Annotated in this window: 49 protein-coding genes, 1 other RNA gene and 1 pseudogene (1 of these 51 cut by a window edge); 17 read left to right on the top strand and 34 right to left on the bottom strand. The window is 67.9% G+C overall.

Annotation, left to right across the window (positions count from 1 at the left end):
* Positions 1-1,420, bottom strand: partial view of an AsmA family protein gene (locus Q331_RS0103555; RefSeq protein WP_281173884.1) — the beginning only. It extends 2,435 nt beyond the left edge of the window; the window shows 1,420 of its 3,855 coding nt (coding positions 1-1,420); the start codon lies at positions 1,418-1,420; its stop codon lies beyond the left edge, outside the window.
* A 56-nt stretch (positions 1,421-1,476) separates the two neighbouring features.
* Entirely contained in the window at positions 1,477-2,880 is a 1,404-nt protein-coding gene (locus tag Q331_RS0103550) for an FAD-binding oxidoreductase (protein ID WP_026379538.1), read from the bottom strand.
* A gap of 450 nt (positions 2,881-3,330) precedes the next feature.
* Here Q331_RS0103550 and Q331_RS0103545 point away from each other — a divergent pair, with 450 nt between their 5' ends.
* Together Q331_RS0103545 and Q331_RS0103540 are read left to right on the top strand one after the other, a co-directional pair.
* Positions 3,331-3,780, top strand: a complete 450-nt coding sequence (locus Q331_RS0103545; protein WP_210164899.1) for a thioesterase family protein — start codon at positions 3,331-3,333, stop codon at positions 3,778-3,780.
* 113 nt (positions 3,781-3,893) lie between these two features.
* Positions 3,894-5,534, top strand: a complete 1,641-nt coding sequence (locus tag Q331_RS0103540) for a chloride channel protein (protein ID WP_026379536.1) — start codon at positions 3,894-3,896, stop codon at positions 5,532-5,534.
* On the opposite strand, the gene Q331_RS19830 is transcribed toward Q331_RS0103540, so the two are convergent.
* Entirely contained in the window at positions 5,503-6,078 is a 576-nt protein-coding gene (locus Q331_RS19830) for a cupin domain-containing protein (protein ID WP_051630503.1), read from the bottom strand. The genes Q331_RS0103540 and Q331_RS19830 overlap by 32 nt on opposite strands.
* Before the next feature lie 189 nt (positions 6,079-6,267).
* Here Q331_RS19830 and Q331_RS0103530 point away from each other — a divergent pair, with 189 nt between their 5' ends.
* The 5 genes and pseudogenes from Q331_RS0103530 (at position 6,268) to Q331_RS19815 (ending at position 12,529) form a co-directional block, all read left to right on the top strand.
* Positions 6,268-8,685: an ATP-dependent helicase gene (locus Q331_RS0103530; RefSeq protein WP_026379535.1), complete on the top strand. Its 2,418-nt coding sequence runs from the start codon at positions 6,268-6,270 to the stop codon at positions 8,683-8,685.
* A 335-nt stretch (positions 8,686-9,020) separates the two neighbouring features.
* Entirely contained in the window at positions 9,021-9,242 is a 222-nt protein-coding gene (locus Q331_RS0103525; RefSeq protein WP_026379534.1) for an antitoxin MazE family protein, read from the top strand.
* Between the two features lie 53 nt (positions 9,243-9,295).
* A pseudogene (locus Q331_RS19825) lies at positions 9,296-9,586 on the top strand (type II toxin-antitoxin system PemK/MazF family toxin); the annotation flags it as partial.
* A gap of 82 nt (positions 9,587-9,668) precedes the next feature.
* Positions 9,669-11,669 (top strand): cation:proton antiporter, encoded by a 2,001-nt coding sequence (locus tag Q331_RS19820; protein WP_084174713.1) that lies wholly within the window; start codon positions 9,669-9,671, stop codon positions 11,667-11,669.
* Positions 11,666-12,529, top strand: coding sequence for a 50S ribosomal protein L11 methyltransferase (locus tag Q331_RS19815; RefSeq protein WP_051630501.1), 864 nt, complete (start codon positions 11,666-11,668; stop codon positions 12,527-12,529). Before Q331_RS19820 ends, Q331_RS19815 begins: the two co-directional genes overlap by 4 nt.
* Positions 12,530-12,538: 9 nt before the next feature.
* Here the strand turns inward: Q331_RS19815 and Q331_RS0103505 are convergent, their stop codons facing one another.
* Positions 12,539-12,754, bottom strand: coding sequence for a hypothetical protein (locus Q331_RS0103505; protein ID WP_026379533.1), 216 nt, complete (start codon positions 12,752-12,754; stop codon positions 12,539-12,541).
* Positions 12,755-12,823: 69 nt separating this feature from the next.
* Entirely contained in the window at positions 12,824-13,099 is a 276-nt protein-coding gene (locus Q331_RS0103500; RefSeq protein ID WP_026379532.1) for a DUF1127 domain-containing protein, read from the bottom strand.
* A gap of 140 nt (positions 13,100-13,239) precedes the next feature.
* On the opposite strand from Q331_RS0103500, the gene Q331_RS19810 reads away from it, so the two are divergent.
* The gene (locus Q331_RS19810; RefSeq protein WP_051630499.1) at positions 13,240-14,175 is read left to right on the top strand and encodes a LysR substrate-binding domain-containing protein; all 936 of its coding nucleotides are present in this window, start codon (positions 13,240-13,242) and stop codon (positions 14,173-14,175) included.
* A 4-nt stretch (positions 14,176-14,179) separates the two neighbouring features.
* Here the strand turns inward: Q331_RS19810 and Q331_RS0103490 are convergent, their stop codons facing one another.
* The 21 genes from Q331_RS0103490 to Q331_RS23645 all read right to left on the bottom strand — a co-directional run bounded on the left by Q331_RS0103490 (position 14,180) and on the right by Q331_RS23645 (position 41,029).
* A complete protein-coding gene (locus tag Q331_RS0103490; protein WP_026379531.1) occupies positions 14,180-16,027 on the bottom strand; it encodes an aminopeptidase P family protein in 1,848 nt (615 codons plus the stop codon).
* Positions 16,028-16,122: 95 nt separating this feature from the next.
* Positions 16,123-18,276: an NAD-dependent DNA ligase LigA gene (ligA, locus tag Q331_RS0103485; protein WP_026379530.1), complete on the bottom strand. Its 2,154-nt coding sequence runs from the start codon at positions 18,274-18,276 to the stop codon at positions 16,123-16,125.
* Position 18,277: 1 nt separating this feature from the next.
* Entirely contained in the window at positions 18,278-19,951 is a 1,674-nt protein-coding gene (recN, locus tag Q331_RS0103480) for a DNA repair protein RecN (protein ID WP_026379529.1), read from the bottom strand.
* Positions 19,952-19,966: 15 nt separating this feature from the next.
* Positions 19,967-20,809: an outer membrane protein assembly factor BamD gene (locus Q331_RS0103475; RefSeq protein ID WP_034490930.1), complete on the bottom strand. Its 843-nt coding sequence runs from the start codon at positions 20,807-20,809 to the stop codon at positions 19,967-19,969.
* A 163-nt stretch (positions 20,810-20,972) separates the two neighbouring features.
* Positions 20,973-21,929, bottom strand: a complete 957-nt coding sequence (lpxC, locus tag Q331_RS0103470) for a UDP-3-O-acyl-N-acetylglucosamine deacetylase (protein WP_051630497.1) — start codon at positions 21,927-21,929, stop codon at positions 20,973-20,975.
* A gap of 257 nt (positions 21,930-22,186) precedes the next feature.
* Positions 22,187-24,001 (bottom strand): cell division protein FtsZ, encoded by a 1,815-nt coding sequence (ftsZ, locus tag Q331_RS0103465; protein ID WP_026379526.1) that lies wholly within the window; start codon positions 23,999-24,001, stop codon positions 22,187-22,189.
* Between the two features lie 96 nt (positions 24,002-24,097).
* Positions 24,098-25,420, bottom strand: coding sequence for a cell division protein FtsA (ftsA, locus tag Q331_RS0103460; protein WP_051630495.1), 1,323 nt, complete (start codon positions 25,418-25,420; stop codon positions 24,098-24,100).
* Positions 25,417-26,331: a cell division protein FtsQ/DivIB gene (locus Q331_RS19805; RefSeq protein ID WP_051630493.1), complete on the bottom strand. Its 915-nt coding sequence runs from the start codon at positions 26,329-26,331 to the stop codon at positions 25,417-25,419. Before Q331_RS19805 ends, ftsA begins: the two co-directional genes overlap by 4 nt.
* Positions 26,319-27,251: a D-alanine--D-alanine ligase gene (locus Q331_RS0103450; RefSeq protein WP_026379524.1), complete on the bottom strand. Its 933-nt coding sequence runs from the start codon at positions 27,249-27,251 to the stop codon at positions 26,319-26,321. The genes Q331_RS19805 and Q331_RS0103450 overlap by 13 nt, the downstream gene beginning before the upstream one ends.
* Positions 27,252-27,363: 112 nt before the next feature.
* Positions 27,364-28,359 carry a UDP-N-acetylmuramate dehydrogenase gene (gene murB, locus Q331_RS0103445; RefSeq protein ID WP_051630491.1) on the bottom strand — a complete coding sequence of 332 codons (996 nt, stop codon included), beginning with the start codon at positions 28,357-28,359 and terminating at the stop codon, positions 27,364-27,366.
* Positions 28,308-29,720, bottom strand: a complete 1,413-nt coding sequence (gene murC, locus Q331_RS0103440; RefSeq protein ID WP_026379522.1) for a UDP-N-acetylmuramate--L-alanine ligase — start codon at positions 29,718-29,720, stop codon at positions 28,308-28,310. Before murC ends, murB begins: the two co-directional genes overlap by 52 nt.
* Entirely contained in the window at positions 29,720-30,823 is a 1,104-nt protein-coding gene (gene murG / locus Q331_RS0103435) for an undecaprenyldiphospho-muramoylpentapeptide beta-N-acetylglucosaminyltransferase (RefSeq protein ID WP_026379521.1), read from the bottom strand. Before murG ends, murC begins: the two co-directional genes overlap by 1 nt.
* Complete coding sequence (gene ftsW, locus Q331_RS0103430; protein WP_026379520.1) at positions 30,820-31,968, bottom strand: putative lipid II flippase FtsW; 1,149 nt, start codon at positions 31,966-31,968, stop codon at positions 30,820-30,822. The genes murG and ftsW overlap by 4 nt, the downstream gene beginning before the upstream one ends.
* Positions 31,965-33,383: a UDP-N-acetylmuramoyl-L-alanine--D-glutamate ligase gene (gene murD, locus Q331_RS0103425; RefSeq protein WP_026379519.1), complete on the bottom strand. Its 1,419-nt coding sequence runs from the start codon at positions 33,381-33,383 to the stop codon at positions 31,965-31,967. The genes ftsW and murD overlap by 4 nt, the downstream gene beginning before the upstream one ends.
* A 4-nt stretch (positions 33,384-33,387) precedes the next feature.
* Positions 33,388-34,470, bottom strand: a complete 1,083-nt coding sequence (mraY, locus tag Q331_RS0103420) for a phospho-N-acetylmuramoyl-pentapeptide-transferase (protein ID WP_026379518.1) — start codon at positions 34,468-34,470, stop codon at positions 33,388-33,390.
* A gap of 5 nt (positions 34,471-34,475) precedes the next feature.
* Positions 34,476-35,900, bottom strand: coding sequence for a UDP-N-acetylmuramoylalanyl-D-glutamyl-2,6-diaminopimelate--D-alanyl-D-alanine ligase (locus Q331_RS0103415; protein ID WP_026379517.1), 1,425 nt, complete (start codon positions 35,898-35,900; stop codon positions 34,476-34,478).
* Entirely contained in the window at positions 35,897-37,402 is a 1,506-nt protein-coding gene (locus tag Q331_RS0103410) for a UDP-N-acetylmuramoyl-L-alanyl-D-glutamate--2,6-diaminopimelate ligase (RefSeq protein WP_051630490.1), read from the bottom strand. The genes Q331_RS0103415 and Q331_RS0103410 overlap by 4 nt, the downstream gene beginning before the upstream one ends.
* A 6-nt stretch (positions 37,403-37,408) precedes the next feature.
* Complete coding sequence (locus Q331_RS19800) at positions 37,409-39,157, bottom strand: peptidoglycan D,D-transpeptidase FtsI family protein (RefSeq protein ID WP_084174709.1); 1,749 nt, start codon at positions 39,155-39,157, stop codon at positions 37,409-37,411.
* 8 nt (positions 39,158-39,165) lie between these two features.
* A complete protein-coding gene (gene ftsL / locus Q331_RS0103400; RefSeq protein WP_026379515.1) occupies positions 39,166-39,522 on the bottom strand; it encodes a cell division protein FtsL in 357 nt (118 codons plus the stop codon).
* Positions 39,519-40,550: a 16S rRNA (cytosine(1402)-N(4))-methyltransferase RsmH gene (gene rsmH, locus Q331_RS23650; protein WP_026379710.1), complete on the bottom strand. Its 1,032-nt coding sequence runs from the start codon at positions 40,548-40,550 to the stop codon at positions 39,519-39,521. Before rsmH ends, ftsL begins: the two co-directional genes overlap by 4 nt.
* Positions 40,547-41,029 carry a division/cell wall cluster transcriptional repressor MraZ gene (locus Q331_RS23645; RefSeq protein ID WP_034490926.1) on the bottom strand — a complete coding sequence of 161 codons (483 nt, stop codon included), beginning with the start codon at positions 41,027-41,029 and terminating at the stop codon, positions 40,547-40,549. The genes rsmH and Q331_RS23645 overlap by 4 nt, the downstream gene beginning before the upstream one ends.
* A 570-nt stretch (positions 41,030-41,599) precedes the next feature.
* Here Q331_RS23645 and Q331_RS0103385 point away from each other — a divergent pair.
* From Q331_RS0103385 to Q331_RS24380, 3 genes are all read left to right on the top strand, one after another.
* A complete protein-coding gene (locus Q331_RS0103385; protein WP_026379514.1) occupies positions 41,600-42,316 on the top strand; it encodes a TerB family tellurite resistance protein in 717 nt (238 codons plus the stop codon).
* Positions 42,313-43,077, top strand: a complete 765-nt coding sequence (locus Q331_RS0103380) for an N-acetylmuramoyl-L-alanine amidase (RefSeq protein ID WP_026379513.1) — start codon at positions 42,313-42,315, stop codon at positions 43,075-43,077. Before Q331_RS0103385 ends, Q331_RS0103380 begins: the two co-directional genes overlap by 4 nt.
* Before the next feature lie 131 nt (positions 43,078-43,208).
* Positions 43,209-44,039, top strand: coding sequence for a lytic transglycosylase domain-containing protein (locus Q331_RS24380; protein WP_051630487.1), 831 nt, complete (start codon positions 43,209-43,211; stop codon positions 44,037-44,039).
* Between the two features lie 47 nt (positions 44,040-44,086).
* Here Q331_RS24380 and rnpB read toward each other — a convergent pair.
* An RNA gene (rnpB, locus tag Q331_RS22875) (RNase P RNA component class A) lies at positions 44,087-44,519 on the bottom strand.
* A 156-nt stretch (positions 44,520-44,675) separates the two neighbouring features.
* On the opposite strand from rnpB, the gene Q331_RS0103370 reads away from it, so the two are divergent.
* Positions 44,676-44,960, top strand: a complete 285-nt coding sequence (locus Q331_RS0103370) for a type II toxin-antitoxin system TacA family antitoxin (protein ID WP_026379512.1) — start codon at positions 44,676-44,678, stop codon at positions 44,958-44,960.
* Entirely contained in the window at positions 44,957-45,472 is a 516-nt protein-coding gene (locus tag Q331_RS0103365; RefSeq protein WP_026379511.1) for a GNAT family N-acetyltransferase, read from the top strand. The genes Q331_RS0103370 and Q331_RS0103365 overlap by 4 nt, the downstream gene beginning before the upstream one ends.
* Here Q331_RS0103365 and Q331_RS0103360 read toward each other — a convergent pair.
* The 4 genes from Q331_RS0103360 to Q331_RS0103345 are packed head-to-tail and all read right to left on the bottom strand — an operon-like array spanning position 45,467 to position 48,893.
* On the bottom strand, positions 45,467-45,997 hold the full coding sequence (locus tag Q331_RS0103360; RefSeq protein WP_026379510.1) for a winged helix DNA-binding protein: 531 nt from the start codon (positions 45,995-45,997) through the stop codon (positions 45,467-45,469). The two genes, Q331_RS0103365 and Q331_RS0103360, sit on opposite strands and share 6 nt — an antisense overlap.
* Positions 45,998-45,999: 2 nt before the next feature.
* A complete protein-coding gene (locus tag Q331_RS0103355; RefSeq protein WP_026379509.1) occupies positions 46,000-47,307 on the bottom strand; it encodes a TRAP transporter large permease in 1,308 nt (435 codons plus the stop codon).
* A complete protein-coding gene (locus Q331_RS0103350) occupies positions 47,304-47,864 on the bottom strand; it encodes a TRAP transporter small permease (RefSeq protein ID WP_026379508.1) in 561 nt (186 codons plus the stop codon). The genes Q331_RS0103355 and Q331_RS0103350 overlap by 4 nt, the downstream gene beginning before the upstream one ends.
* A gap of 57 nt (positions 47,865-47,921) precedes the next feature.
* Positions 47,922-48,893 (bottom strand): TRAP transporter substrate-binding protein, encoded by a 972-nt coding sequence (locus Q331_RS0103345; protein WP_026379507.1) that lies wholly within the window; start codon positions 48,891-48,893, stop codon positions 47,922-47,924.
* 201 nt (positions 48,894-49,094) lie between these two features.
* Here Q331_RS0103345 and Q331_RS0103340 point away from each other — a divergent pair, with 201 nt between their 5' ends.
* From Q331_RS0103340 to Q331_RS0103325, 4 genes are all read left to right on the top strand, one after another.
* Positions 49,095-52,778: a hydantoinase B/oxoprolinase family protein gene (locus Q331_RS0103340; protein WP_245615503.1), complete on the top strand. Its 3,684-nt coding sequence runs from the start codon at positions 49,095-49,097 to the stop codon at positions 52,776-52,778.
* A 48-nt stretch (positions 52,779-52,826) separates the two neighbouring features.
* Positions 52,827-53,027: a DUF2905 domain-containing protein gene (locus Q331_RS0103335; RefSeq protein WP_026379505.1), complete on the top strand. Its 201-nt coding sequence runs from the start codon at positions 52,827-52,829 to the stop codon at positions 53,025-53,027.
* Positions 53,028-53,108: 81 nt separating this feature from the next.
* Positions 53,109-53,432, top strand: a complete 324-nt coding sequence (locus Q331_RS0103330; RefSeq protein ID WP_026379504.1) for a c-type cytochrome — start codon at positions 53,109-53,111, stop codon at positions 53,430-53,432.
* 47 nt (positions 53,433-53,479) lie between these two features.
* Positions 53,480-54,076, top strand: a complete 597-nt coding sequence (locus tag Q331_RS0103325; protein ID WP_026379503.1) for a pyridoxamine 5'-phosphate oxidase family protein — start codon at positions 53,480-53,482, stop codon at positions 54,074-54,076.
* A 236-nt stretch (positions 54,077-54,312) separates the two neighbouring features.
* Here Q331_RS0103325 and Q331_RS0103320 read toward each other — a convergent pair whose 3' ends face one another.
* The 3 genes from Q331_RS0103320 to Q331_RS0103310 all read right to left on the bottom strand — a co-directional run bounded on the left by Q331_RS0103320 (position 54,313) and on the right by Q331_RS0103310 (position 55,994).
* Entirely contained in the window at positions 54,313-54,873 is a 561-nt protein-coding gene (locus Q331_RS0103320) for a hypothetical protein (protein ID WP_026379502.1), read from the bottom strand.
* Positions 54,874-55,058: 185 nt separating this feature from the next.
* On the bottom strand, positions 55,059-55,262 hold the full coding sequence (locus tag Q331_RS0103315) for a cold-shock protein (RefSeq protein WP_026379501.1): 204 nt from the start codon (positions 55,260-55,262) through the stop codon (positions 55,059-55,061).
* Positions 55,263-55,487: 225 nt separating this feature from the next.
* Positions 55,488-55,994, bottom strand: a complete 507-nt coding sequence (locus tag Q331_RS0103310; protein ID WP_026379500.1) for a TrmO family methyltransferase domain-containing protein — start codon at positions 55,992-55,994, stop codon at positions 55,488-55,490.
* Positions 55,995-56,548 lie beyond the last annotated feature (554 nt).

Genomic DNA, 56,548 nt, shown 5'->3' with positions numbered 1-56,548 from the left:
CGAAGGCCTCCTCGGCGCGCTCGAAGCGGCGTACCGACAGCTTGCCGGACACGCTTCCCTCGCCGATCTCCGCCAACAGCGAGTTGACCTCCTGCAGGCGCGGCGAAAGGTTGAGATCGGCCTCGATCTGAAAGCGCTTCAAGATCGCCGCCTCGCCCGCCTCCCCGCGCCACCAGGCGGCGAAGGCGGCCGGCCGCTCCGAGCGGATGCGCCCATGCCCGCGGAAGGCCGGCATGTCGGTGGCCAGTTCGCCGGAAACGTCGATGCGCGTCGCCCCGGGCAGGACGGCGGAGAGGATGTCGATGGTCCAGCCCTCGCCGCTCGGGCGCACATCCGTGCCCACCGCCTGGATGACGCTGCCGCCGACGACGAGCCCTTGCGCATCGAGGGTGATGAGGCCCGGCATCTGCGGCACCGGCACGTTCTTGAGCCCCGCGATCAGTTCCTCGGCGGCCTGCGAGATGGCGATCGGCTCGTCCGCGCCGCCGCCCAGCGCCCGGTCCAGATCGATCTGCCTTGTATCGAAGGAGAGCCGGAAGCTCGGCTCCGGCGTGAAGCTCACCTCGCCGTCACCATGCACCTGCACGGCCGTCGCCTGCGGGCCGCAGGCGAGGACGAATTCCTCCGAGACGAGGCCGTCATGGGAGAGGCGGAACTTTCCCTCGCTCTTCATCAGCGCCAGCGGTGACATCTGCTCGGGCGCGGCGCCTTCCTCCGGCGGCAGCCCTGCCAGGGTGAAGCTCCCCTCGTAGCTCGGCCCCTCCTCGCCGCGCAGCGTCAGGAAGCCGTCGGCGGCAAGGCTCACCGGCCGGCCCGCCGGGATGAGCAGGAGCTTGGCCGGAACGTTCCCGTCCTCGCCGAGCCGTCCGGCCGCGATGTCGATACGGTAGCGCTCGCCGCCCAGAACGAAGCCGCCTTCCAGCCGGCCGGGGCCTTGCAGCGTGCGCGCCTTGACCTGGGCGTTGAGCCCCTCGATCCGCCAGCTGGCGCCGCGCCGGCTGTCGACGACCGTCATCGTGCCGTCCCGCACCGCCATCTCGCCGAGCGAGACCTGGCCGGCATCGAAGCCGCCGAGCTGCAGGCCGCCTTCGTCCGGCGCCAGATCGGCGATGTCGACGACGAGGCGCGGACGCTCCAGATCGATGGAGATGACGTTGATCTCGCCCTTCAAGAGGCCGGTCAGCTCCACCTTGGCGCGAACGCCGCTGAGGAGGAGGAAGGGCGCCTCCGCCGGCCCGATGCGCATATCGGCAAGGCTCAGCGTCGGCGTCGGCAGGATCGCCAGATCCGTCTCCCCCTCGACGCTCACCGGCACGCCGAGCGAGGCGGAGAGCTTGTCGGCGATTTGCTGCCGATAGGAGCTCCAGTCGATCACGTATGGCGCGATCAGCGCGGTAAACAGCACCGCGATGATGGCCAGGCCGACCGCGATATAAAGCCTTCCCAGAATCTTCTCCCTTCACCTGGGCCGTAAACCTAAAGGCGCATGATCTTGCCGGGATTCATGATGTTCTGCGGGTCGATGGCGCGCTTGACCGCGCGCATGACCTCGACCGCGCCGCCCAGCTCGCGCTCCAGATAGGCCTGTTTGCCCTGGCCGATCCCGTGCTCGCCCGTGCAGGTGCCGTCCATGGCGATCGCCCTGGCGCTGATCCGCCCGGCCAGCTCGCGCGCCTTCGCCAGCTCCGCCGGATCGTCGATGTCAATCAAGGCCGAAACATGGAAGTTGCCGTCCCCGACATGGCCGACGATCGGCGCGATCAGGCCAAGCTCGGCGATGTCCTCCATGGTCTCGCGCACGCAATCGGCAAGCCGCGAAATCGGCACGCAGGCATCGGTCGCGAAGGCACGCGCGCCCGGACGCAGCGCGGTGGCCGCCCAATAGGCGTCGTGGCGCGCCTGCCAGAGCCTTGCCCGTTCCTCCTCGCGGCTCGTCCAGGCGAAACTGCCGCCGCCGAATTCCGCCGCGATCTCGCCGAACAGCTCCGCCTGTTCGGCGACGCCCGCCTGCGTGCCGTGGAATTCCACGAAAAGCGTCGGCGCTTCCGGATAGTCCAGCTTGGAATAGGCGTTGCTGGCGCGCATCTGCAAGGTGTCGAGAAGCTCGATCCGCGCCACCGGTATGCCGTGCTGGATGGTCGCGATCACCGTGTTGCAGGCCGCCTCCACGTCCGGGAAGGAGCACACCGCCGCCGAAATCCCCTCCGGAATGCCCTGCAGGCGCAAGGTCAGCTCGGTAATGACGCCGAGCGTGCCCTCGGCCCCGACGAGCAGGCGGGTGAGGTCGTAGCCGGCGGAGGATTTCTTCGCCCTTTGCGCGGTGCGGATGACGGAGCCGTCAGGCATCACCGCCTCAAGGCTGAGGACGTTGTCCTTCATCGTGCCGTAGCGCACCGCGTTGGTGCCGGAGGCGCGTGTGGAGGCCATGCCGCCGAGGCTCGCATCGGCGCCCGGATCGATCGGGAAGAAGAGCCCCGTATCGCGCAGATGCTCGTTGAGCTGCTTGCGCGTGACGCCCGGCTGCACCACGCAATCCAGATCCTCCGCATGCACGGCGAGGATCTTGTTCATCCCCGAAAGGTCGATGGAGATGCCGCCGCAGGGCGCGTTGAGATGGCCTTCCAGCGAGGAGCCGGCGCCGAAGGCGATCACCGGCACCCCATGTTCGGCGCATATCTTCACCACATCGGCGACCTCTTCGGTGCTCTCGGCGAACACCACCGCGTCGGGCGGCTGATTCTCAATCCAGGTCGTCGTGTGCCCGTGCTGCTCGCGCACGGCGCCGGAAACGGAAAGGCGCGCGCCGAAGCGTTCGCCGAGAATGGCGACGACGCTGGCGATGCCGCCCTCGTTGCGGGCAAGCTGCTCTGCTAAGGCCATGTGGCGGCTCCCTGGGAGCTCTCCTCCCATCTCGCGTGGGTCAAGACCCGTTCATCCGGTCGAAATGGTACGTGCCGATGGGTGCCGATGGAAGCGGCAAGCCCGCTGGAAGTCTTCCGACTTTCAACGACTTGGCGCGCATCGAACCGCGCCGAGCCACCCTATCGCAAGCCTGGCGGATAGGGCCTTGGGCTGCGCCTGCGAACCGCGCGGGCACAGGAGCCGCGGCCCCTTCCTCCGGGGCAAAAGCGCCGCTCTGCATGCTTCTTCTTGCAGCCTTCGCCATCCAGGTCGTCATTTCGATCACGCAAATGAGTCCTGACCTCATATTTCTGGCAACATGCGGCGCTGGCCGGCCGCGCACAAGGGCCGGCGCCCGATCGTGACGCAGCCATGAGAGACAGCCCTGTCATGTCCAGCACAAGCACAGTGCCGTACCGCGCTTCCACCATGCACGTAAAAGATGAATGGATCGACTATAACGGCCACATGAACGTTGCCTATTACGTTCTCCTCTTCGACCGCGCCATCGACGAAGCTTTCCTCACGGTCGGTCTCGGTCCCGAATATGTGGAAAAGCGTCGCGCCTCTTTCTTCACCGTGGAGTTGCACGTCCATTATCTGCGCGAGCTGACCGCCGGCGCGCCGGTCTTTGCCACCTGGCAATGCCTTGGCGCCGACGACAAGCGCATCAGGAGCTGGCTGGAGCTTTTTCACGCCGAGGAAGGTTATCTGGCCGCCGCCTGCGAGCAGATGCATGTGCATGTCGACCTTGCCGCGCGCCGCTCCGCTGCCTTTCCGCCCCATATCAGGCAAAAGCTCGACGAGACGCTGGCGGCGCATCAAGCGCTGCCCTTCCCGGAACGGGCCGGCGCCGCCATAGGCAACAAGAAGCGATGAGCGATCAGCGGCTTGCCGCCGCTGCTTGAATCGCTTTCGCGCGGTTGTCGGACGCTCTCCCGCGGTGCATAAGAAAAGCATCCGCCCGCCAGCCGTTCCCGCTTGAAGCGACGATGCGTGCCACAATCAAACGTCTGCCAAGCATCGTCTGGAAAGGCATCGAGCCCAATCTTCGCTACTTCCTGAGCAGCCGCCAGCCGCTCGTCTGGCTACTCGCCAACATCATCGGCCTGTGCGTCGGCGTCGCCGCCATTCTGTTTCGCCTGGCCATCGGCCTCTTCCAGCTTCCCTGGCTCGGCACGATGAGCGAGCGGGTCGCCACCGCCGCGGCGGCGACGCCCTGGTATGTCATCCTCCTGGCGCCGGCCTTCGGCGGCCTCATCGTCGGCATCATCCTGCAGCGTTTCATGTCCGGCGACCGGCCGCTGGCCGTCGCCGACGTCATCGAGGCGCGGGTTCTGGGCGGAAGGCGCCTCACCTTCCGGCAGGGCATGTGGACCACGCTGGTACATTCCGTCTCGCTCGGCTTCGGGGCGAGCGCCGGGCGCGAAGGCCCTGTCGTGCATCTCGGCGCGGTGCTGTCGGAAAGCTTCTGCCGTCTGATGCGCATCACCGGCGTGCCGGAGAAGACCTTGATCGCCTGCGGCGTCGCCAGCGCCGTCTCCGCCTCCTTCAACGCCCCCATTGCCGGCGTCCTCTTCGCCCACGAGGTGATCCTCGGCCATTACGCCATGAGCGCCTTCGTGCCCATCGTCATCGCCTCGGTGGTCGGCGGCATCGTCTCGCGCCTTTATTTCGGCGAGGTGGCCGCCTTCACCGTGCCGGAATACGCCATCAACTCCTATCTGGAGGTGCCGGCCTTCGCGCTTCTCGGCCTCACCTGCGCCGCCGTCGCCATCATCTTCCAGTTCGCCCTGATGGGCACCGAATACACCGCCCGCTCCGTCAAGATGCCGCTATGGCTGCGCCCGGTCCTCGGCGGCCTGATGGTCGGGGCCATCGGCGTCTTCTTCCCCGACATTCTCGGCGTCGGCTACGACACCACCGACAAGGCGCTGCAAGGCTCGCTCGCCATCTCCACCCTGTTTGCGCTTCTCTTCGCCAAGACGGCGGCGACGGCGATCACCCTTGCCTCGCGGCTTGGCGGCGGCATCTTCTCGCCCTCGCTCTATCTCGGCGCCATGACCGGCGGCGCCTTCGGCCTCATCGCCGCCTCCGTCTTTCCCGACATCGCCTCCGGCAACGGCGTCTACGCCATCATCGGCATGGGCGCCGTTGCCGCGGCCGTTCTCGGCGCGCCCATTTCCACCACCGTCATCGTCTTTGAGCTCACCGGCGGCTACGCCCTGACGCTCGCCCTCCTCTTCACCGTCTCCATCGCCGTCGGCATCACCTTCGCCGTCCACGGCCGCTCCTGGTTCCACTGGCAGTTGGAGACGCGCGGCCTGTTCGTCTCGGAGGGCCCGCACCGCTATCTCATCGGCACCGTGCGCGTGCGCGACTTTCTGGAGCCGCTGCCGCCGGAAAAGCGTGAGGAGGCCGAGCCTTTCGATCCGGGCGGCGGCGAGCCCTATCTCAGGCCCGCCGACACCCTGGAGGCGGCGCTGAGGACCTTCGACAGTTCCGGCGCCAGCACCGTGCCCGTGGTCAGTCCCGACGATGCGACCAAGGTCATCGGCCATGTCAGCCAGATCCGCGCCCTGCGCTACTTCAACCGGGCGCTCATCCGCCAGTCGGAGGAGGAGCACCGCTGAGGCCCGCCGCCCGTTCCGGCATCGGCCAGAAGCGGAAGAGCGGGCCCTCGCGCCCGTAGATCGGATCGGTATCGGGCACGGCGACCTTCCCGGCCGCCTCTTTCGCCGCCTCCGGGTCGCTCTCCTCCGGCCGGCAGATATCCCCCTCCTGTCCGGGCGGATAGGCGCCGACGATGGAGAAATCGTCGCTGGCGCTGACGAGCTTGTGGCCGACCCCTGCCGGAACGACGATGACGTCGCCCGCCTCGATCTCCGCCTCAATGCCGTTCTCGCCGCCGAGCGCCACCCGCGCCCCGCCCGTCACGCAGGCCAGCGCCTCGTGCCCGCGCGTATGGAAGTGCCAGAACGGATAGATCGACCACACCCACACGCCCTGCCAGCGGTTGCGCGTGAAAATCGTCTCCGCCGCCCCGGCCATCCTGACCGGCTCGTCGAGCCCGCCGCGATAGATAAGCAGCGGCAGCGTGCTGTTCGGGATATTCCCGGACGGCCCGAAGACGTAATCCTCCACCGCCACGCTTGGATGCAGGTCATGCGTTGCCATTGTGCCCTCCCGCATTCGTCTTGTTCCCATCGTCAATGCGCAGCGCCCGGCAAAGTTCGCGCCCGCCCTTGTCGATCCAGGTCTGATGTCTATCCAGGTCCTATCCGGGCCCGCTCCTGGACTGCTCCCGCACCGGCCTTAAAACCGTTCCGGCTTTGCCCTATCTTGGCGACAGCGAATCGAAACCCCATGACCGATCAGAACGCCGGCCGCAACGCCCCCTTCCCCGACGATCCGCCTGCCTCGAAGGTCGGCGGCCACCTGCCGCGCGCCGGGGGCATCGCCGCGCGCGCCGCCGCGCAGATGGCCGGCCCCCCGCCCTATCTCGCCGGCCTCAACGCCGAGCAGCGCCAGGCGGTGGAGACGACGGAGGGGCCGCTCCTGGTGCTGGCCGGCGCCGGCACTGGCAAGACCCGCGTCCTGACCACCCGCATCGCCCATATCCTCGCCACCCGCCGCGCCTTTCCCTCGCAGATCCTCGCCGTCACCTTCACCAACAAGGCGGCCCGCGAGATGAAGGCGCGTATCGCCGCCCTCATCGGCGAGCAGATGGCGGAGGGCATGCCCTGGCTCGGCACCTTCCATGCCATCGGCGTCAAGATCCTGCGCCGCCACGGCGAGCTCGTCGGCCTCAGGTCGGACTTCACCATTCTGGACGCCGACGACCAGATCCGCCTGATGAAGCAGGTCATCCAGGCGGCCAATATCGACGAGAAGCGCTGGCCCGCCCGCCAGCTGGCGAACTTCATCGACGGCTGGAAGAATCGCGGCCTGTCGCCTGAAAAGATTCCCGATTCGGAAGCCTACGCCTTCGCCAACGGCGCCGGCCGCGAGCTCTACGCCGCCTATCAGGCGCGCCTGAAGACCCTCAACGCGGTCGATTTCGGCGACCTTCTGACGGAATGCCTCACCCTCTTCCGCGAACAGCCGGACGTGCTTGCCTCCTATCAGGAGCGCTTCCGCTACATGCTCGTCGACGAGTACCAGGACACCAACGTCGCCCAGTATCTTTGGCTGCGCCTCTTGGCCCAGCGCCCCGATGGCGAGGCGCCGAACATCTGCTGCGTCGGCGACGACGACCAGTCCATCTATGGCTGGCGCGGCGCCGAGGTCGCCAACATCCTGCGCTTTGAGCGCGATTTTCCCGGCGCCACGATCATCCGCCTGGAGCGCAACTACCGCTCCACCGGCCACATCCTCGCCGCCGCCTCCGGCTTGATTGCCCGCAACGAGAGCCGCCACGGCAAGACGCTCTATCCCGCCACCGAGGAGATGGGCGAGAAGGTCGCCGTCGCCTCCGGCTGGGATTCCACCGAGGAGGCGCGCGCCATCGGCGAGGATATCGAGCGCAAGCAGCGCCAGGGCGTCTCGCTCGACGAGATCGCCGTCCTCGTTCGCGCCTCCTTCCAGATGCGCGAGCTGGAAGACCGCTTCATCACCCTCGGCCTGCCCTACCGCGTCGTCGGCGGCCCGCGTTTTTTCGAGCGCCTGGAGATCCGCGACGCGCTCGCCTATCTGCGCGCCACCGTCAATCCGGCCGACGGGCTCGCCTTCGAGCGCATCGTCAACACCCCCAAGCGCGGCCTCGGCGCGGCGACCATCCAGCTTCTGCACGCCCATGCCCGCCGCCGCGACATTCCCCTGATGGCGGCCGCCGGCGAGCTCGCCGCCACCGAGGAGATCAAGCCCAAGCAGCGCCAGGCGCTCGACGGCCTGGTGAAGAGCTTCGCCCGCTGGGCCGAGGCGCTCGCCGATACCCCGCATCCGGAGCTTGCCGAGATCATCCTGGAGGAGAGCGGCTATATCGAGATGTGGCAGCGCGACCGCTCGCCGGAAGCGCCGGGCCGGCTGGAGAACCTCAAGGAGCTCGTCAACACGCTCGGCGAATACGATTCCCTGCCCGCCTTCCTGGAGCATGTCTCCCTCGTCATGGACGCCGAGAGCGCCGACACGCAGGAGAAGGTCTCCTTGATGACGCTGCATTCGGCCAAGGGTCTGGAATTCGATGTCGTTTATCTGCCCGGCTGGGAGGAGGGTCTCTTCCCGCATCAGCGCGCCCTCGACGAGAACGGCCGCGAGGGGCTGGAGGAAGAGCGCCGGCTCGCCTATGTCGGGCTGACGCGCGCCCGCCGCCACGCCACCATCTTCTTCGTCGGCAATCGCCGCACCCACGGCCTGTGGCAGTCGACGCTGCCCTCGCGCTTTCTCGACGATTTGCCGGAAGCGCATGTGGAGGTGGCCGAGCCGGCGAGCTACGGCGGCTATGGCAGCGCCTATGGTGGCTATGGCGGCGGCGCCTACGGCGCCTCGCGCTTCGACGAGGCCTTCGGCTCCGCCTATCGCACGCCCGGCTGGCAGCGGGCGCAGTCGAACCGCGGCCGCGCCGATCCGAGAAACCGCGCCGGCGGCGGCCCGCTGACCCTGGAAGGCGAGCTCATCGCCAAATCCGTCATCGGCGGCACGAGCCCCTATTCCGTCGGCGAGCGGGTCTTCCACCAGAAATTCGGCTACGGCACGATTTTCACCATCGACGGCAACAAGCTGACGGTCGATTTCGAGAAATCGGGGCGCAAGCGCGTCGTCGACAGTTTTGTGGAAGCGGCCTGAGGCAGGCCTGATCGCTGCCCCAACGGAGCGGCATCGAGGCCGCCGCGGTCATCCCAACGCCCCAGCCGGCCAGGACGACCATGAACGCTGCGTTTGAGACTGTCGTCATGCCAAGGCTTGACCTTGGCATCCATGCCGCTCCGCCCCGAATGCCGAGACATGGATGGCCGGGTCAGGCCGGGCCAGGACGACAACGAAAGCTGATCTTGAATGGGCCCGGCCGGCCAATCGATGCCGAGCTTAGCACTCCATCCCCGTGACGGAGGATGCCAGACAGCCTCGTCGAAGCGGCGTCGACCTTGTCCACGCGGTCTCGCTCGCGTAACATGTAACGCATGAGCGGTAAGGCGACGAAGAAGCCGGCGGAGAGGGTCAAGAGCTATCGTGAGCGCATGCGCACGCGCGGTCTGCGGCCCGTTCAGCTCTGGCTGCCGGACACATCGGCTCCTGGTTTCAAGGAGCGGGTTCGCCGCCAATCGGCGGCGATCGCCGCCTCTCCGGGAGAAAAGGAGATGCTCGATTTCGTCGAAGCCGCACAGGAATGGCCGCCAGAGTGAGGCGCGGCGACATCGTCACAGTCATCATTCCCGGGGATTAAGGCAAGCCTCGCCCGGCTCTGATCATCCAGACCGATATCCTCAATGAGGCACATGCAAGCTTGGTGGTATGTCCTTTCACCAGCCAAATCGCGGCAGCACCGGAATACCGCATCGATTTCGTGCCGAGCAGCGGCAACGGCCTGACACAGCCTTCCCAGCTCATGGCCGACAAGGTGATGACCATCCCCCGCCACCGTTTGGGCAAGCTGATTGGTTCCTTGACAAAGGATGAGATGAGCCGGGTCGAACGCGCCCTCGCCTTCGTCCTCGGCTTCGCCGACAGGCCGGAGGTTGCGCCCTGAGCCGGACCCCTTCGTTGCGAGGCCACGCTTGAAAACCCGGCTCCCTACCCTCTAATCCCTCTCTTCCTGGTTCGGGGGGCCGATGCACGACCTGATTAGCAAGATCGCCTTGATCGGCGCCGCGGGAATTGCCGCCCAGTGGCTCTCCTGGCGTTTCCGCATGCCTGCCATCGTCGTTCTGTCGCTTGCCGGCATCGTCCTCGGCCCGCTCCTCGGCCTCATCGATCCGGCCGCCGATTTCGGCGAGTTCCTGCGTCCCCTCATCGCCGCGGCCGTCGCCATCATTCTCTTTGAGGGCGGGCTGACGCTGCATTTCAGCGAGATCCGCGAGACCTCGGCGGGCGTGCGCCGCCTTGTCCTCATCGGCGGCCCGCTCGGCTTTCTCTTCGGCACCCTTGCCGGGCACTATATCGGCGGGCTGAGCTGGGAGACCTCCGCCGTCCTCGGCGGCCTCTTCGTCGTCACCGGCCCGACCGTCATCATGCCGCTCCTGCGCCAGGCGCGGCTGGCGCAGCGGCCGGCCTCGCTCCTGCGCTGGGAAGCCATCGTCAACGATCCGGTCGGCGCCATGTTCGCCGTCTTCGCCTTTGAGGCGGTGCTGGTCATCCGCTTCCAGCACGAGCTATCCGACGTCGCCGCCGCCGTCGCCGTTGCGGCTGTCGTGGCCGTCGGCGGCGCCTGGCTGCTCGGCAGGCTGCTCATCGTGCTCTTCTCGCGCGGCCTGGTGCCGGAATATCTGAAGGTGCCGCTCATTCTCGCCGCGGTCCTCGTCGCCTATGCGGCCACCGACGCGCTCCTTTCCGAGGCCGGCCTCGTCGCCGTCACCGTTCTCGGCATCACCCTCGGCAATTCGCGCATCGCCAGCCTCGACGAACTGAAGCGCTTCAAGGAGACGATGACGGTGCTTCTCGTCTCCGGCGTTTTCGTCATCTTGACGGCGACCATCACCACGGCCGATATCGCCGCCCTCAACTGGCGCGTGGCCGCCTTCATCGCCGCGCTCCTCTTCCTCGTTCGCCCCGCCTCCGTCCTCATCGCCACCATCGGCAGCGGCCTGAAGCTGTCGGAGCGCCTGCTGGTCGGCTGGATCGCCCCGCGAGGCGTCGTCGCCATCGCCGTTGCCGGCCTTTTCGGCGCCGAGCTCGCCGGCATCGGCGTGGAGGACGGCACCATGATGGTGCCGATCACCTTCGCCGTCGTCTTCGTCACCGTGGTGGTTCACGGCTTCACCCTGCCCTGGCTGGCGCGGCGCCTCGGCCTTGCCGCCGAGCTTCGCCCCGGCATCCTCGTCGTCGGCGCCTCACAGTTCAGCAAGGCGCTGACGGACCGGCTGCGCGAGATGAAGATCCCGACGCTGATCGCCGACCGCAACTGGTCGCGCCTGCGCCATGCCCGCCTGTCGGAGACGCCCACCTATTGGGGCGAGATCCTGTCCGACCCGGCCGAGCATGCGATCGAGTTCAACCGCTTCGACTATCTCATCGCCGCCACCGACAACGACGCCTACAACGCTCTCGTCTGCACCGATTTCGGCCCGCATTTCGGCCGCACCCACGTCTTCCAGATCGGCCGCGAGCGCGACGAGGACAGCGCCAGCAGCAAGAACCTCTCCGTCACCATCGGCGGCCGCCCGCTGCTTGCCTCCGGCGCCTCCTACTGGGAGCTGGAGCAGCGCCTGACGACAGGCTGGCTGATCCAGGCGACGCCGCTCTCCAAGGAATACACCTTCGGTGCCTATCGCGCCGAACGCGGCGAGGCCCTGGAGATCATCCTGCATGCGGGCCAGGACGGCAGCATCGCCTTCGGCGACCAGGCGCGCGAGCGTGCGAGGAGCAATCAGGGCCGGGTGCTCGCCATGGTGCCGCCGGAGGAGGAGAACGAGGACCGCAAGGCGAAGAAATCCGTCCGGCGCAAGGCGCAGCGCGAATCCTCAAAGCCCCTGCATGCCCGCACCGCCCAGGGCGGCAAGAAGCTGCGCGGCGACGCCGAGCCGGCGGAAAGCTCCGGCGCCGAGAAAGACGAGAATGACCAGAAAGACGCCGCGGGCGCCGCTCCCGGCGAGAGCGAAAGGCCGAGCGAATGAGCTGGCGCGCATCCTTGCGGGCGGAGCGGACATGCCTCGAGACGCTGGCCGACCGCCTGGAGGCGGCCTTCGCCGAGGAGGGCGCGGTCGTCTCCCTGTTCGAGGCGCCGCCCGGCTGGCAGCTCGATCTTTATTGGGACGGCGTCGGCGAAGCGGCGCTGCGCGAGGCGCTTGCCGGCGCGCTCGGCGCGCAAGCCTCCGGCTTTGCGGTGGAAGAGCTTGCCGAAACCGACTGGGTGGGCGAATCGCTGAAGGGCCTGCCGCCGGTTCCCGCCGGCCGCTTCCTCGTTCACGGCGCGCATGATCGCGACAGGCTGCCCGCAGGCCGCACCGCCATCGAAATCGATGCCGGCCAGGCTTTCGGCACCGGTCATCACGAAACCACGCTCGGCTGCCTTCAAGTCCTGGACGGGCTTGCCAGGCGTCAGAGCTTCTGCAACGCGCTCGATCTGGGCACCGGCACCGGCCTTCTCGCCATCGCCCTGGCAAAGCTCACCCGAATGCCGGTCCTTGCCAGCGATATCGACCCCATCGCCGTGCGCATCGCGGCCGAGAACGCCCGCCTCAACCGCGTCGGCCATCTGGTTGAGGCCATCGCCGCGACCGGCCTTTCCCATCCACGCATCCGCACATCCGCGCCCTTCGACCTCATCATCGCCAACATCCTCGCCGGTCCCTTAATCGCGCTTGCGCCCAAGATGCGCCGCCATCTCGCCCCGGGCGGCACGGCCCTTCTTTCCGGCATTCTCGCCCGCCAGGCCTCGCGCGTCGTCGCCGCCTATCGCGGCCAGAGCTTCGCGCTTGAAGCCGAGCATCGCTTCGGCGAATGGAGCGTCCTCGTCCTCGTCCGGCGCGACTGAGGTTGCGGCTTAGAACCGAAAATCGCTTGCCCGGTTCTTCGCGATCTCGGCGCGCCGAAAGCCGAGCCGGCGCAGCTCCTCGTCGTCGAGGCGCGAGAGGTAAAGGTTGATTTCCCGCCTGGCGCCGCAAAGCCGCGAGGCGGCCATCGCCCGCGCCAGGCGTTTTAGCAGGCCCGGCCCGGCGGCGTAGCCGTCCGGGGCCGGGCAATCGCTGCGCATCGACATAGCTGGCCATCCTTCATCGCCTGCAAAGCCCCCGTTCCTGCCCGCTTGCGGGCGGGCGAGGCCCGCGCCTCAGGCGCGGGCGCCTCGCTTGAAGCCGATGCGCGGCTTCGGGCCGGCCCAGTCGATGGGCATGAACAGCGAGGCCTTGTAGAGCAGCGCGTCGGGCTCGGGCCTGCGATAGCGCTCCATCTCCGTCTCGCGGCCGGCTGCCATGTCGGCGGCCACCCGGCCGACCTGGTCGGGCTCGATGCCGATATCGCGCAGGATTTCAGGCGAAAGACCGCGAAGCTCCTGGGCGGCCTTGCGCCGCCGGCGCGCCCGCATCATGTTTTGAATGAACTGCATTCATCCTCTCCTTGAGCTTTATTCAGGCTCGATCAGCTTTTCTTCGCCGCTCGATGGAGAGTAGGTTAGGAGGAACAGCGCATAGACGCGAACGCGCAAGGCGCAAGCTAGAATGAATGGCATTCAAGGAACTAACGCCCATGCCGGATGAAAGATTGCCGCCACTGCCGCCGCTGCATGCGCTCAGAAGCTTTCACGCGGCGGCGCGCTTCGGCCGTTTCCGCGAGGCGGCGGCCGCGCTCGGCCTGACGGAATCGGCCATCAGCCACCAGGTGCGCAAGCTGGAGGATTATCTCAGCGTGCGGCTTTTCGAGCGCCGCGGCAATGCCGTCGCCCTCACCCTCGTCGGCCAGACCTATTTCGACGAGATCGACCCGGCCTTCTCGCGTATCCGCGCCGCCACGGAGGCGTTGTCGGGCCCCTGCTGCCGCGTCTCGCTCACCCTGCCCTCGTCGCTGGCGACCTTCTGGCTGATCCCGCGTCTCGGCCAGCTGGAGAGCGAGTTGCCGGAAATCAACCTGCAGATGTCGCCCTCCAACCGCGTCGTCGACCTAAAACGCGATCAGATCGACCTCGCCATCCGCCACGGGCGCGGAAGCTGGCCGGGCCTTGCCGCCGAGCATCTCTTCGACGAGCAGAGCTTCCCCATCTGCCGGCCGGGCTTTCTTGCCGAGGGCACCTCGCCGCAAGAGGCGCTCGCCTCCGCCCGCCTTATCATCAGCGCCGCGCATCCGCCCGAATGGACCGAATGGGCGCAGGCGCGCGGCCTTGCCCCGCCGCGCCTCGATAACGCCCTGACCTTGGAGGGCACCGAGCAGATCCTGGAGGCCGCCGCCGGCGGTCTCGGCCTTGCCATCGGCCGCCGCCCCATGGTCGATCGCTGGGTGGAGGAAGGCCGTGTGGAAGCCCCCTTCGGCACGGCCGACCAGAGCGGCTACGCCTATTTCCTCGTCTATCGCCAGGACGGCGAGCTCACCGTCCCGGCCCGCCGTCTCGCCCGCTGGCTGATGCGCATCTGCAAGGGCGAGGCGGCCGCCGCCGCCCTCTTCGCCGAAAAGCCCGTCGCCCCCGCCTGAGGCCTCAGCCGACCAGCGGCCGGCAGGCATCTTCCAGAAACGCCCGCTCCTCATCCGAATAGCCCGGATAATAGGAAAGGCTCGCTCGCACCCTGGTATGGTAGCAGTCGAGCCAGGCGATCTCGGTCGGCGTCAGCAGCAGGGGATCGATGAGCCGCCGCTCGAAGGGGGCGAGCGTCACCGTTTCGAAGGAGAGCATCGGCCGGTCCCCGCCCGGCACCTCCGCCGCCTCGCGCACGATGACGAGATTCTCCAGCCGGATGCCGAAATCGCCCGGCCGGTAATAGCCCGGCTCGTTGGAGACGATCATTCCCGGCTCCAGCGGCGTATGCCCGGTCTTGGCGATGCGCTGCGGCCCTTCGTGCACCGACAGGAAGGCGCCGACGCCGTGCCCCGTCCCGTGGTCGAAATCGAGCCCCGCCGCCCACAGCGCCGCTCGCGCCAGGGCGTCGAGCTGCGCCCCGCTGGTGCCCTTGGGAAAGCGCGCCGTGGCGATGGCGATATGCCCCTTCAGGACGCGGGTATAGCGGTCGCGGAAGAGCGTCAGCCGCTCCGCCGGCGCCTCGCCGACTAGCAGCGTGCGCGTGATGTCGGTGGTGCCGTCGAGATACTGCCCACCCGAATCGATGAGATAGAGCTCGCCCTCCTCCAGTCGCCGGTTGGAGCCCTGCGTCACCCGGTAATGGTTGATGGCCCCGTTCGGTCCGGTGGAGGAGATGCTGTCGAAGGCGATATCGACAAGCTCCGAGCCATGCGCCTTGGCCGTCTGCGCGCGCAGCTTCTCCAGGCGCCTTGCCGCGTCGATCTCCGTCACGCTGCCCGGCGCCTGGCCGCCGAGCCAGGAGAGGAAGCGCAGAACCGCCACCCCGTCGCGCTGCTGCGCCGCCCGCGCGCCGGCAATTTCCGCCTTGTTCTTCCTCGCCTTCGGCAGGAGGACCGGATCGGCCCCCTCCACCACCTCGCCGCCGCCGGCCTCGATCGCCAGCGCCAGCGCCTCGGCGGCGCCCTGCGGGTCGTAAAGCACCTTCGTTCCCATCGGCAGGGAGGAGAGCGCCGGCGCGAGCGCCCCCGGCTCGCCGATCTCGGCGATCTCGGCAAGCGCGCTGCGCACCTCGTTGGAGAGCTTGCGCCCGTCGATGAAGAGCTGCGGCTTGCCCTCCGCCGGCGCCAGCGCGAAGGCGAGCACCAGCGGCGCATGCGGCACGTCCTTGCCGCGGATGTTGAACAGCCAGGAGATGGAGGCCGGGTCGGCGATGACGGCCGCCTCCACCCCCTTCTCCTTCAGCCCGGCCTGCAGCTCGGCGATCTTCTCTTCCGCGCTGCGCCCGGCAAGCGCCTCAGGATAGAGGCTGACGGCGCCGGTCGGCGGCTTTGGCCTTTCCCGCCACAGCGCATCGAGCGGGTTTTCCTTAAGCTCCACGAGCTCCGCGCCCGTCCGCGCCAGCTTCTTTTCGAAGCTGCGGCGCTGGCCGCGCGTCATCAGCCAGGGATCGTAGCCGATGCGCGCGCCCTCGCCGGCGCGCTCGGCAAGCCAGTCCGACGGCAGCGTGTCGTGGATGGCAACAGGCGTGAAGGCGGCCTCGTCCACCTGGCTGGCCGCCTGCACGGTATAGCGCCCGTCGACGAAGAGCGCCGCCTCGTCAAGCAGCGCGATCGCCGTGCCCGCCGAGCCGGTGAAGCCGGTCAGCCAGGCGAGCCGCTCCGCCGATGCCGGCACGTATTCGCTCTGATGCTCGTCGGCCCGCGGCACGATGAAACCGGCAAGCCCGGCCTCGGCAAGGCGGGCGCGCAGCGCCGCCAGCCGCTCGCCCGAGCGGGAGGCGTCGCTTTTCTCTGAAAAATCCTGAAACATGCCGCTTCCTTAGGCTATCGGAGCGCGGCGGGAAATGGGGATCGGCAACGCTTCTCGCCGCTGCGGTGAAAACCCGCCCTGTCTCCCTTCCCGGCTCAGCCGACGAGCTTCAGCCAGGCATCCTCGTCGATGACCTCCACGCCGAGCTCGGCCGCCTTCTTCAGCTTGGAGCCGGCGCCGGGCCCGGCGACGAGAAGATCGGTGCGCGCGGAGACCGAGCCGGACACCTTGGCGCCGAGCCGCTCGGCCATGGCCTTGGCCTCGTCGCGGGTCATCTTCTCCAGGGCGCCGGTGAAGACGACGGTCTTGCCGGCGACCGGCGAGGTCGACTGCACCCGCTCCGCCTCCTGCGGCGTCACTTCGCGCAGGAGCTTTTCGATTTCCTCGATATTGTGCGCCTCGGCGAAGAACTGGACCACCGCCTCGGCGACCACCGGGCCGATCCCGTCGATGTCGTTCAGTTCCTGCCAGGCCGGCCCCGCCTCGCCGCCGGCGGCCCGCGCGCCTTCCATGAAGGCGGCGAAGGTGCCGTAATGGCGCGCCAGCCTACGCGCATTGGTCTCGCCGACATGGCGGATGCCGAGCCCGTAGATGAAGCGGGCGAGCGCGATCTGCCGCCGCTCGTCGATGGCGGCGAAAAGGTTCTTCACGCTCGTCTCGCCCCAGCCTTCGCGGTCCTTCAGCTTCTTCAGCGAGGTGCGCTCGCGCTCCGCCAGCGTGAAGATGTCGGAAGGATGCTTGATGAGCCCGTCGCGCCAGAACGCCTCCACCTGCTTGGCGCCGAGCCCCTCGATGTCGAAGGCGGCGCGCGAGACGAAGTGCTTCAAACGCTCCATCGCCTGCGCCTCGCAGACGAGGCCGCCCGTGCAGCGCCGTACGGCATCCGTACGGCCGCTCTTCGGGTCGTGCTCGCGCACCGCATCGGAGCCACAGACCGGACATTTGTCCGGGAAGACATAGGGCTCCGCATCCTTCGGCCGGCGGGAAAGATCGACGTCGAGGACTTGCGGGATGACGTCGCCGGCGCGTTGAATCAGGACCGTATCGCCTTCGCGGATGTCCTTGCCGTCCCTGATCTTTTCACCGTCGCGCCCGATCCCCTTGATGTAATCCTCGTTGTGCAGCGTGGCGTGCTTGACGACGACGCCGCCGACGGTGACGGGGGCGAGCCTTGCGACCGGCGTCAGCGCCCCGGTGCGCCCGACCTGGATGTCGATGCCCTGAAGCACCGTCGTCGCCTTCTCCGCCGGGAATTTGTGGGCGATCGCCCAGCGCGGCGAGCGCGAGACGAAGCCGAGCCGTTCCTGCAGGGCGAGCTCGTTGACCTTGTAGACGACGCCGTCGATGTCGTAGCCGAGCCGCGCCCGCTCCGCCTCGATGTCGCGGTAATGCGCCAGCGCCTCTTCCACATCGGCGCAGAGCTTCATGAACGGATTGGTCGGCAGGCCCCAGTCGCGGAAGGCCTGCATCATCTCCCATTGGGTCTTGGCGGGCACCTCGCTCGTCTCGCCCCAGCCATAGGCGAAGAAGCGCAGCGGCCGGCGCGCCGTCACCGCCGGGTCGAGCTGGCGCAAGGAGCCGGCCGCCCCGTTCCTCGGATTGGCGAAGAGCCGCTCGCCCTCTTTCTCCATGCGCGCGTTCAGCGCCTCGAAATCGGCGTGGCTCATATAGACCTCGCCGCGGATTTCGATCACCTCCGGCGCGCCCTTGCCGAGCTTTTCCGGCACGTCGCCGAGGGTGCGCAGATTGGCGGTGACGTCCTCGCCCTCGGTGCCGTCGCCGCGCGTCGCCCCGCGCCTGAAAACCCCGTTCTCGTAACGCAGCGAGGCCGACAGCCCGTCGATTTTCGGCTCCGCCAGAAGCGCCACCTCCTCGCCCTCCTTCAGGCCGAGGAAGCGGCGGATCCGCGCCAGGAAGTCGTGGACGTCCGCCTCCTCGAAGGCGTTGTCGAGCGAGAGCATCGGCACGGCGTGGCGCACCTTGGCAAAGCGGCCGGAGGGCTTGGCGCCGATTTTCTCGGACGGCGAATCGGCCCGCTTCAGCTCCGGATAGCGCGCCTCGATGGCCGCGTTGCGCTGACGCAGCGCGTCATAGGCGGCGTCCGATATCGTCGGCGCGTCTTCCTCGTAATAGCGCTTGTCATGCGCGCCGATCTCCGCGACGAGACGGGCAAGCTCCTCGCGCGCCTCTTCAAGTGTCAGCGTCTCGGCCGGCTTGTCGGCGAGCGCGGCGGCATCGGCCTTGGCCATCTCAGACCGCCTCGCCGACGATCAGGCGTTCGGCGGCCGCGCGCGCCTCCTCCGAGATGGTGGCGCCCGCCAGCATGCGGGCGATCTCCTCGCGCCGCTCTTCCTTCTCCACCCGCGTGACCTCCGTCGCGGCCCGCTTGCCGCCCTCTGCAAGGCTCTTGGAAATGACGAAATGACCGCTGGCGCGGGCGGCCACCTGCGGCGCGTGGGTGACGGAAAGCACCTGCACGCGCTCCGCCAGCCGCGCCAGTCTCTTGCCGATGGCCTCCGCCACCGCGCCGCCGACGCCGGCGTCGATCTCGTCGAAGACGAGGGTGGGCGCGGAGCCGCGATCGGCGAGCGCCACCTTCAGGACCAGCAGGAAGCGGGCGAGCTCGCCCCCGGAAGCGACCTTCATGATCGGCCCCGGCGCGGTGCCCGGATTGGTCTGCACCTGGAAGGACACCGCGTCGAAGCCGTCCGCCCCGCGTCTGGCCGTGTCGCGGTCGATGGCGACGAGAAAGCGCGCCGCCTCCAGCTTCACCGCCGGCAGCTCCCCGCCGACCGCCTCTTCCAGATGCCGTGCCGCCTCGGCGCGCTTTTCCGACAACAAGCTCGCCGCCTCCTCGTAGCGCCGGTCGGCCTCTTCCACCGCCGCCTGGAGCGCGGCAAGGCGCTCATGGCCGCTGGTGAAATCCTCCAGCTTGGCGGCAAACTCCGCCGCCAGGCCCGGCAGCGCGTCGGCCTCGCAGCGATATTTGCGCGCCGCCGCCCGGATGGCGAAGAGCCGCTCCTCAATCCGCTCCAGCTCGCCCGGATCGTGATCGATCTCGTGCAGCGCTTCCGCCAGCCCCGCGCGCGCATCCTCCAGCCGGTCGAGCGCCTCGCCGATCGCGCCGACGATCTCGTCCATCATTTCCGGCAGTTCTTCGCGCTTGCGCTCCAGGCGCCTTAGAAGGGCAGCGAGATCCGGCACCGGCGAAACCGAGCCGCCCAGCATCTCCTGCGCCTCGGCGAGATCGCCGGCGATTTTTTCCGATTGCATCAACAGCCGGCGGCGGTCGGCGAGCCGCTCTTCCTCGCCGGGCTCCGGCGAAAGGGCCTCCAGCTCCTCCAGCGAGGCGCGCAGATAATCGGCCTCGCGCTCGGCCGCTTCGATGGAGGCGGCAAGCTCGGCGGCCTCCTTCTGCGCCCGGCGCAAGGTCTCCGCGCGCCGCGCCACCTCCGCGCGCTCCGGCTCCAGGGCGCCGAAAGCGTCGAGCAGCCGGCGATGCTCCTCCGCCGAGACCATGGCGCGCTCGTCGTGCTGGCCGTGGATTTCGACGAGCAGATGCCCCAGCTCGCGCAACAGCGTCACGCTGACCGGCTGGTCGTTGATGAAGGCGCGGCTGCGCCCGTCCGCCGACTGGACGCGCCGCAGGACGAGCGTGCCTTCCGCCTCGATGCCGTTCTCCTCGCAAAGGAGCATCGCCGGATGCGTGGGCGCCGGCTCGAAGACGGCCCGCACCTCGCCCTGGGCTTCGCCGCTGCGCACCAGCGCCGCGTCGCCGCGCGCCCCCAGCGCCAGCGCCAGCGCATCCAAGAGGATGGATTTGCCGGCGCCCGTCTCGCCCGTCAGCACGCTAAGGCCGCGGGCGAACTCGATCGACAGCCGGTCGATGAGAACGATGTCGCGGATGGTCAGGTGGGCCAGCATGGCCGGCGGAGGATATCAAGCCGATGGCTGAGACCGGAAGGCCCTTGAGATCCACGATCCCTGACTTTCGCTGGGCGCGACGCCCTTGCCGGCGAGCAGGCGGTAGGAATCCTGGTACCACTGGCTGTCCGGGAAGTTGTGGCCGAGCACGGCCGCCGCCGTCTGCGCCTCGTTGACGATGCCGAGCGCCAGATAGGATTCCACCAGGCGGTGCAGCGCCTCTTCCACGTGGCGCGTGGTCTGATAGGCCGTCACCACCGTCTTGAAGCGGTTGATGGCGGCCAGATACTCCCTGCGCTCCATGTAGTAGCGGCCGGTCTGCATCTCCTTGCCGGCCAGCTGGTCGCGGCCGAACTCGATCTTGCGGCGCGCATCGTCGGCATATTCCGAATCGGGATATTTGCGCAGGATCTCGCCATAGGCGAGGATGGCCCGCTGGGTCATCTCCTGGTCGCGCGTCACGTCCGGAATCTGCCGGTAATACGATTCGGCGACGATGTACTGGGCGTAGGCGGCGTCCTCGTCGGCCGGGTAGAGGGTGACGAAGCGCTTCGCCTGGTTGATCGCTTCCTGATAGTCGCCGCGCTTGTAGCTGGTAAAGGCCGACAGCACCATGGAGCGGCGCGCGTATTCCGAATAGGGATGCTGCTTGTCGACTTCCTCGAACTTCTCGTTCGCCTCGCGGGTGTCGCCCTCCTGCAGCAGCGCCAGGCCCTGATTGTAGAGAAGCTCGGGCGGATCGGTGGAATCCTCGCTCGCCGTCTGCGAGCCGAAGAGCGAGCAGCCGCCGAGGGCGGCGGCGAGGAGGCCGGCGGCGAGAAGGCGCAGAGGCTGGGAGGCGGCGTCAGAAAGGGTCATGCATTCCTTGCGGGGTGGGGTCAGCACCGCGCCTCCATAACCAAGAAACGGGTCGGCTGCAAAGTCGTCACGCTCACGCAGAGCGCGCCGACCGGGCGCTGACCGGGTCGGCGCAAGCCTCACCATCAAAAAATGGCTCAGTTGTGGTCGCCGGCCACGCTTGTCAGGAAAGCTCGGGGGCGAAGGCCGGCGCGCAATAGCCGGCAAGCGCCTCGCTCTGTTCCGCGTGCGGGGGCCGGGCCTCGCCGGCGACGTACCAGCTCCAGGCGGCGCGGTCGGCAAGCAGCGCCTGAAGCGCCATGGCGTTGATCTTGTGGCCGCCGCGATAGGAGCGGTAATGGCCGATGATGGGGGCGCCGGCCAGCGCCAGATCGCCGATGGCGTCGAGAAGCTTGTGGCGGACGAATTCGTCGGGATAGCGCAGGCCTTCGGCGTTGAGCAGCTTGCCGTCGTTGATGACGACGGCGTTCTCCAGCGAGGAGCCGAGGGCGAGCCCCTTGGCCCACAGCTTTTCCACGTCCTGCATATGGCCGAAGGTGCGCGCGCGGGCGATCTCGCGCTTGAAGCTCTGCGGGGTGAGCGCCAGGCTCGTCTTCTGCCGGCCGATGACGGCGCAGTTGAAGTCGATCTCCACGGTGAAGCGGCGCGTGGTGTCGGGAAGGAACTCCGCGAAGGAGGAGCCGTGTTCGACCCTGACGGGCTTCACAAGCTTGATGGCGCGCACCCGCGCCTTCTGCGCGACGATGCCCGCCTCCTCCAGCGCCCCCACGAAGGGCTCGGAGCTGCCGTCCATCACCGGAACCTCGCCGGCGTCGATCTCGATGAAAAGATTGTCGATGGAAAGCGCCGAGACAGCCGCCAGGAGATGCTCCACGGTGGCGACGGAAAGGCCCGACGGCTCGCCGAGGATCGTGCACAGCTCCGTTCCGGCGAGCGCGGAAGAACGCGCGGGTATCGCCACCTCTTTGCCTTGCCCGTCGCGGCGCAAGAAGACCACACCCGTACCGGGATCGGCAGGGCACAGGCGCAGCGTGACGGGCTTGCCGCTATGCGTGCCGACGCCCGTCAGCACCGCCTCGCGGCGAATGGTTCGTTGCGATCCATCCCACGGATATACCATCAAGCCTTGCCCTTCCTCGGCCCCGTTCGGTCGCTCCAACGACGACCAGCGCTGTCCCCCACAGCCGGCGAACCGATGGCGCGAAAGCTAGCAGCAGCGGTCACATTCTCGCCAATCAAGCTTTCTTACCTTTTGTTACCGATATCCGGCTTCCTTCACCCCCTGTAAAACTCATTTAAAAACATATGCTTAGATGCAGAAATGGCCCCGGGCAGAAGGTCGCCGGGGCCATCTCTCACACAAGTCGTTACCGTATTTCAGCTCGATTGGCGCCGCAGAAAGGCCGGAATCTCGAGCTGGTCGTCCTCGCCATGGGCCGAAGCCGGAGAGGCGCGGCCATGCGGGTCGAGCGTGCCGCGGGCCGCCGTTTCCTGCGCGCGTCGCTGCTGCGGACGTCCGAACGTCTCGCCGACATTGGAACGCGCGGGCGCACGCTCCGCCGCGGTCGGCTCCAGCCGCGGCTCCGCTTCCAGGCTGCGCTTGGCGCGCGGTGCGACCTCTTCCTCGCCCTCCACATGCTTGGAAAGCCCGTGGGTGATTCGCGCCAGCAACGAGCGCGGACGGCGATCCTCGTGGCCCCCCGAGCCCTCGCCGGCTTCGCGGCTGGCATGGATCTGCCGCTGGGCGATGGCGGGGAAATCCTCAACCTTCGGCATGCGAGCGCCGGCCGGCCTCGGGCGCTCCGCGGCCGGAGGCACGAAAGCCTCCTGGCGGCGGACCGGAGCCTCCTGCACGCGCTCCATTTCGGTCTCCGGCTCGCGCGGCGCGATCAGGGAGGGTTCCGGCCGGAACGGCCCGATACGGATGGAGCGCTCCTGACGCGCATCGCCGCGTCCGCCGGCCTGGCCCGCCGCACCGGCGCCGGCCTGGGCCGCGGGGCGGGCAGCGGCCTGATTGCCGTTGCCGGCGGCCGGACGCGCCATGGCAAGCTCGCGCTCCAGATCCTGCGCCATCGCTTCCTCGAAGCTGGCCGGGCTTCCGCCCTGCTTGCCGGCCTGTGCCGGATGCGCTTCGCCGCGGCCCGGGCCGGAAGGCGAGCCGACGCTCTTCAGGCGCCGGGTCAGTTCCTGCATGCGCTCTTCGTTGTCGTTCTCGATCGAGCGCTCTTCCCGGTCGATGCCGGTGGCCACGACAGAGACGCGGATAACCCCCTCAAGGCTGTCGTCGAAGGTGGCGCCGAAGATGATGTTGGCATCGCCATCGACTTCCTCGCGCACGCGGCTGGCGGCCTCGTCCACTTCGAACAGCGTCATGTCCTTGCCGCCGGTGATGGAGATGAGCAGCCCCTGCGCCCCGCGCATGGAGACCTCGTCCAGCAGCGGATTGGCGATGGCCTTTTCCGCCGCTTCCACCGCGCGCTTGTCGCCGGAGGCCTCGCCCGTGCCCATCATCGCCTTGCCCATGGAGCGCATGACGGAGCGCACATCGGCGAAGTCGAGGTTGATGAGACCGTCCTTGACCATCAGGTCGGTGATGCACGCGACGCCCGAATAAAGCACTTCGTCGGCCATGGCGAAGGCGTCGGCGAAGGTCGTCTTCTCGTTGGCGACGCGGAAGAGGTTCTGGTTCGGGATGACGATGAGCGTGTCGACATGCTCGGTCAGTTCCGTGATGCCGGCATCGGCGAGGCGCATGCGGCGCTGCCCCTCGAACTGGAACGGCTTGGTGACGACGCCGACCGTCAGGATGCCGGCTTCGCGCGCCGCCCGCGCCACGATCGGCGCCGCGCCCGTTCCGGTACCCCCGCCCATGCCGGCGGTGATGAACACCATATGCGCGCCGGACAGGTGATCGTTGATCTCGTCGATCGTCTCCTCGGCGGCGGCGCGGCCGATCTCCGGTTGCGAGCCGGCGCCGAGCCCTTCCGTGACCGCCACGCCCATCTGCACGACGCGTTCGGCGCGTGACATGGTCAGCGCCTGGGCATCGGTGTTGGCGACGACGAAATCGACGCCCTGAAGTCCCGCCTCGATCATGTTGTTGACGGCGTTACAGCCTGCGCCGCCAACGCCGAAGACGGTGATCCTCGGCTTCAGTTCCGTCAGGTCCGGCATGTGCAAATTGATACCCATCGTCTCGTCCTTTCGCCGCTGTCCTCGCGTCGGGCCCGTTCCCTGCCCGCGCCAATTCTCGTCCCATGTCACGCCCCGCTCTGCCGTCAGGCGGGGCTAGAAGCTCTCTCGTATCCACCGCCCCATGCGGCCGAGATACCCGTCCGTGCCGGTTCCCAGGAGCCGGCTTGGCCGGCGCGTGCGGAACTGCTCGATGCGTGCCACCTGCGGATAGGCGATGAGCCCCATCGATGCCGCGAAGGCCGGTCCCCTGACCGCCTCCGGCAGGCCGCCGACGCCGACCGGTCTGCCCAGCCGGACGTTTCGGCCGAGCACCCGCCGCGCGGTCTCCGAAAGCCCGGTGAGCTGGCTCGCCCCGCCGGTCAGCACCACCCGCTTGCCCACCACGTCTCCGAAGCCGGAGGAATCGATCATGGAGCGCGCCATCTCCAGCGTCTCCTCGATGCGCGGACGAATGATGCGCGTCAGCGTGGAGCGCGGCACCGCATTGGGCGCGTCGCGCTCGTCCTCGCCGACCGGCGGCACCGTCAAAATGTCCTTCTCGTCGGAGATCGAAGGCAGCGCCGAGCCATGGCGCGCCTTCAGCCGCTCCGCATCGGCAAGGCTGGTGGAAAGCCCGCGGGCGATATCCATCGTCACATGATGGCCGCCCACCGGCACGGAGGCGGCATGGATGAACTGGCCTTCGTAGAAAATCGACAGGCTCGTCGTGCCGCCGCCGAAATCGAGGCAGGCGACACCGAGCTCGCATTCGTCGTCGACGATCGCCGACAGGCCCGAGGCGTAGGGGGTCGCGACCACCGTTTCCACTTCCAGATGGCAGCGGTTCACCGCCAGCTCCAGATTGCACAGCGGCGCGTCGTCGGCCGTGACCACATGCATGTCGACGCCGAGCTCCCCGCCCAGCATGCCGCGCGGATCGGAGATGCCGCGATGGCCGTCGAGCGAATAGCCGATCGGCAGGGAATGGATGACCATCCGGCCGGGTCCGATGGAATTGGCGCAGCCGGCGCCGAGGACGCGCTGGATGTCGCTTTCGCTGACGGCCGAATGGCCGAGCTCGACGGAGGCGGAAAAGGCCTCCGAACGCAGGCGACCGGCCGAAAGGTTCACGATGACGCTGCCGATGGTCATCTCCGCCATGCGCTCGGCGTGATCCACGGCGATGCGGATGGCCTTCTCCGCCTCCTCCAGATCGACGACGGTTCCCGACTTGATGCCGCGCGAGCGCGTCAGGCCGAAGCCGATCACCTCCGCCTCGTGCGTGCGCTTCATGGAAAGCGGCTCTTCGGCGGGCTTCAGGCGCGCGATCAGGCAGGCGATCTTGGAGGAACCGACATCGAGCACGCTGACGATCGCCGTGCGGCGCGGCGACAGCGGCTTGATGCGCGAGCCGGCGTTGTCGGTGATGGCGTTCAAATCGCGCCCCCAGCCTTCGCCAGCCTGCGGATGACGGATTCGTTCTCCTCCATGATGGCCTCTGCCATCGCCTCGTTGAGACCGAAGCGGACCCGGTCCTTCAGGCGCAGATCGATGACCAGGATTTCCCGGGCGAAGACCTCGTCCTCCGCTTCCAGGCGTTCCAGGCGGTCCAGCGCTGCGTCGACGTCACCCTCCGGCAGCTGCACCGTGATGCCGTTGTCGGTGACGAGGTTCCAGCGGCGCTCCGAAACGAGCACGCTGCTTCTGACGCGGCGGGCGATGTCGGGATGGGTGTCGAGCGCCGCCAGGAAGTCTGGCGCCCGTTCGTTGGCGCCGCGACCGACGAGGAAGGGCAGGCCGGAAAAGCGCACGTCGTCATAGGCGGTGATGACGACGCCGTCCTTGTCGATGAGGGAGATCACCTCCTCGTTCTGCCAGAGCGCATAGGGCACGCGCTCCACCAGGGCGATATCGAGGCGGTTGGGATAGAATTTGCGGATTTCGGCCGCCTTGACCCAGGGAAGGTCGGTCAGCCGGTCGCGCGCCGCTTCGGCGTCGAAACCGATCAGCGAGCCGCCGGCGATGTCGAGCCGCTCCAGGATGACCAGCTCCGGCGTCTCGCGATTGCCGGCGATCTCGATCCTATCGATGCCGAAGAAGGTCGCCGTGACCACCCGGTCCAGGAGCGTGCCGAGATGCCCACCGGCCACCAGGCCGTAAAGGATTGTCGCGCCCAGGAAGGAGATCGCCGCGATCTGCCCGTAGGGCTTCTGGCGGCGCGTCTGCATCTTTTCCACGATACGGCGCAGGCGCGCCGGCACGATACGGCGCACATGCTCGCCGAGCGAGGCGCTGAGCGTATCGATACGCCCGCCCTGTTCAGCCAGCCATTCGCCTATCGTAGGCACGATGCATCCTCCACCAGCCAGGTCACCAGGTCGCCGAAATCGTGGCCTGCATAAGCGGCCATTTCCGGCACCAGGGAGGTCGGCGTCATGCCGGGCTGCGTGTTGACCTCCAGCCAGACGAGATCGTCGCTTTCCTCGCAGTACCGGAAGTCGCTGCGGGAAACGCCGCGACAGCCGATGGCACGATGCGCCTCCAACGCAAACCTGCGGATATTTTGGTAAACAAAGGGTTTAAGATCGGCTGGCAGAATGTGTTTGGAGCCGCCGGCGACGTATTTGGCGTCATAATCGTAGAAGCCGTGACCGACGGGCACGATATCGATGACGTCGAGCGCTTCCTCCTCGCCCGGAGGCCCCATGACGGCGCAGGTGAGCTCGTGCCCGGCGATGAAGCGCTCCACCATGACCTTCTCGCCGAAGGTCCAATCGTCTCCGATCAGCGATTGCGGCGGATGGGCCTGGCCTTCCGCGACGATGACGACGCCGAAGGAAGAGCCTTCGCCGATCGGTTTCACCACATAGGGCGGCGCCATTACATGGGCGCTGACGGCCTCCTTGCGGCTGACGACCTTGTGCTCGGCGACCGGCACGCCGACCGGTTCCACCACGGCTTTGGCCTTCACCTTGTCCATGGCCAGCGCCGAGGCGAGCACGCCGGAATGGGTGTAGGGGATTTCCAGGATCTCCAGAACGCCCTGGACCTTGCCGTCCTCGCCGAAGGGGCCGTGCAGGGCGTTGAAGGCGACATCGGGCCTCAGCTCGGCAAGTACGGCGGCGATATCGCGGCCGACATCGATGCGGCTCACCTCAAAGCCGCGCTCTTCCAGGGCATCCGCGCAGGGCTTGCCGGTGGCAAGGCTGACCGGTCGCTCCGCTGACCAGCCCCCCATCAGGACTGCGACGTGTTTCCCACCTGCCATAGTTGCGCCCCTCGCCCGACGGCTGCGTCTTGATTCGAGCCGTCACTGTCGAAGGGAAAAGGTTAGAAATCGTTAACTATGCCGCCGGCCATGTCGGGCCGCGTAAGGCGCCTCAATCCTCGCCGAGGAAAGGCTCCACCGCGCCGCTGGCGCCGAAGCGGCCGATACGCTTGATCTCCCATTCCAGGCGAACGCCGCAATCGTGCAGGACGCGCGCCCGCACCGTCTCGCCGAGAAGCTCCAGATCGTAGCCGGTGGCCTCGGCCGCGTTGATGAGGAAGTTGCAGTGCAGCTCGGAGACCTGCGCCCCGCCAATTCTCAGTCCGCGGCAGCCGGCGGCGTCGATCAGCTTCCAGGCGCTGGCGCCCGGCGGGTTCTTGAAGGTCGAGCCGCCCGTGCGCGTCTTGATCGGCTGCACGCTCTCTCGGTGCCTCTGCACCTCGCCCATCGCCGCCTCGATCTCCTGGCGAGAGGCGGGCTCGCCCTCAAACAGGGCTTCGATGAAGACAAAGTCCTTGGGAGCCGAGGCGTGACGATAGGCGTATCCCATCTCCGCGTTGGAGAGGACATGGCGCGCGCCGCGCCGGTCGATGGCGACCGCCTCCACCAGTCGTTCGCGGGTCTCCACGCCGTTGGCGCCGGCATTCATCCTCAGCGCCCCGCCGAGCGCTCCGGGAATACCGTGATAGAAGGCAAAGCCGGAAAGCCCGGCTTCCAGCGCCGCCTTGGCCAGGAGCTTGTCGGGCAAGGCGGCGCCGGCGCGGATGCGCCGGCCTTCCACGCTCACCTTGCCGAAACCGCGTCCCGACAGGCGAAGGACGACGCCCTCCACCCCGCCCTCGCGCACCAGCAGGTTCGAGCCGAGCCCGATCACCGTCACCGGCACGTCTTGCGGCAGGGCGCGCATCAGAAAGGCGAGATCGTCCGCATCGGCCGGCATCGCCATCAGCTCGGCCTTGCCGCCGGCGCGGAACCAGACGATCGGCGCGAGCGGCTCGTTCTCCTTCAGCATGCCGCGGAAACCGGCGAGCCGGTCCCCGAGGCTGGCAAGAAGGCTCAAGCCGCCTTCTCCAAGGTGGCGAGCTGTTCGGCCAGCGCATTGGCCCATTTGGTGATGGAGCCGGCGCCCAGACACAGAACGACGTCCTTGGGCTGGGCGATCTCGGCAATCAGCGGGGCGAGCGCCATCTCGCTTTCCAGGGCGCGCGCATCGCGGTGGCCGCCGGCCCGCAGCCCGTCGACGAGGCTATCGCGGTCGGCCCCTTCGATAGGCTCCTCGCCGGCGGCGTAGACATCGGCGACGACCACCGTATCGGCTTCGTTGAAGCAGGCGCAGAACTGGTCGAAGAGGTCGTGCAGGCGCGTATAGCGATGCGGCTGCACCACGGCGATGACGCGGCCCTCGGCGCTGTCGCGCGCGGCCTTCAGCACCGCCGCGATCTCCACCGGATGATGCGCGTAATCGTCGTAGACGCTAACGCCGTTCCAGCTGCCGGCCAGCGTGAAGCGGCGCTTCACCCCGCCGAAGCTCGCAAGTCCCGCGCGTATCTGCTTCTCCGTGACGCCGAGGGCGCGCGCAACCGCGATCGCCGCCGTGGCGTTGGAGACGTTGTGAATGCCCGGCATCGGCAGTTCCAGATCGGTCAGGCTCTCCACCTCGCCGGTGAGGCGGTCGCGCCGCTCGACGGAAAAGTGCGAGCGGCCTGGCGTGAAGGTGACCGAATGGAAGCGCACCTCCGCCTGGGGGTTGGCGCCGTAGGTGACGACGCGCCGGTCCTCGATGCGCTTGACGAGGGCCTGCACCTCCGGATGGTCCAGGCACATGACGCCGAAGCCGTAAAAGGGCACGTTCTCCACGAAGTCCGTGAACGCCTCGCGCACCTTCTCAAACGAGCCGTAATGATCCAGATGCTCCGGGTCGATATTGGTGACGACGGCGATGTCGGCCGGCAGCTTGACGAAGGTGCCGTCGCTCTCGTCCGCCTCCACGACCATCCAATCGCCCTCGCCCATATGCGCGTTGGTGCCGTAGGCGTTGATGATGCCGCCATTGATCACCGTGGGGTCGAGCCCGCCCGCCTCAAGCAGCGCCGCGACCATGGAGGTGGTCGTGGTCTTGCCGTGGGTTCCGCCGATGGCGACGGCCGATTTCAGGCGCATCAGCTCCGCCAGCATCTCCGCGCGCCGCACCACCGGCAGGCCCCTCGCCCGCGCCTCCTTGAGCTCCGGATTGTCGCGCTTGATCGCCGAGGAGACGACGACAACCGCCGCTTCGTGGAGGTTCTCCGCCCGGTGGCCGATGACGATCTTGGCCCCCTTCTCGCGCAGCCGCGAGACATTGGCGCTGTCGGAGACGTCGGAGCCCTGCACCCGGCAGCCCTGATTGATCAGCACCTCCGCGATGCCGCTCATGCCGATCCCGCCGATGCCGACGAAATGGATCGGACCGATATCGTAGGGCATTCTCATCACTGTTTTCCCCGATCGCGCAGCGTCTCCACGACGTCGGCCAGTCTTTCCGCCGCGTCGGGCCGTCCCGCCTTTCTCGCTGCGGCCGCCGCCTCGGCCAAGCGATCCGGACGCGCTATCAAATCGGCCAGCATGGATGCAAGCTTTTCGGGCGTCAGCTCCCTCTCCTCCACCAGCCAGCCGCCGCCGATATCGGCAAGCAGGCGGGCATTGGCCGACTGATCCTGATCGAGCGCGTAGGGAAAGGGTATCAGGATCGCAGGACGGCCGATCACCGCGAGTTCGGAGACGGTGGAGGCCCCCGCCCGGCTGATGACGAGATGGCTTGCGGCGATGCGCGCCGGCAGATCGTCGAAGAAGCTGGCAAGCTCGGCGGCGAGCCCGTAGCCGCCATAGGCGCTCTTCGCGCCTTCAAGGTCTTCCGGGCGGCATTGCTGGGTGATGGCGAGCCGCCCGCGCGCCTCTTCCGGCAGCCGCGCCACCGCTTCGGGCACGAGGGTGGAGAAGGCGCGCGCGCCTTGGCTGCCGCCGAAGACGAGGAGCCGAAACCTTTCGTCGACCGCCGGCGGGTCGTAGGGGCGTTCCGCCGCCTCCAGAACCGAAGCGCGCACCGGATTGCCGGTGAAGCTGGCCTCGCCGGCGCCGGCCGCGCCCTGAGGATCGGGAAACCCCGTGGCGAGCGCGGCGCCGATTTTGACGAGCAGCCGGTTGGCGCGCCCCAGCACCGCATTTTGCTCGTGCACCAGGGCCGGCACGCGAGAAAGGCGCGCCGCCATCACCGGCGGCACGGTCGGATAGCCGCCGAAGCCGACGACGACATCGGCGTCAAGGCCCGCGATGAGGCCGCGCGACTGCATCACGCCGCGGCCGAGCTTGGCGGCCGAGGCGAGCGCCTTCAAAGGGTTGCCGGCGGAGATCGTCGCCGCCTCGATGGAGAAAAAATCCTCTTCCGGCACGCCGGAGATATAGGCCCCGGCGCGCTTGTCGGTGGCGATGGCCACGCGCCAGCCGCGCGCCAGGAGCGCTTCGCGCAGCGACAGGGCCGGGAAGAGATGGCCGCCGGTGCCGCCCGCGGCGAGCAGCGCCGTGGCGGACGCGCTCATACCTGGCCGAAGGCCGCCGGGCGCGGCACCACGGTCACCTTTCGCTCCACCCTCTCGCGCGACAGGGCCAGGATGAAGCCCATGACGAGGGCGCTGGAGATCATTGCCGAGCCGCCATAGGAGATGAAAGGCAGCGTCATCCCCTTGGCCGGCAGGAGGCGCAGATTGACCCCCATATTGATGAAGGCCTGCAGCCCGATCTGGATGGATAGGCCGGCGATCGCCATGCGCTCGAAGGCCTGGCGCCGCTTCAAGGCGTGCAGCAATCCCCGCATCACGATGAAGCCGAAGATGGCGATCAGCGCCAGGCAGAGGATGATGCCGAATTCCTCGGCGATGACGGCGAAAACGAAATCGGTATGGGAATCGGGCAGGATGCGCTTCATCACCCCTTCGCCCGGCCCCGAACCGGACCAGCCGCCGCGCTCAAACGAGCGCATGGCGACATCCACCTGATAGGTATCCCCGCCCTCCGGATTGATGAAGCGGTCGATGCGCGAGGTCACGTGCGGGAACATGGCATAGGCGCCGAAGAGCCCGGCGACCGCGATGCCCGCCAGAACCCCGACGATGGGCAGCGGCACGCCGGCGAGAAAGAAGACGGCGCCCCACACCGCGAAGACCAGCACCGCCTGGCCGAGATCCGGTTCGGCGACGAGCAGCGCCGCGGTGATGATGAGAAGGATGACCGCAAGCAGCCTTCCCGGCACTTCCGGGTGCTTGGAGCCTTCGGCGAACAGCCAGGAGATGATGACGATGAAGGCCGGCTTGAGGAATTCGGAGGGCTGCACCGACAGGCCGGCGATATAGATCCAGCGCCGCGAGCCCTTCACTTCCTCGCCGACGAACAGGACCGCGACCATCAAGATCAGCGAGACGACGAGGATGAAGGCGGCGGCGCGCCGGACCTGTCGCGGCGTCAGGAAGGAGACGAGAAGGATGATGGCCGCCGCAAGCGGCGCATAGACCGCCTGACGGATGGCGAAATGATAGGTGGAAAGGCCGAGCCGTTCGGCGACCGGCGGGCTCGCGGCGAAGGACAACACGATGCCCGCGGCCAGAAGAAGCAGGACCAGGAAGAGCGTCGTGCGATCGACGGTCCACCACCAGTCGGAAAAGGGCGAGCGGTCGCGGCGGCTGATCATCGGACGGCCTCCTCTGGCGCCGGGCCGGGCGTGTCGGCGTCATGAAGCGCCGCCACGGCGGCCGAAAAGGCGCGGCCTCTCACCTCGAAATCGGCGAATTGATCGAAGGAGGCGGCCGCCGGCGACAACAGCACGACCGGTTCTGCGGCAGGATCGAGCGCCGCGTCCTCGGCGGCGAGCGCCACCGCCCGCGCCAGCTCGCCGGCCAGCATATGCGGCACGCGGCCGGCCAGCGTGGCGGAGAAAAGGTCCGCCGCCTCACCGATGAGATAGGCCTTGGCAAGGCGTGGAAAGAGGTCGCTCAGCCCGTCGATACCGCCCGCTTTGGGTCTGCCGCCGGCGATCCAGTAGATCGGCGAAAAAGTGGAGAGCGCCGGCGCCGCCGCCTCCGCGTTCGTCGCCTTGGAATCGTCGACGAAGAGCACTCTGCCGCGCCGGGCGACGATCTGCATGCGGTGCTCAAGGCCGGGAAAGCTGCCGAAAGCCGAAGCGATCGCATCCGGCGCGACGCCGAGTTCGCGCGCCGCGGCGAAGGCGCAGGCGGCGTTCTGCCAATTGTGCTGCCCGCGCAAGGCCGGCAAGGCGGACAGATCAAGGCTCTCTCCGCTTTGCGCATCGCGCAGAAGCCCGGTCTCGTCGACGCCGACTTCCGCCGCCGTCCCACGCACGCTGACGCGCTTGATGCGCGGATGGTCGTCTTTGGCGGCAAGGCCGGCTGCGACCTCGCGCATCGCCGGCTCGTCGACGCCGAGGATGGCGAGATCCTGCCCGCCCATCGCCTGGAAGATGCGCGCCTTGGCACGGCGATAGCCGGCCATGTCGCCATGCCGGTCGAGATGGTCCGGCGTCAGGTTGAGCCAGACGGCGACGCTCGGCCGGAATCGATGACAGAGGTCGAGCTGGTAGGAGGAAAGCTCCAGCACGTAGACGCTGTTCTCGCCGGCGAGCGGTTCCAGATCCAGCGCCGAGCGGCCGATATTGCCGCCCACCTCCACCTGCCACCCGGCCTCGCCGAAGAGATGGCCGAGAAGCGCCGTCGTCGTCGATTTGCCGTTGGTGCCGGTCACCGCCACGAAGCGTGTCTGCTGCCCCGTTTCGCGGTAAAGGAGCTCCACGTCGCAGACGATCTCAAGGCCGGCGGCCTGCGCCATCGGCACGATCGCATGCGGCTGCGGATGCGTCAGCGGCACGCCCGGCGCCAGGGCCAGTGAGGCCATGGCGCGAAAGTCCCAATCCTCCGGCGGGCGCACCGCCGCGCCGGCTTCCGCCGCCTTTTCCCTCGCCTCGGTCCTGCCGTCCCAGGCCAGCACCTGCGCGCCGCCGGCAACGGCCGCCCTTACCGTCGCCAGGCCGCTGCGCGCGAGCCCGAAAACCCCGATCGTGCGCCCCTTCAGATGGGTGAGCGGGACCGTCATCGTCTCACCGCAGCTTCAAGGTGGAAAGACCGACGAGGGCGAGCACGACGGCCACGATCCAGAAGCGGATGACCACCTGCGGTTCGGTCCATCCGAGCTGCTCGAAATGGTGGTGTATCGGCGCCATCTTGAAGACGCGCTTGCCCGTCAGCTTGAAGGAGGCGACCTGGATCATCACCGACAGCGCCTCCATGACGAAGATGCCGCCGATGATCGCCAGCACGATCTCGTGCTTGGTGGCGACGGCGACGGCGCCGATCATGCCGCCGAGGGCGAGGGAGCCGGTATCGCCCATGAAGATGGCCGCCGGCGGCGCGTTGAACCAAAGGAAGCCGAGCCCGGCGCCGATCAGGGCGCCGCATAGAACGGCCAGCTCGCCGGTTCCGGCGACATAGTGGATCTGCAGATAATCGGCGAAGCGCACATTGCCGGCGAGATAGGCGATAAGCCCGAAGGAGGCCGCCGCGATCATCACCGGAACGATGGCGAGCCCGTCGAGCCCGTCGGTGAGGTTGACCGCATTGCCCGCCCCCACGATGACGAAGGCGCCGAAGACGACGAAGAAGATGCCGAGCTGAATGACGGTGTCCTTCAGGAACGGCAAGGTCAGCCCCGAGGCGGTCTGCGGCTCGCCCACCCGCATCATCACATAGACCGCAGCTCCGGCGATGACCGCCTCCAGGGCGAGCCGCGCCTTGCCGGAAAAGCCCTTATCGGTCGCCGCGCGCACCTTCAGATAATCGTCGTAGAAGCCGATGAGGCCGAAGGCGAGCGTCACGGCCAGCACCGCCCAGACATAGATGGAGGAAAGGTCCGCCCAAAGCAGCGCGGAGACCAGGACGCCCATCAGGATCATCAACCCGCCCATCGTCGGCGTGCCCGCCTTCTTGAAATGGGTCTGCGGTCCGTCGGCGCGGATGGGCTGGCCCTTGCCCTGGCGAAAGCGCAGCACCTCGATCATCGCCGGACCGAACAGGAAGACGAAGAGCAGCGCCGTCATGGTGGCGGCGCCGGTTCGAAAGGTGATGTAGCGGAAGATATTGAGGACCGAGAAATCGTCCGCGAAGGTCTGCAGGTAGGCGAGCATGCGTCTCAGCTCTCGTCTGCGGCGCGAGCCGGCGGAAATCGGCTCTTGATCGCCTTCACAAGCCGGCCGAGCCCGGTGGCGTTGGAGGCCTTGACGACGATCACGTCGCCCGGCTGCAGCGCCTCCATGAGAATCGGTTCAAGTTCGCCGGTCTCCTTCGCATAGGCCCCTCGCACCTCTTCCGGCAAGTCCTCCCATAGTTGATGCATCAACGGCCCGACGAGAAAGACCGCATCGGCCTTGGCGTCGGCGAGGTCGGCGGCGAGCGCCCGATGAAGCTCGCCCGCCTGCTGGCCGAGCTCGCCCATATCGCCGAGCACGGCGATCCGGCGTCCGTTCTTGCCCGGCTTGGCGTCCTTCAGAAGCTGGATGGCGGCCTGCATGGAAGCCGGATTGGCATTGTAGCTCTCGTCGATGAGCGTGAGCGTGCCCTCGTCGCAGGCCAGAACGTGCCGGTCGCCGCGCCCGGGCGGGGCCTTGAACTCTTCCAGGGCGAGCGCCACGCTCTTCACATCGGCGCCGAACAGATACGCCGTGGCGAGCACGGAAAGCGCGTTGCGCGCCAGGTGTCTGCCGGGTGCGCCGAGGCGGAATTGCACGGTGTCGCCGAAGACGTCGACGGTGACGCGACTGCCTTCGCTTTCGCCCATCAGCCCGACGAGACTGACATCGGCGTCCGGATGCTCGCCGAAGGTGATGACACGCGCGCCCGCATCCTTGGCGCGTGCCACGAGCTGGTCGAAATAGGCGTTGTCGCGGTTGAGGATCGCGGCCCCGTCCCGCTCCAGCCCGTCGAAAATCTCCGCCTTGGCGTCGGCGATCGCCTCCATGCTTTCGAAGAATTCCGTATGCACGGCTTCCACGGTGGTGATCACCGCCCCATGTGGGCGCACCATCTTCGACAGGGGCGATATCTCTCCGGCATGGTTCATGCCGATCTCAAAGACGCCGAAGGCCGTCTCCGCCGGCAGGCGCGCCAGGGTCAGCGGCACGCCCCAATGGTTGTTGAAGGAGGCGACCGGGGCGTGCGTCGGCCCGACTGCCGAAAGCCCGAGCCGCAGCATGGACACCGTGCCGGTCTTGCCGACCGATCCGGTGACCGCGACGATCTTCGCCTCGCTGCGCTTGCGCGCCGCCACCGCCAGCCGCTCCAGCGCGGCGAGCGGATCGTCGGGAACGACGACGACCGGCTCGCCCTCGACGCTGTCGCGCCGCTCCTGCCCGACGACGGCGAGCGCCGCGCCCGCCTTGAGCGCGGCATCGACGAAATCGTGGCCGTCGAAACGATCCCCCTTGATGGCGAAGAAAGCCTCGCCCGGCCTGACGCTGCGGCTGTCGATGGAAATGTCGGCGAGTTCCGCCGGCGCCGCGCCCTCAAGCTGCCCCCCGACGGCGGCAAGGAATTCTCCTGCCTCCCACAATGCACTCATACTGCCTCGCTCGTTAGCTCGGCGAGCGCGGCGCGGACTTCCTCCTGATCGCAGAAGGGCCGCACTTCCTCGCCGATGGTTTGCCCCGTCTCGTGGCCCTTGCCGGCGATCAGCAGGACGTCGCCGGCCTGCAGGCCCGCGATGGCCTCTCGGATCGCCTCGCGCCGATCGCCGATTTCCATCGCCCTCGGCGCGGCCGAAAGGATGGCCCGGCGGATCGCCGCCGGATCTTCGCTGCGCGGGTTGTCGTCGGTGACGATCACCCGGTCGGCGGCGAGACTTGCCGCCTCCCCCATCAGCGGGCGCTTGCCGGCATCGCGATCGCCGCCGGCGCCGAAGACGACGATGAGCTCTCGGTCCGCATGCGACCGCAGCGCCTGCAGCGCCGCCGTCAGCGCCGCGGGCTTGTGCGAGTAGTCGACGAAGATCTTCGCTCCGTTCGGATGGCTCCCGGCGAGTTCCAGCCGTCCGGGCGCGCTGTGAAGCTCCGGCAGGGCTGAGAGCGCCGTCTCGATCTTGATCCCCGCGCCGATCGCCAGCGCCGCCGCCATCAGCGCGTTGGCGACCTGGAAATCGCCGATGAGCGGCAGCGGCACATAGCGGTGCTCGCCCTCCACCTCCAGGAGCAGCCTCGCCCCGTCCGGCATGCGCGTCATCGACAAAAGCTTCAGCGTCTCGCCGGCCGCGCCGACGGAGAAGTAGCGCAGGCCGCGCCGCTTGGCGATGGCGGCGACCGCCCGCGCCTGGCGTTGATCGGCATCGGCGACGGCGACGGCGCCCTCTTCCAGCAGCGTGTCGAAGAGCCGGAGCTTGGCCGCCAGATAGTTCTCCACGCTCTTATGGTAGTCGAGATGGTCGCGCGACAGGTTGGTGAAGCCGCCCGCGGCGATTTTCACGCCGTCGAGCCGCCGCTGGTCCAGACCGTGGCTGGAAGCCTCCAACGCCAGATGCGTGACGCCGGCATGGGCGAGATCGGCGAGCGTGCGATGCAGGCCAACCGGATCGGGCGTCGTCAGGCCGGGGGTGGATTGCCCGTCGGATGTGACCAGCCCGACGGTGCCGAGGCTCGCCGCCTTCTTGCCCGCATGGGCGAAGATCTGACGCGCGAAGACGGCGACGGAGGTCTTGCCGCTGGTGCCGGTGACGGCGACCACCTTTCTCGGCTGACGGCCGAAGAAGGCGGCCGCGGCGAGCGCCAGCGCCCGGCGCGGGTCGGCGGCGCGAATGACCGGGATGCCCGGATCTTCGGCAAGCGGCGCCGTCCCGGTCAAAATCGCCGCAGCGCCGTTCGCCACCGCCTCCGGCAAGAAGGCCGTGCCGTCCGCCTGGCTGCCCGGCAGCGCGGCGAAGAGCATGCCGCCGCTCACCTGACGGCTATCGGCCGTCAGCCCCGTCACCGCGAGGCGCCCGGCCTTTTCAGGCAGGCGGGCCTCTTCGGCGAAGAGGCTTTTCAACTGTCGCGGCGGATAGGACCTGCCGTCGTTCGTGACTTTCCCGCTCACCTGCGCTCACTCGATGGCTGCGACCGTCGTCGCCGGCCCTTCCTCAGGATCGGTGAGCAGCGGCGTGACGCCCAGCATCGGGGCGATGCGTCGGATGATGGCCGCGGTCGTGGGTGCGGCGTTCAGGCCGGCGGTGGCCGCCATTCCCTCTTTCTCCGGCTTCGGCTCGTCCACAACGACAAGCACGAGATAGCGTGGCTCGTCCATCGGAAAAGCGGCGAGGAAGGCGTTGCGCCGCTTTTCGGAGGAGTACTTTCCGTCGACGACCTTCTCCGCCGTGCCGGTCTTGCCGCCGACGCGATAGCCCGGCACGGCCGCCCGTCTGCCCGAACCCTTCAGCACGTTGAGGCGCATCAGCTTGCGCATCGCCTCGCTGGTTTCCTCCTTCACCACGCGCTGCGCCAATTGGGCGGCCTGCTTCTCGCTGCGCGGACGGAAGGTGGGAGGCACCAGATAGCCGCCATTCATCAGCGCCGCGCCCGCCACCGCCGTCTGCAGCGGCGAGACGGAGATGCCGTGCCCGAAGGAAATGGTCACCGAGGAGATCTTGCTCCATTCGCGCGGCTTCAGCGGCGCGCCGGTTTCCGGCAGCTCCGTCTTCATCTCGTCGAGAAGGCCGAGGCGACCGAGAAACTCCTGCTGCCCCTGTGAGCCCACTTCCAGTGCCATCTTCGCCGTGCCGATATTGGACGAATAGATGAAGATTTCCGGCACGGTGAGAACGCGGTTCTTGGCGTGGAAGTCGGTGATGGTGAAATTGGCGATACGCAGGGGCTTGCTGGCGTCGAAACTGTCGCCGAGGCCGACGAGGCCTGAATCGAGCGCCATCGCGGTGGTGAAGGCCTTGAAGGTGGAGCCCATCTCGAAGACCCCGACCGTGGCGCGATTGAAACGGTCCTTGTCGAGAACCTGGGCGCGGTCGTTGGGGTCGTAATCGGGAAGAGAGCTCATGCCGAGCACCTCGCCGGTCTTGATATCGAGGACGATGCCGATGGAGGCGATGGCGTCGTAGCGCTCCATGGCGCTGGCGAGCTCGCTGCGCACGGCGTGCTGCACGCGCAGATCGATGGAAAGCTCGATCGGCTCCAGGCCCCGCTCCACCGCAAAGCCCGCCTCGTGCAGGTCGGCGAGGCCGTTGTCGTCGATGTATTTCTCGATGCCCGCAATGCCCTGATTGTCGACATTGACGGCCCCGAGGATATGGGAGGCGGTCGGCCCGCCCGGATAGAAGCGGCGGTTCTCGGAAAGAAAGCCGATGCCCGGCAGGCCGAGATCGTGGATGCGGCGGCGCTGCGCCGGCGTGATCTCGCGCTTCAGCCAGAGGAAGCCGGCATTGGTGGCAAGATCGCGCCGCAATCTGGCGCGGTCGAATTCGGGGAAGACCAGCGAGAGCTGTTCGGCGGCCTCGTCGGGATCGACCACGCGCCGCGGCTCGGCGAAGAGCGAGAAGGTCTTGATGTCGGTGGCCAGGATCTCGCCGTTGCCGTCGATGATGTCCGGGCGAGCCGCCGCCACGTCGGAGGCCGCGCCGGCCACCGCCGTGCCTCCGGGGTCCGACGCGACGCCGAGATGCACCAGGCGAACCGCCAGCGCCGCGTAAAGCAGCGCGAAGACGGCGATCGCCATGATCACGCGCCAGCGCAGGCGCTCGCCGCCTCGCTCCTCAAGGCCGTCGGCGGAAGGCCGCCTGGCGACATGACGCCAGCGACTTTCCGGCCAGGCATCTGGCGCGACGGGATCGGTTGTAAGGGGCATAGAGGCGCTCATTGCAGCGCTCCCGTCGGTTCGCCGGTGAGCCCGGTCAGAAGCGCCCGGTCGCTGTCGCTCGGGGCAATGACGCGCATGGGGATGCGCGAGGGATCGGCAAGTTGCTTGGGCTCCACATGGTCAAGGCGCAGAGCCTCCTGGTGGCGCTCCACCAGCTCTTCCACCCGGTCCGGCTGGTTGAGCACGCTCCATTCGGCCCGCAACAGCGAGATCGCCTCCCTCTCCTGGTCGACCTTGCGCTGCAGATCGGCGACCTCCTGGGCGACGCCCTCGGCCTGATATTTGAGGTTGAAGACGGAAAAGGCGGCGATGAGCGCGGCGGCGATCGCGGCAAGGTTGAGCAGGCGCGTCATTGATAGGCCTCCGGGCCGGGAATGCCGGCGAGCGCCGGCACGCCGAGAAGGCGCATATCGAGCTCGCGGGCGGGCGCGGCGGTGCGCGCCCCCGCCCGCAGCCGGGCGGAGCGGGCGCGTGGGTTGGCGGCGATCTCCGCCTCGCCGGGCGCCGCGCCGCGGCTGAGGATGTGGAAGGTCGGGGCGGGGCCGGCGAGGAAGGGCTGATGGCGCGAGCCGCGCTGTTCTTCGCCGCGGTTGCGCAGAAAGCGCTTGACGATGCGATCCTCCAGGGAATGGAAGGCGACGACGACGAGCCGGCCGCCCTCTTTGAGAACCCGCTCGGCGGCAACCAGCGCGCCGGCCAGTTCCTCCAGTTCGCGGTTGATGAAGATACGCAGCGCCTGAAAGGTCCGCGTCGCCGGATGGATGGGCGCGCCCTGGGCTCTGCCGCCGCTGGCCGCCTCCACGATGCGGGCGAGCTGCACGGTGGTGGAAATCGGCGCCTCCTGACGCGCCTGTGCGATGGCCTGCGCGATCCGGCCGGCTTTACGCTCCTCGCCGAGCCCGCCGATGATGCGCGCAAGCTCCTTTGCCGGGGCGCGGTTGACGACATCGGCCGCCGTCACGCCCTCGCCGGCCATGCGCATGTCCAGCGGACCTTCCAGGCGGAAGGAAAACCCTCTGCCCGCCTCGTCGAGCTGCATGGAGGAGACGCCGATATCCAGCACGACGCCGTCCGCCGGAGCCATCCCGGCCGTCTTGGCGATCTCGTCGAGCTCGGAGAACCGGCCTTCCACCAGGATGAGCCGTTCGCCGAACTCCGCCTTGAGCGCCTCGCCTCCGGCAATGGCCGTCGGATCGCGATCGATGGCCAGCACCGTTCCGCCGGCTTGCAGGATGGCGCGGCTGTAGCCTCCGGCACCGAACGTGCCGTCGATATAGCGCCCGCCGGGCCTGACGGAGAGCTGGCGCATCACCTCCGCCAGCATCACCGGGCGGTGGCGCGCGCTCCCATCCGCGCCGCCTTTGGCGCCCTGCGCGCTCACGCGCCCGTCTCCCCGGCGGCGGGACCGCGCTTGCTCTTGCGGCCGAGAGAAAGCTTCAGCGAGCGCAGATGCTCGCGCGCCGCCTTCTGGCGCTCGCGGAAGCGCGCCTCTTCCCAAATCTGGAATTTCAGTCCCTGGCCGGCAAACAGAGCCGCGTCGGTGATGCCCGTCACCTCGCGAAACTCCTCCGGCAGCATGATGCGCCCGTCCTGATCGATCTTCAGGACGCGGCTGTCGGCATAGAACGCCGTGGAAAGCGTCTCGTAATCTTCCGAGAAGGTCTCGAAATCGGCGAGCTGCTCGCCGATCGCCTGCTGCAGGCGGGCGCCGCCTGCATCGATCGCCGGCAAATCGAGCGCGGGATAGCAATAAAGGCCCTCCTGCCCTTCGCGGGACAGCACGGCGCGGAACGCGGCGGGAACCGAGACCCGACCCTTGGCGTCGAGCCGGTTGATATAGGTCGCCACGAACCCGTCCATGCCCCTTTCGACCCCACGGCTGCGCGCTTTCGCGCACGTCCTGCCCCCCGATGCCCGGCTTTGATCCACCCGTTCGCCGCACGCCGTTCCGGCCCCTCGGAACGTCTGACCTCACGCTGCGGCCCGGGATGCTATGGGATACCATGGGACCAGATGGTTTGCAATGGAATCGTCCGGGCGGAAGCAGAGACAAGCCTGACCGGGAAGATTGCCGGCACAGGGTAAAGAGAGGGTAAGCGCGGCCTCGCTCTGCGGCGGGCGGAGCCTTGGTTCGGGCGGTCGCGCTCGCCCTGCTTGCGGGAACACAAGGCTTGCTGGAACCGTTACGGAAGGCATGCGGGGCAATGGGTCGGCCGTCGGCCGATCGGGTGCCGGCCTGGCGGCCAAAGGCAGCGCGGCTTCACTGGCCGCGCTGCCTTCACATTCGGCTGGCGCCTCGCCTCTTCGCCTGCGGCCGACGCGCTTTCGCTGCGTGCCTTGCGCGCCTTTCCCGCCCCCTTTAGGGACACGGGGGTATGCAACGACCCACGCGGGCCCACGCGGGCGAAGAGCGCCAACGAAGGACGGACGATGAGCATCTGGTCGCGCCTTGGCGACTTTCTGGAGCGCACCGGCGCCACCATGGCCGGCCTGCGCGACGCGCTTTTTCAGCTCGCCAGCTCCGAGCGGCGCCGCGACATCACTTTTACCATCGCCATGATCGCGCTCTCCGCCAAGATGGCCAAGGCCGATGGCATCGTCTCGTTCGAGGAGACGGAGGCGTTTCGGCGGATCTTCGCCATCCCGGAGGCCGAGGCGCGCAACGTGTCGCGCATCTACCGGCTGGCGGCCGGGGATATCGCCGGTTTCGAGGCCTATGCGAACGATGTCGTCCGGCTGCTCGGCGACGATCCGGCCATGCTGGAAGACATTCTCGATGCGCTCTTCGCCATCTCCAAGGCCGACGGCGCCATCCATGAGCGCGAGCTCGTCTATCTGGAGCGTGTCGCCGCCATCTTCGGCTTCGACGAGCGGGGCTTTGCGCGCATCCGCGCCCGCCATGTGCGCGGCAGCAAGGCCGATCCCTGGCTCATCCTCGGCGCCGACCCTTCCTGGGAGCCGGAGAGGCTGAAGGCGCATTACCGCCGCCTGGTGCGCGAGAACCATCCCGACCGGCTTGTCGCCCGTAACGTGCCGGAGGAATTCATCGCCATCGCCAACGATCGGCTGGCGGCGATCAACGACGCCTGGAATGCGATCGGCGGCGGGGCGAAAGCGGCGCCCGCCGGCGCGGGCCAGGGCCGTTGAGCCTGGAGCCTCCCGCCGATGGCGCACAATGGCTCGCCTCGGCCAATTTCGACGACCGCGGCGAGGCGGAGGTCGACATCCTCCTCCTGCATTATACGGGAATGGAAGACGAGGAGGCCGCGCTTGCCTGGCTCCGCGACGCCCGCTCCAAGGTCTCCTGCCATTATTTCGTCCGCGCCGACGGCCGCATCGTCAAGATGGTCGGCGAGGAGCATCGCGCCTGGCATGCCGGCAAGGCCGCATGGGCGGGAAACACCGATATCAACGCCCGCTCCATCGGCATCGAGATCGCCAATTGGGGCCATGCGGCGCAGGAGGCCGGCTTTGCCCTGCCGCCCTTCGGCGAGGCGCAGCTCGCCGCGCTGACGCGCCTTTGCCGCGATATTCTCACCCGCCACGCCATCCCGCCGCGCCGGGTGCTCGCCCATTCCGATGTCGCCCCCGGGCGCAAGCGCGATCCGGGCGAGCTCTTCCCCTGGGCGCGGCTCGCCGCCGCCGGCATCGGCCACCACGTCGAGCCTGCGCCGCTCGACCTTGCCGGGGAGCGTCTTGTTGAGCGCATGGAGGGCCCGGCCGTCGCGCGCCTGCAGGCCCTGTTGGCGCTCTATGGCTACGGCATCGCCGTCACCGGCGCCTATGACGCGGCGACCGCCACCGTGGTTGCCGCCTTCCAGCGGCATTTCCGGCCAGAGCGCGTCGACGGCATCGCCGATCCCTCCACCCGCGACACGCTGCAACGCCTGCTCGCCGCGCTGCCCTGAGCCTCAGAATGGCCGCTTGTGCGCCGCAATGGCGCCTACCGCGCTGCAACAAATGACCTTGGAACCCGCACATTCTCGCCACAGCCTGCCCTTAGGCGCCGCGCCGAACGAAACGGAGCGAAGGCAAGAAGATGAAAGCTCTGCTTGCGACGGCGGCGTTCGCCGCTGCGTTGGCCACCCCAGCCTGGGCGGGTGATACCCAGGCTTCCAAGGTTCTGATCATCGCCGCCGGGCAGCAAGCCGCTGCCCAGGCCAGGCCCTCTGGCGCAGACGATCCGGCCGCCGCCGAGACCGGCGAGCCGAAGTCCGATGAGCCGAAGTCCGACGAGCCAAAGTCCGGCGCCGCGAAGGCTGCCGCGGTCTTGCCGCCGGCGGCAAAGCCCGAAGCCGCCTCCGGCGGCTCCAAGGCGCTGATCATCGCCCGCTCGCGCGCCTCGCAGCCGGCCCACAAACGCATTGAAGGCAAGAGCCTTGCGGGCAAGAGCCTTGCGGGCAAGGAGCGCAAGAGCGCCGCGGCCAAGACGCCCGGCGAGGCCGAGCGCAAGACGGCGCGCCTCAAGGGCGGCAAGAAGGCTGGCTCCTCCATCCAGGCCCTGGTCTCCAAGGTCGCCGCCACCCATGGCGTTCCGGCCGCCCTCGCCCATGCCGTCGTCACCGTGGAGAGCCGCTACAATCCCCGCGCCCGCGGCGCCGCCGGCGAGGTCGGCCTCATGCAGATCAAGCCGGCGACGGCGCGCGGCATCGGCTATCGCGGCTCCATCGCCGCGCTCTACGATCCTGAGACCAATCTGGAATGGGGCATGCGCTATCTCGCCCGCGCCTATCAGCTTGGCGGCGGCACGGTCTGCGGCACGGCCTTGCGCTACAATGCCGGCCATTACGCCAAGCGCATGACGCGCCACACCAACGCCTATTGCGGCCGCCTGAAGGCGGCCATGGCCTCCGGCGGCAGGGAGGTCTGAGGCGCCGGGCCGCCCCGTCTCGGAGCGGCCCGACATGCATCGAAGAAAAAGCCAGCCGGCCTGTAAGCCGGGTTCTGTACGGCCGCGGTCACCCGCGACGTGACGGCCATTCATCTTGAACGCCGGTTGCCCGGCGCTTCTCGCGACCCACCCGGGCGGCTGGCCTGGAAACCGGCCTGGGGCTTGATGGCGCATCGAACGCCGCCCCTCGCCGCCCCTTTTCGGTCTTGCTCCCGGTGGGGCTTGCCATGCCGTCCGCATTGCTGCGTCCGCGGTGGGCTCTTACCCCACCCTTTCACCCTTGCCTGGGCCGAAGCCCCGGCGGTTTTCTCTCTGTGGCGCTTTCCCTAAGGTTCGCCCGTCCCGTCTCCGGGAAGGCTCCCTCGCCGGGCGTTACCCGGCACCGTGTTTCCTTGGAGCCCGGACTTTCCTCTCCGCCGCCCTTTCGAGCCCTGGCGGAGCGGCCGTCCGGCCGGCTGGCGCCTGACAGGTGGCATCGCGCCGCCACGCCGTCAATGGCGCATCGGCCCTATCAACGCATCGATCGTCTGTTCACGGCCGAGGGGAATTTGCCGCAGAGCCGGCAACTTGGCGCGTACGGCGTCATGCCGTACATTGTCGCCAAGGGAGGATTCCATGCCGCGTCAGAACGTGAAATCCGCGCGTATCGAGGCGCGCATTGCGCCCGATGCCCTCGATGCCATCCGCCGCGCCTCCGAAATCGAAGGCCGCTCCTTGAGCGATTTCGTCGTCGCCGCGGCCGAGGCGGCGGCCCGCCGCACATTGGAGGAGGAGCGCCTCATCCGCCTGGCGGCGGAGGACCAGCGGCTCTTTGTGGAGACGCTTCTGACGCCGCCGGAGCCGCACGAAGCGCTCCGCCGCGCCGCGCGCCATCGCGAGCGCCTTCTCGGCAAGTCATGAGCGCCCCGGCCTTTGATGTCGCGCCGCTGGCCGCGCAGGCTTTTCCCGGCTTTGCCTGCGGCAACGGCGCGCTCGACCGGTATCTGTCGCAGCAGGCCGCGACAGATGTCCGGCGCGGCCATGCCGCCTGTTTCCTGGCCGTGGAGGCGAAAAGCGGCAAGCCTGCCGGCTATTACACGCTCTCAGCCGTGGATATCCTGCTGCCCGACCTGCCGGAAAAGCTGGCCCGCGGCCTGCGGGGCCGCCCGCTCCTGCCCGTCGCCCGCCTCGGTCGGCTCGCCGTCGATCGCAGCTTCCAGGGTCGCGGGCTCGGCGCCGCGCTCCTCGTCGACGCCGCCCGGCGTTGCCTGCAATCGCAGGTCCCGGTCTTCGCGCTCCTTTCCGAAGCCCGCAGCCTGGAGGCGAAAACCTTCTGCCGGCGCCACGGCTTTCTTCCGCTCGGCTCGGCCAATGGCCGCCTCTTTGCCCCGCTTGCAAGCTTCGCCGCTTTGCTCAACGCGCCGGATCTATAGCGCCACCGCCGCCCTCGCCGCCTGGTCGTAATGGCCCGAAAGGGCGCGCATCAGCGCCGCCATGCGGCTCATCTCCTTCTCGTCGAGGCCGAGCGCCCTGATCGCCTCCACCAGCAGCTTCTCGCGGATCTCCCGGTAGCGCAGGCACGCCGCCTCCCCCTCCTCCGTCACCCCGACGGCCTTTTCCTTGCCGATGCGGCTCGCCGTCACCAGGCCGAGCCGCTCCAGCTTCTTCAGCGTGTAGCTGACCGTATGGGTGTCCTCGATATTGAGGACGAGGCAGATATCGGAGACCGTCTTCACCCGGCCACGATGGTTGACCGTATGCAAGACGAAGACGTCGAGCGCCGACAGGCCCGGCACGCCGGCCGCCGCCATGCAGCGCACCATCCAGCGCCCGAAGGCGTGATGCGTCATCTCCAGGGCGAACTCCACTTCCGAAAGGGCGGGCATGCCGCTTGCGGCGAGATGCGAAGCGGAGACGATCGGCCCGATCTCGGGCGCGGGCTTCTTTCTCGTCGCCATCGCTAGCGCGCCATCATCGTCTGCGGCAGCCACAGCGCCAGCTCGGGGAAGAGCGCGATCAGCGCGACGCCGATCACCATGATGAGGAAGAAGGGCAAGGCCATCATTGCGATCCTGAAGATGTTGTGCCCCGTCATGCCCTGAAGGACGAAGAGGTTGAAACCGACCGGCGGGGTGATCTGGCTCATTTCCACGACAAGTACCAGATAGATGCCGAACCAGATGAGGTCGAAGCCGGCCTGCTCCACCATCGGCAGGATGACGGAGGTCGTCAGCACCACCACCGAGATGCCGTCCAGAAAGCAGCCGAGGACGATGAAGAGCAGCGTCAGCGCGGCAAGCAGCGAAAACGGCGACAGCTCCATCGCCCCAATGGCGGCGGCGAGCTGGCGCGGAATGCCGGTGAAGCCCATCGCCACCGTCAACACCGCCGCCCCGACCAGGATGAAGGCGATCATGCAGGAGGTGCGCGTGGCGCCCATCAGCGCCTCGGCGAAGCTCTGCCGCGTCAGCGTCCCGGTCGCCAAGGAGAGAAGCAGCGACAGGACGACGCCCATCGCCGCCGCCTCCGTCGGCGAGGCAAGGCCGGCATAGATGGAGCCGATGACGCCGACGATGAGAAGGACGACCGGCAGGAGCCGCCGCGCGGCGCGGTATTTCTCCGCCAGCGAGGTGGAGGGCCCGGCCTCCGGCATGCGGCCGCGCTTGATGAGCGACCAGAATATGACATAGCCCATGAAAAGCGCCGCCAGCATCGCTCCCGGCACCACGCCGGCGATGAACAGCCGCGCGATCGATTGCTCCGTCGCCGCCCCGTAGACGATGAGGATGATGGAGGGCGGGATGAGGAGCCCCAGCGTGCCGGAGCCGGCGAGCGTGCCGATGGCCATGCGCTCGTCGTAGCCGCGCGCCCTCAGTTCCGGCAGCGACATCCGCCCCACCGTCGCCGTCGTCGCGGCGGAGGAGCCGGAGACGGCGGCGAAGATCCCGCAGCCGAGGATGTTGACGTGCAGGAGCCGTCCGGGAATGCGCCGCATGAAAGGGGCAAGGCCGGCGAACATGTCCTCCGACAGGCGCGTGCGGAACAAAATCTCGCCCATCCAGATGAACATCGGCAGCGCCGTCAGATCCCAGGAATTGGAGGCGCCCCAGGCCGCCGTCGCCGCCACCGCTCCGGCCGGCACGTTGGTCATCACGAAGATGGCGACAAGCGCCACGCCGAGCAGCGCCACCGCCACCCAGATGCCGAGGCCGAGCGCGAAGAGCAGGCCGAGCGCCAAAAGGGCCGAGGCCGCGCCGAGCTCGCTCATTCGCCGCCCCCCTCCTCAAGCTCCTCGCCCTCATGGCCCGCGAAGAACGGCTCATGACCGGACAATACCCGGACAAGGTCGTCGAGAAGCGCGATCGTCAAGATGACGAGGCCGGCCGCCATCGCCGTCTGTGGAATCCAGAGCTGGATCGGCACGATGCCGAAGGAGACCTCGCCGAAGCGCTTCGATTCCAGCGTCAGCGCGACGGCGTACCAGGCAAGAAGGCCGGTCAGCGCCGCCGCGCTCGCCAGGGCCACGATATTGAGCATGCGCTCAGCGCGCGGCGGAACGCTGTGCACCAGCAGGCTGACGCGGATATGCGTGCCGTGCCGGAAGGTGGAGGCGAGCGCCAGGAAGGAGGCGGCCACGAGCAGGAAGCCGGCGATTTCCGCCAGCGAGGGCACGAGAAAGCCGTAGATCGGGAACCCGAGCAGCTTCAGGACGAGATCGGCGAGCCGACCCAGCACCTGCAAGAAGACGAGCGCGGCGATGGCCACGATCGCGGCTGCGGCCGCGACGCCGGAAGCCGCATAGAGCGTATCGAGCGCCCTGCGCACCTTTGTCTCCGATCGAGGGTGAGGCGCAGGCCGGCGACCGCCGGCCTGCCGGAAGAACTACATGCTTCTGAAACTTTCCAGCACCGCCGTGCCGCTCTCGCCCGCTTCCTGCGACCATTCATCGGCCATGGTGGCGCCGATCTCCTTCAGTCCGCTCATCAGCTCCTCGGAAGGATCGGTGACGGTCATGCCGTTTTCGGCGAGCGTCTGCGTCTGCGCCTCTGTCTCCTCGCGCGAGGCCTCCCAGCCGCGCGTCTCCGCCTGCGCGGCGGCCTCCATGATCGCCTCCTGCTGCTCCGCCGGCAGGCCCTCGAAGGCGGCCTTGTTGACGATCACCATGTTCTTCGGCAGCCAGGCCTGCGTATCGGTATAGACGTTGACGTAATCCCAGGCCTTGGAATTGGCGCCGGTGGAGGGCGAGGTGATCATCGCCTCCACCCGGCCGGTGGAAAAGGCCGTCGGCAGGTCCGGCACCTCCACCTGCGTCGGCACGGCGCCGGCGAGCTGCGCCAGCCGCTCCGTCGCCGCGTTGTAGGCGCGCATCTTGAGGCCCTTCAGATCGTCGACGGTGTTGATCTCCTTGGTCGTGTAGAGTCCCTGCGGCGGCCAGGGCACGGCGAAGAGGAGCTTCAGCCCCTGCTCGTCCAGGACCTTCTCCAGCTCCGCCTTGGAAGCGTCGTAGAGCTTCTTGGCGTCGTCGTAGCTGGTCGCGACGAAGGGCACGGAATCGATGCCGAAAATGGCGTTCTCGTTGGAAAGGCGCGAGACCAGCACCTCGCCGATCGGCACCAGGCCCTTGCGCACCGAATCCTTGATTTCCGGATGCTTGAACAGCGAGCCGGCGGAATGGATAGTGATGACGAGACCGCCATCCGTCGCCTCTTTCACATCCTCGGCGAATTCGGCGATATTCTGGGTATGGAAATTCGTGTCGCCATAGGGCGTGGGCATGTCCCAGCCGGTCTGGGCCGTGGCCGTGCCGGCAAGGAAGGTGGCAGCGATGGCGGCACCGACGAACTCTCTCAGCATTGACGCTCTCCCTTTCGTTATGCGGCCCTTCGGCGAAGGCCGTTCCCGCCTGCGCCCCTTCCACGAGGCTCGCGCCGCGCGAAAACGGGCTGCGGCTGCGGCAATCGTCATCTTTTGGCGAGGATTTATCAACGTTATGTTGACGTTTTATCGACCTCGTGCTTTCCAATCCGCTTCTTCTCGGCCGCAGGAGGGGCGATCGTGACACAAATCGGCGCATCCGGGAAATGGGACTTCTGGATCGATCGCGGCGGCACCTTTACCGATGTCGTGGCAAGCGGCCCTGACGGGGATATCCGCGCCGCCAAGCTCCTGTCGGACAATCCCGGCGCCTATGAGGATGCCGCCATCGAGGCGATCCGCCGCTTTCTCCAGGTGCGGGAAGGCGAAGCCATCCCGCCTGAGAAGATCGGCACGGTGAAGATGGGCACCACCGTCGCCACCAACGCCCTCCTGGAGCGCAAGGGCGAGCGCACCGCCCTCCTGATTACAAGGGGTTTCCGCGATGCGCTGCGGATCGGCTACCAGGCGCGGCCCGACATTTTCGCCAAGAAGATCGTCCTGCCGGACCTTCTCTACGAGCGCGTGGAGGAGGTGGAGGAGCGCGTGCGCGCCGATGGCACGGTGGAGGCCGCGCCCGATGCCGACAAGCTCCGCGCCACGCTGACGGCCTTGCGCGAAGACGGCTTTGCCGCGCTCGCCATCGTCTTCATGCATGCCTGGAAATACCCCGCGCACGAGGCCGAGGTGGCGGGGCTGGCGCGCCGCATGGGCTTTGCCCAGGTCTCCGTCAGCCACGAGGTCTCCCCGCTGGTCAAGCTCGTCGGGCGCGGCGACACCACCGTGGTCGACGCCTATCTCTCGCCGATCCTGTCGCGCTACGTGAAGCGCGTCGCCGGCGAGCTCGGCGCCACCCATGCCACCGACGGGCCCGACGATCATCCCGGCGCCGATCCCGGCAAGGGCCCGCGCCTCATGTTCATGATGTCCTCCGGCGGGCTGACGGCGGCCGAGCTCTTCGCCGGCAAGGACGCCATCCTGTCGGGCCCCGCCGGCGGCGTCGTGGGCGCCACGGAGACGGCGCGCATGGCCGGTCTCGACAGGATTATCGGCTTCGACATGGGCGGCACCTCCACCGATGTCTCGCATTATGCCGGCGAGTTGGAGCGGGCCTTCGAGACGGAGGTGGCCGGCGTCAGGATGCGCGCCCCGATGATGCGCATCCACACCGTCGCCGCCGGCGGCGGTTCCATCCTGCATTACGCATCCGGCCGCTTCCAGGTCGGCCCGGATTCCGCCGGCGCCCATCCCGGCCCCACCGCCTACCGCCATGGCGGCCCGCTTACCGTCACCGACGCCAACATCATGGTCGGCAAGATCCGCGCCGAGCATTTCCCGGCGATCTTCGGGCCCGGCCAGGACCAGCCTCTCGACGTCGATGCCGTGCGCCGCGGCTTTGAGGAGCTGACCGAACGCATCGCCGCCGACGAGGAGGGGCGCCGCCGCTCGCCGGAGGAGATCGCCGACGGCTTCCTCAAGGTCGCCGTGGAGAACATGGCCAACGCCATCAAGAAGATTTCCGTGCAGCGCGGCCACGACGTCACCCATTACGCGCTTTCCTGCTTCGGCGGCGCCGGCGGCCAGCATGCCTGCCTCATCGCCGACCGGCTCGGTATGGAGAAGGTGCATATCCACCCCCTCTCCGGCATCCTCTCCGCCTACGGCATGGGCCTTGCCGATGTGCGCGCCAACAAAAGCCGTGCCGTCGTCGTGCGCCTGGAGGAGGAAGCGGAATCAAAGCTTCAGGAAGTTGAATCGGCACTTGAGGAAGAAGCGCGCAAGGAGCTTCAGGATCAGGGCATAAGCGATTCCGCCACCGAGGTTTTCGCCCGCATTCATGTGCGCTACGAAGGCACCGACACGCCGCTGCCCGTTCCCTTCGGCTCCGCCGAGGCGGTCCGCCGCGCCTTCGAGGCGGCGCACCGCGCCCAGTTCGGCTTCATCTACGACGACAAGCCGCTGATCGCCGAGCAGGTGGAGGTGGAGGCCGTCGGCGGCGGCGCCGACATCGCGGAGGCCGACGAGCCGGCCGAGCCCCATGACGTGAAGGCGGAGGAGACGGCCCGTTTCTTCTCCGGCGGCGCCTGGCACGAGGCCGCCATCGTGAAGCGCGCCGCCCTTGCCCCCGGCGCGCGCCTCAAAGGCCCCGCCCTCATTATCGAGGATCACCAGACCATCGTCCTGGAGCCCGGCTGGTCGGCCACGATCACCGCCAAGAACCACATCCTCCTTTCCCGCACGGAGGCGCTGAAGCGCGATCACGCCATCGGCACCAAGGCCGATCCGGTGCTCCTGGAAATCTTCAACAACCTCTTCATGTCCGTCGCCGAGCAGATGGGCGTCAGGCTGCAGAACACCGCCTATTCGGTGAACATCAAGGAGCGGCTCGATTTCTCCTGCGCCGTCTTTGAGCCGGAGGGCGCGCTGGTTGCCAACGCCCCGCATATGCCGGTGCATCTGGGCTCCATGGACCGCTCCGTGGAGACGGTGCGCGAGAACAACCCGGACATCGCGCCGGGCAACGTCTACGCCCTCAACGCCCCCTATAACGGCGGCACGCATCTGCCCGACATCACCGTCGTCACCCCGGTCTTCGACGAGGCCGGCAAGGATATCCTCTTCTGGGTCGCCTCGCGCGGCCATCACGCCGATGTCGGCGGCACGGCGCCGGGCTCCATGACCCCGCGCGCCACCACCGTCGACGAGGAGGGCGTGCTCATCGACAATTTCAAGCTCGTCGACCGCGGCCGCTTCCGCGAGGAGGCGTTGCGAAACCTCCTCACCGACCATCCCTTCCCCTGCCGCAACCCGGAGCAGAACATCGCCGATTTGAAGGCGCAGATCGCCGCCAACAAGAAGGGCGTTGCGGAGATGCGCAAGATGGTGGCGCAGTTCACCCTGCCGGTGGTGCAGGCCTATATGCGCCATGTGCGCGACAATGCGGCGGAAAGCGTGCGCCGCGTGGTGGAGCGGCTGAAGGATTCCTCCTTCCAGATCGTCACCGACCAGGGCGCCACCATCAAGGTCGCCATCACCGTCGACCGCAAGAACCGCTCCGCCAGGGTCGATTTCACCGGCACTTCGGAGGCGATGGAGAACAACTTCAACGCCCCGGCCCCCGTCACCCGCGCCGCCGTGCTTTATGCCTTCCGCGTCATGGTGGAGGCGGACATTCCCATGAATGCCGGCTGCCTGGAGCCGATTGAGATCGTCATTCCCGAAGGCTGCATGCTCGCCCCCGACTATCCGCGCGCCGTCGTCGCCGGCAATGTGGAGACGAGCCAGCACGTCACCAACGTCCTCTTCGGCGCGCTCGGCACCCTCGCCGCCTCCGAGGGCACGATGAACAACCTCACCTTCGGCAACGACACCTACCAGTATTACGAGACCATCTGCTCCGGCTCGCCCGCCGGCATCTTCAACGACGGCACCGGCTTTGACGGCACCGACGCCGTGCATGTGCACATGACCAATTCCCGTCTCACCGATCCGGAGGTCCTGGAGATGCGCTATCCGGTGCTTCTGGAGGATTTCCACATCCGCCACGGCTCCGGCGGGCGCGGCAGATGGCATGCCGGCTCCGGCACGCGCCGCACCATCCGCTTTTTGGAGGCGATGGATTGCGCCATCCTGTCCTCGCACCGCAACGTGCGCCCGCACGGGCTTGAAGGCGGCGAGGATGGTGCCTGCGGCAGGACCGAGGTGCGCCGCCTTGACGGCTCCCTCGACATCCTCAAAGGCGCCGACCAGACGTTTCTGGAGGCCGGCGAGGCGGTGATCGTCACGACGCCGACCGGCGGCGGCTTCGGGAGGGCGGAGAGCTAGACCCGCCCCACCCTTGCGCGCGCCTTGCCTCATCCTCATTCTGCTGCCATGGCGCGCACGCTCATCGTCATTGGGCTTGTCTTCCTGGCGGCCGGGCTCCTCTGGCCGCTTCTTGCGCGTCTCGGCCTTTTCCGCCTGCCGGGCGATATCTGGGTGGAGCGCGAGAACTTCACCTTCGTCTTTCCGATCACCACCATGGTCGTCGTCAGCATCGTCCTGTCGCTGATCCTCTGGTTACTCAACCGCTAGATGTGATCTTTCGCTCGCTTGCCGGCCTCCCCCTACCCGCCGCGATCCGCTAAGCTCACCGGCAAAACCGCTGGAGATTTCATGTCGCGCACCCTATTCGCCGCCGCCTGTCTCGCCCTTCTGACCGTCCCCGCCCTGGCCGCGGCCTTTCCCGACGAGGGCGAGCGCATCGCCCGCCAATGGTGCGCCGAATGCCATGTCGTCGCCGAGGATCAGACGAGCGCCAGCGCCGCCGCCGCGAGCTTTGCCGCGATGGCGGAGAAATACGCCGACGACGGCATGGGCGCGCTCGCCGCCTTCCTCGCCGACCCGCATCCCTTGATGCCGGATATGAGCCTGACGCGGCAGGAGATCCGCGATCTCACCGCCTATATCGCGAGCCTTGCGGAAAAGGGCGGCAGCTGATGGAAAATCCGCCGGCCCAAGGAAGCTGAGAGGTAACGAGCACGCCGATGACGCCGAAGAGACTGCGCGAGCTTTATGGCGAACCCTCACCGCGCGCAGCCGCGAAGGTCACGTCGAAATTCGACAAGCATTGCCGGCGGTTCATCGAGAACGCGACCTTCCTGGTGCTCGCCACATCGGACGGCGAGAACCTCGACGTTTCGCCCAAGGGTGATCCGGCAGGCTTCGTCGCCGTTGAGTCGGAAAGCACGTTGCTGGTGCCCGACCGGCCCGGCAACAACCGCGTCGACGGATTGATGAACATCCTGCGTCACCCGAAGGTGGCGCTGGTCTTCATCATCCCCACCGTCGGCGAGACGCTGCGTGTCAACGGAACTGCCGAGATCTCCGATGACCCGGCCCTGTGCGCCCGGTTCCAGGTGCGCGGACGAAGCCCGAAGACCGTCCTGCGCATCACCGCGGAGGAGGTTTTCCTGCATTGCGGCAAGGCCCCCATGCGCGCCGGCCTGTGGAGGCCGGAAACCTGGCCGCGGGCTCGCCCGGTCGCCTCGCTCAACGAGATCGTCCGAGACCACAGCGGCGTTCCCGTCGATTCCCTGGAGCAGGCCGCGGTCGAAGAGAAGGATCGCAAGGCGCTCTATTGAAACGACGGGCTGCGGCGGCCGGCCTGAAGGCGCTCGCCGCCTCTCTTGCCGGAAAATGCCGGAAACGGACCCCACGCCCTCACGTTTCGCGAGCGCAGCGGCATGGATGCGAAGGCGGGGCCTTGGCATGACGACAAGCGCGCACACTGCTCAACGTCAATTGTCGTCATGGCCGAGCCCGACCCACGGCTGTCCATGCCTGCGCGCCCGCGGCGGCTTGTTTTTCGTGCGTGGCCTCAGAAGGCGCTTTGCGGGCAGTAGGTCGCCTGGAAATGCGCATAGGCGTCGCGCAGCTCCGCCTCGCTCGCCGGGATATAGCCGAAGCGGTTGCCCTCCACCTCCTGGCAGGGAGGCTTTCTGGGCGGCTCGCACCGCTCCACCTTGGCGCCGAGATAATCGACCGGCGTCGTCGCCTCTGGCGCGCGCGCGTCGCGCTCCAGGACAACCATGCCCCTTGCCCGCGAGAAGTCGTAGCGCATCATCACCGCCGCATTGTCGCCGGTGATCTTGACGTCGTAGCGACAGGCATCGACCTTTCTCAATTCGTGCTTGAGCTTCAGCCGATAGGCCTCGCCGCCCGCGAAGGAGCGCTCGTATTCCAGGCTCCAGACGCCTTCGCCGGCAAGCGGCGTCACCGTCCTGACACCGCCATCGGCATCGACCACCCGCTTTTCCTCCCCGCCCGGGCGCACGCCCGAGACCATGAAGGCGACGGTCTCCTCCGCCGATTGGGCCTCCGCCACGCCGGTGACGGCCATCAAGGCGATGACGGCAAGGCCTGCTGCCTGATAGCGCAACGATGCCTCCTCAGCTTGCGAGACCGCTGGCGGCCGGCCAAGGCCACCTCCGCGCCTCGTATCGCCAAGCCATAGCACGTCGCCGCATACGAAAAAGCCGGCCCGTTGTCGCTTCCGCGCCCCGGGCCGGCCTTGAGAAAGGGCAAGGCCGCCGTCTTGGCCGGCAGCCTTCCGCGGCGCTCCTCTTAGTTGAGAGCCGTCAGATCCGTCGCGGTCTGCTGCTCGCCGCGCATCTCGATGTCGAAGAAGACGATCTGGTCGGGCCGCAAGGTGGCAAGCCCGGCCTGCTCCAGGGCGGAGCGATGGACGAAGACGTCCGCGCCCTCGTCGGGGCGGATGAAGCCATAGCCTCGGCGTGGATCGAACCAGACAACGTTTCCGGTATGCATTTTCGTTTCCTTGTCGAATCGCTTCCGCGCCACGCGTTCCTCGCGTCGGCGGCGGCTGGCGATGGTTGATTGCTTGGGGTGTCGCGCCGCCCGGCTCAAGCCAGACTATTGGGCGCGGGCGACCGTTCGGTCACCGTTTGATGACACGCATATGGCGCTGAAAGCGGGCGCTTTCAAGACGGCGCCGGAAAAGCCGGCAGGCGCGTCCCGTCGCGGCGGCCTCGCTCAGGCCTCCTCGGCCAGCCGATCGACCGTCTCGATATAGGGCTTCAGGTCGATGATCGGCGTGCCATCGAAACAATCGAGCGCGTCGACGGCGATGCGGCCCGCGCCATGGTCGATATCCTTCACCCGCACCAGGGATAGCCCGATCGGGTTCGGGCGCACCGGCGAGCGCAGGGAAAACAGCCCCGCCGGCGTCTCGCGATGCTTCGGCGCCTGGATGATAAGGTCGCGCCGCGCCGAGCTCATCCACATCAACACGAAGATGGCTTTGCCAGGCGCGATATCCTTCAGCCCCGGCCGAAACGGCGCGTCGATCTGAAGCTGAAAGGCAAGCTCGGGCGCCTCGGCGAGCCGCTCGCGCACCTGGCGCATATTGCGCGGGCAATCGCGCTCCGGCCGCCAGGGCGTAAAGGCACGGCCGATGAAGACCAGACGCGCATCGTCGGCGGTCTCGGCGGGATCGAAGGAGAGCGCCACCTCGCCCTCGCGGATCGGATTCTCAAGCATGCCGACAGTAAGGCGCGGGCCGGCGCTGCAATCAAGCGCCCGATTGCCGCGAGCGGAACGGAATGGATGCCAAGGTCAAGCCTTGGCATGACGACAGTCTCAGAGCCCGGCGCTTGTTCATCGGGCCACCTTTGCCCCTTACGCTGTCGTTATGGCCGGGCTTGACCCGGCCATCCATGCCAGGGCGCCCGAGCCGCGGTATCGAGCCGCGTATGGCAGGCACCCCGCCACACGCGCCAGAACCCTCTCCCCGCCGAGGGAGAGGGTGGCTGCCGGAGGCAGCCGGGTGAGGGGGAAACCTCAGCACGCTCAGAGCCAAATCGCGCGCACAGCGCCGCTAAAAACGCCCCTCTTCTCCCGTCTGGGCGGAGGGGCCAGACGTAGCCGGACCGTGAGCGGGCGGAGGCGCGCCACACTCCGCCGCCCCCACGCTTGGCGCGCGGAGCGGAATGGATGCCAGGGTCAAGCCCACGGCTGTCCGGTTTAATTTCACGCCCATTGCAGGAGCATTTGGTTGGGGTCCTTGGACGGCTCTGGGGGTGGCTCGATCAGGC

The organism is Afifella pfennigii DSM 17143, assembly GCF_000688515.1.
GTDB lineage: Bacteria > Pseudomonadota > Alphaproteobacteria > Rhizobiales > Afifellaceae > Afifella > Afifella pfennigii.
Note: the sequence above shows the minus strand (reverse complement) of the source record. Positions and strands in the feature narration are given on the sequence as shown.

What these genes read in the sequence shown, in the direction of transcription:
- Q331_RS0103550 (WP_026379538.1), bottom strand. Translation starts at nt 2,880, where the DNA reads ATGGCCTTAGCAGAGCAGCTTGCCCGCAACGAGGGCGGCATCGCCAGC.
- murB (WP_051630491.1), bottom strand. Translation starts at nt 28,359, where the DNA reads ATGGGCCAATGCGCTGGCCGAACAGCTCGCCACCTTGGAGAAGGCGGC.
- Q331_RS24380 (WP_051630487.1), top strand. Translation starts at nt 43,209, where the DNA reads ATGAAAGCTCTGCTTGCGACGGCGGCGTTCGCCGCTGCGTTGGCCACC.
- Q331_RS0103365 (WP_026379511.1), top strand. Translation starts at nt 44,957, where the DNA reads ATGAGCGCCCCGGCCTTTGATGTCGCGCCGCTGGCCGCGCAGGCTTTT.
- Q331_RS0103500 (WP_026379532.1), bottom strand. Translation starts at nt 13,099, where the DNA reads ATGCAGTTCATTCAAAACATGATGCGGGCGCGCCGGCGGCGCAAGGCC.
- Q331_RS0103490 (WP_026379531.1), bottom strand. Translation starts at nt 16,027, where the DNA reads ATGTTTCAGGATTTTTCAGAGAAAAGCGACGCCTCCCGCTCGGGCGAG.
- Q331_RS19815 (WP_051630501.1), top strand. Translation starts at nt 11,666, where the DNA reads ATGAGCTGGCGCGCATCCTTGCGGGCGGAGCGGACATGCCTCGAGACG.
- Q331_RS0103505 (WP_026379533.1), bottom strand. Translation starts at nt 12,754, where the DNA reads ATGTCGATGCGCAGCGATTGCCCGGCCCCGGACGGCTACGCCGCCGGG.
- ftsL (WP_026379515.1), bottom strand. Translation starts at nt 39,522, where the DNA reads ATGACGCGCCTGCTCAACCTTGCCGCGATCGCCGCCGCGCTCATCGCC.
- recN (WP_026379529.1), bottom strand. Translation starts at nt 19,951, where the DNA reads ATGCTGGCCCACCTGACCATCCGCGACATCGTTCTCATCGACCGGCTG.
- Q331_RS0103360 (WP_026379510.1), bottom strand. Translation starts at nt 45,997, where the DNA reads ATGGCGACGAGAAAGAAGCCCGCGCCCGAGATCGGGCCGATCGTCTCC.
- ftsZ (WP_026379526.1), bottom strand. Translation starts at nt 24,001, where the DNA reads ATGGGTATCAATTTGCACATGCCGGACCTGACGGAACTGAAGCCGAGG.
- Q331_RS19820 (WP_084174713.1), top strand. Translation starts at nt 9,669, where the DNA reads ATGCACGACCTGATTAGCAAGATCGCCTTGATCGGCGCCGCGGGAATT.
- murG (WP_026379521.1), bottom strand. Translation starts at nt 30,823, where the DNA reads ATGAGCGCGTCCGCCACGGCGCTGCTCGCCGCGGGCGGCACCGGCGGC.
- Q331_RS19830 (WP_051630503.1), bottom strand. Translation starts at nt 6,078, where the DNA reads ATGGCAACGCATGACCTGCATCCAAGCGTGGCGGTGGAGGATTACGTC.
- Q331_RS0103355 (WP_026379509.1), bottom strand. Translation starts at nt 47,307, where the DNA reads ATGAGCGAGCTCGGCGCGGCCTCGGCCCTTTTGGCGCTCGGCCTGCTC.
- Q331_RS0103530 (WP_026379535.1), top strand. Translation starts at nt 6,268, where the DNA reads ATGACCGATCAGAACGCCGGCCGCAACGCCCCCTTCCCCGACGATCCG.
- mraY (WP_026379518.1), bottom strand. Translation starts at nt 34,470, where the DNA reads ATGCTCGCCTACCTGCAGACCTTCGCGGACGATTTCTCGGTCCTCAAT.
- Q331_RS0103545 (WP_210164899.1), top strand. Translation starts at nt 3,331, where the DNA reads ATGCACGTAAAAGATGAATGGATCGACTATAACGGCCACATGAACGTT.
- Q331_RS19810 (WP_051630499.1), top strand. Translation starts at nt 13,240, where the DNA reads ATGCCGGATGAAAGATTGCCGCCACTGCCGCCGCTGCATGCGCTCAGA.
- Q331_RS0103525 (WP_026379534.1), top strand. Translation starts at nt 9,021, where the DNA reads ATGAGCGGTAAGGCGACGAAGAAGCCGGCGGAGAGGGTCAAGAGCTAT.
- ftsW (WP_026379520.1), bottom strand. Translation starts at nt 31,968, where the DNA reads ATGATCAGCCGCCGCGACCGCTCGCCCTTTTCCGACTGGTGGTGGACC.
- Q331_RS23645 (WP_034490926.1), bottom strand. Translation starts at nt 41,029, where the DNA reads ATGGACGGGTTCGTGGCGACCTATATCAACCGGCTCGACGCCAAGGGT.
- Q331_RS19800 (WP_084174709.1), bottom strand. Translation starts at nt 39,157, where the DNA reads ATGCCCCTTACAACCGATCCCGTCGCGCCAGATGCCTGGCCGGAAAGT.
- Q331_RS0103335 (WP_026379505.1), top strand. Translation starts at nt 52,827, where the DNA reads ATGGCGCGCACGCTCATCGTCATTGGGCTTGTCTTCCTGGCGGCCGGG.
- Q331_RS0103475 (WP_034490930.1), bottom strand. Translation starts at nt 20,809, where the DNA reads ATGACCCTTTCTGACGCCGCCTCCCAGCCTCTGCGCCTTCTCGCCGCC.
- Q331_RS0103330 (WP_026379504.1), top strand. Translation starts at nt 53,109, where the DNA reads ATGTCGCGCACCCTATTCGCCGCCGCCTGTCTCGCCCTTCTGACCGTC.
- Q331_RS0103385 (WP_026379514.1), top strand. Translation starts at nt 41,600, where the DNA reads ATGAGCATCTGGTCGCGCCTTGGCGACTTTCTGGAGCGCACCGGCGCC.
- lpxC (WP_051630497.1), bottom strand. Translation starts at nt 21,929, where the DNA reads ATGGTATATCCGTGGGATGGATCGCAACGAACCATTCGCCGCGAGGCG.
- Q331_RS0103345 (WP_026379507.1), bottom strand. Translation starts at nt 48,893, where the DNA reads ATGCTGAGAGAGTTCGTCGGTGCCGCCATCGCTGCCACCTTCCTTGCC.
- Q331_RS0103450 (WP_026379524.1), bottom strand. Translation starts at nt 27,251, where the DNA reads ATGGCAGGTGGGAAACACGTCGCAGTCCTGATGGGGGGCTGGTCAGCG.
- murC (WP_026379522.1), bottom strand. Translation starts at nt 29,720, where the DNA reads ATGAGAATGCCCTACGATATCGGTCCGATCCATTTCGTCGGCATCGGC.
- Q331_RS0103540 (WP_026379536.1), top strand. Translation starts at nt 3,894, where the DNA reads ATGCGTGCCACAATCAAACGTCTGCCAAGCATCGTCTGGAAAGGCATC.
- Q331_RS0103310 (WP_026379500.1), bottom strand. Translation starts at nt 55,994, where the DNA reads ATGCTTGAGAATCCGATCCGCGAGGGCGAGGTGGCGCTCTCCTTCGAT.
- Q331_RS0103370 (WP_026379512.1), top strand. Translation starts at nt 44,676, where the DNA reads ATGCCGCGTCAGAACGTGAAATCCGCGCGTATCGAGGCGCGCATTGCG.
- Q331_RS0103315 (WP_026379501.1), bottom strand. Translation starts at nt 55,262, where the DNA reads ATGCATACCGGAAACGTTGTCTGGTTCGATCCACGCCGAGGCTATGGC.
- Q331_RS0103325 (WP_026379503.1), top strand. Translation starts at nt 53,480, where the DNA reads ATGACGCCGAAGAGACTGCGCGAGCTTTATGGCGAACCCTCACCGCGC.
- Q331_RS0103415 (WP_026379517.1), bottom strand. Translation starts at nt 35,900, where the DNA reads ATGAGTGCATTGTGGGAGGCAGGAGAATTCCTTGCCGCCGTCGGGGGG.
- murD (WP_026379519.1), bottom strand. Translation starts at nt 33,383, where the DNA reads ATGACGGTCCCGCTCACCCATCTGAAGGGGCGCACGATCGGGGTTTTC.
- ligA (WP_026379530.1), bottom strand. Translation starts at nt 18,276, where the DNA reads ATGGCCAAGGCCGATGCCGCCGCGCTCGCCGACAAGCCGGCCGAGACG.